Annotated in this window: 53 protein-coding genes, 1 tRNA gene and 1 pseudogene (2 of these 55 only partly in view); 21 read left to right on the forward strand and 34 right to left on the reverse strand. The window is 71.8% G+C overall.

All coding sequences use genetic code 11. The annotated features are described in order from the left end of the window. The 4 genes from ACYVDO_RS17680 to ACYVDO_RS17695 all read right to left on the reverse strand — a co-directional run. Window positions 1-92, reverse strand: the 5' portion of a protein-coding gene (locus tag ACYVDO_RS17680) for an SIS domain-containing protein (protein WP_460938320.1). 973 nt of this gene lie to the left of the window's left edge; only the first 92 of its 1,065 coding nucleotides appear in the window; the start codon lies at window positions 90-92; its stop codon lies off the left edge, out of view. A gap of 90 nt (window positions 93-182) precedes the next feature. Then, complete coding sequence (locus tag ACYVDO_RS17685) at window positions 183-980, reverse strand: hypothetical protein (RefSeq protein ID WP_460938322.1); 798 nt, start codon at window positions 978-980, stop codon at window positions 183-185. Window positions 981-1,102: 122 nt separating this feature from the next. Continuing rightward, window positions 1,103-2,890 (reverse strand): ATP-binding protein, encoded by a 1,788-nt coding sequence (locus ACYVDO_RS17690; RefSeq protein WP_460938324.1) that lies wholly within the window; start codon window positions 2,888-2,890, stop codon window positions 1,103-1,105. Window positions 2,891-3,122: 232 nt separating this feature from the next. Continuing rightward, window positions 3,123-3,344, reverse strand: coding sequence for a hypothetical protein (locus ACYVDO_RS17695; protein WP_460938326.1), 222 nt, complete (start codon window positions 3,342-3,344; stop codon window positions 3,123-3,125). 36 nt (window positions 3,345-3,380) lie between these two features. Between ACYVDO_RS17695 and ACYVDO_RS17700 the strand changes: the two genes are divergently transcribed. The 4 genes from ACYVDO_RS17700 to ACYVDO_RS17715 are packed head-to-tail and all read left to right on the forward strand — an operon-like array spanning window position 3,381 to window position 5,580. After that, window positions 3,381-4,124 (forward strand): lactonase family protein, encoded by a 744-nt coding sequence (locus ACYVDO_RS17700; RefSeq protein WP_460938328.1) that lies wholly within the window; start codon window positions 3,381-3,383, stop codon window positions 4,122-4,124. Window positions 4,125-4,166: 42 nt separating this feature from the next. After that, entirely contained in the window at window positions 4,167-4,553 is a 387-nt protein-coding gene (locus ACYVDO_RS17705; protein ID WP_460938329.1) for a hypothetical protein, read from the forward strand. Next, a complete protein-coding gene (locus ACYVDO_RS17710) occupies window positions 4,550-4,885 on the forward strand; it encodes an ANTAR domain-containing protein (RefSeq protein ID WP_460938331.1) in 336 nt (111 codons plus the stop codon). Before ACYVDO_RS17705 ends, ACYVDO_RS17710 begins: the two co-directional genes overlap by 4 nt. Beyond that, entirely contained in the window at window positions 4,882-5,580 is a 699-nt protein-coding gene (locus ACYVDO_RS17715; protein WP_460938333.1) for a GAF and ANTAR domain-containing protein, read from the forward strand. Before ACYVDO_RS17710 ends, ACYVDO_RS17715 begins: the two co-directional genes overlap by 4 nt. A 63-nt stretch (window positions 5,581-5,643) precedes the next feature. On the opposite strand, the gene ppsA is transcribed toward ACYVDO_RS17715, so the two are convergent. The 10 genes from ppsA to ACYVDO_RS17765 all read right to left on the reverse strand — a co-directional run bounded on the left by ppsA (window position 5,644) and on the right by ACYVDO_RS17765 (window position 17,539). Beyond that, window positions 5,644-8,028, reverse strand: a complete 2,385-nt coding sequence (gene ppsA, locus ACYVDO_RS17720; RefSeq protein ID WP_460938335.1) for a phosphoenolpyruvate synthase — start codon at window positions 8,026-8,028, stop codon at window positions 5,644-5,646. Between the two features lie 32 nt (window positions 8,029-8,060). After that, window positions 8,061-8,897, reverse strand: a complete 837-nt coding sequence (locus ACYVDO_RS17725; RefSeq protein ID WP_460938337.1) for a pyruvate, water dikinase regulatory protein — start codon at window positions 8,895-8,897, stop codon at window positions 8,061-8,063. A 201-nt stretch (window positions 8,898-9,098) separates the two neighbouring features. Then, window positions 9,099-9,590 (reverse strand): hypothetical protein, encoded by a 492-nt coding sequence (locus ACYVDO_RS17730; protein ID WP_460938339.1) that lies wholly within the window; start codon window positions 9,588-9,590, stop codon window positions 9,099-9,101. Beyond that, entirely contained in the window at window positions 9,587-11,680 is a 2,094-nt protein-coding gene (locus ACYVDO_RS17735; RefSeq protein ID WP_460938341.1) for a CARDB domain-containing protein, read from the reverse strand. The genes ACYVDO_RS17730 and ACYVDO_RS17735 overlap by 4 nt, the downstream gene beginning before the upstream one ends. Window positions 11,681-11,895: 215 nt before the next feature. After that, window positions 11,896-13,476, reverse strand: coding sequence for an alkaline phosphatase PhoX (locus ACYVDO_RS17740; RefSeq protein ID WP_460938343.1), 1,581 nt, complete (start codon window positions 13,474-13,476; stop codon window positions 11,896-11,898). Window positions 13,477-13,586: 110 nt separating this feature from the next. Further along, on the reverse strand, window positions 13,587-14,255 hold the full coding sequence (locus ACYVDO_RS17745) for a nucleoside/nucleotide kinase family protein (protein WP_460938345.1): 669 nt from the start codon (window positions 14,253-14,255) through the stop codon (window positions 13,587-13,589). Next, a complete protein-coding gene (locus tag ACYVDO_RS17750) occupies window positions 14,252-14,644 on the reverse strand; it encodes a universal stress protein (RefSeq protein WP_460938347.1) in 393 nt (130 codons plus the stop codon). Before ACYVDO_RS17750 ends, ACYVDO_RS17745 begins: the two co-directional genes overlap by 4 nt. Beyond that, a complete protein-coding gene (locus tag ACYVDO_RS17755; protein WP_460938349.1) occupies window positions 14,641-15,501 on the reverse strand; it encodes an ATP-binding cassette domain-containing protein in 861 nt (286 codons plus the stop codon). The genes ACYVDO_RS17750 and ACYVDO_RS17755 overlap by 4 nt, the downstream gene beginning before the upstream one ends. Beyond that, window positions 15,501-16,499, reverse strand: a complete 999-nt coding sequence (locus tag ACYVDO_RS17760) for an ABC transporter permease (protein ID WP_460938351.1) — start codon at window positions 16,497-16,499, stop codon at window positions 15,501-15,503. The genes ACYVDO_RS17755 and ACYVDO_RS17760 overlap by 1 nt, the downstream gene beginning before the upstream one ends. A 2-nt stretch (window positions 16,500-16,501) precedes the next feature. Further along, entirely contained in the window at window positions 16,502-17,539 is a 1,038-nt protein-coding gene (locus ACYVDO_RS17765; RefSeq protein ID WP_460938353.1) for a substrate-binding domain-containing protein, read from the reverse strand. A gap of 160 nt (window positions 17,540-17,699) precedes the next feature. Here ACYVDO_RS17765 and ACYVDO_RS17770 point away from each other — a divergent pair, with 160 nt between their 5' ends. The 8 genes from ACYVDO_RS17770 (at window position 17,700) to ACYVDO_RS17805 (ending at window position 26,039) form a co-directional block, all read left to right on the forward strand. After that, window positions 17,700-18,728: a LacI family DNA-binding transcriptional regulator gene (locus ACYVDO_RS17770; protein ID WP_460938355.1), complete on the forward strand. Its 1,029-nt coding sequence runs from the start codon at window positions 17,700-17,702 to the stop codon at window positions 18,726-18,728. A 358-nt stretch (window positions 18,729-19,086) separates the two neighbouring features. Continuing rightward, a complete protein-coding gene (locus ACYVDO_RS17775) occupies window positions 19,087-19,656 on the forward strand; it encodes a carboxymuconolactone decarboxylase family protein (protein ID WP_460938357.1) in 570 nt (189 codons plus the stop codon). Between the two features lie 176 nt (window positions 19,657-19,832). Then, window positions 19,833-20,576, forward strand: a complete 744-nt coding sequence (locus ACYVDO_RS17780) for a GntR family transcriptional regulator (RefSeq protein ID WP_460938359.1) — start codon at window positions 19,833-19,835, stop codon at window positions 20,574-20,576. A 198-nt stretch (window positions 20,577-20,774) separates the two neighbouring features. Next, complete coding sequence (locus ACYVDO_RS17785; RefSeq protein WP_460938361.1) at window positions 20,775-21,962, forward strand: MmgE/PrpD family protein; 1,188 nt, start codon at window positions 20,775-20,777, stop codon at window positions 21,960-21,962. 46 nt (window positions 21,963-22,008) lie between these two features. Beyond that, window positions 22,009-23,166: an acyl-CoA dehydrogenase family protein gene (locus ACYVDO_RS17790; protein WP_460938363.1), complete on the forward strand. Its 1,158-nt coding sequence runs from the start codon at window positions 22,009-22,011 to the stop codon at window positions 23,164-23,166. Window positions 23,167-23,185: 19 nt separating this feature from the next. Then, window positions 23,186-24,022 (forward strand): HpcH/HpaI aldolase/citrate lyase family protein, encoded by an 837-nt coding sequence (locus ACYVDO_RS17795; protein ID WP_460938365.1) that lies wholly within the window; start codon window positions 23,186-23,188, stop codon window positions 24,020-24,022. Then, on the forward strand, window positions 24,022-25,188 hold the full coding sequence (locus ACYVDO_RS17800) for a CaiB/BaiF CoA transferase family protein (RefSeq protein ID WP_460938367.1): 1,167 nt from the start codon (window positions 24,022-24,024) through the stop codon (window positions 25,186-25,188). Before ACYVDO_RS17795 ends, ACYVDO_RS17800 begins: the two co-directional genes overlap by 1 nt. Then, a complete protein-coding gene (locus tag ACYVDO_RS17805; protein ID WP_460938369.1) occupies window positions 25,185-26,039 on the forward strand; it encodes an HTD2 family dehydratase in 855 nt (284 codons plus the stop codon). The genes ACYVDO_RS17800 and ACYVDO_RS17805 overlap by 4 nt, the downstream gene beginning before the upstream one ends. Before the next feature lie 84 nt (window positions 26,040-26,123). Here the strand turns inward: ACYVDO_RS17805 and ACYVDO_RS17810 are convergent, their stop codons facing one another. The 7 genes from ACYVDO_RS17810 to ACYVDO_RS17840 all read right to left on the reverse strand — a co-directional run bounded on the left by ACYVDO_RS17810 (window position 26,124) and on the right by ACYVDO_RS17840 (window position 32,720). Beyond that, window positions 26,124-26,816, reverse strand: coding sequence for an ABC transporter ATP-binding protein (locus ACYVDO_RS17810; protein ID WP_460938371.1), 693 nt, complete (start codon window positions 26,814-26,816; stop codon window positions 26,124-26,126). Beyond that, complete coding sequence (locus tag ACYVDO_RS17815; RefSeq protein WP_460938373.1) at window positions 26,816-27,583, reverse strand: ABC transporter ATP-binding protein; 768 nt, start codon at window positions 27,581-27,583, stop codon at window positions 26,816-26,818. Before ACYVDO_RS17815 ends, ACYVDO_RS17810 begins: the two co-directional genes overlap by 1 nt. Then, on the reverse strand, window positions 27,580-28,623 hold the full coding sequence (locus ACYVDO_RS17820; protein ID WP_460938375.1) for a branched-chain amino acid ABC transporter permease: 1,044 nt from the start codon (window positions 28,621-28,623) through the stop codon (window positions 27,580-27,582). Before ACYVDO_RS17820 ends, ACYVDO_RS17815 begins: the two co-directional genes overlap by 4 nt. Beyond that, window positions 28,623-29,507, reverse strand: coding sequence for a branched-chain amino acid ABC transporter permease (locus ACYVDO_RS17825; protein ID WP_460938377.1), 885 nt, complete (start codon window positions 29,505-29,507; stop codon window positions 28,623-28,625). Before ACYVDO_RS17825 ends, ACYVDO_RS17820 begins: the two co-directional genes overlap by 1 nt. Then, window positions 29,504-30,736, reverse strand: coding sequence for an amino acid ABC transporter substrate-binding protein (locus ACYVDO_RS17830; RefSeq protein WP_460938379.1), 1,233 nt, complete (start codon window positions 30,734-30,736; stop codon window positions 29,504-29,506). Before ACYVDO_RS17830 ends, ACYVDO_RS17825 begins: the two co-directional genes overlap by 4 nt. Before the next feature lie 120 nt (window positions 30,737-30,856). Then, a complete protein-coding gene (locus ACYVDO_RS17835) occupies window positions 30,857-31,513 on the reverse strand; it encodes a GntR family transcriptional regulator (protein ID WP_460938381.1) in 657 nt (218 codons plus the stop codon). Then, on the reverse strand, window positions 31,503-32,720 hold the full coding sequence (locus ACYVDO_RS17840; protein ID WP_460938383.1) for an MFS transporter: 1,218 nt from the start codon (window positions 32,718-32,720) through the stop codon (window positions 31,503-31,505). The genes ACYVDO_RS17835 and ACYVDO_RS17840 overlap by 11 nt, the downstream gene beginning before the upstream one ends. Before the next feature lie 146 nt (window positions 32,721-32,866). On the opposite strand from ACYVDO_RS17840, the gene ACYVDO_RS17845 reads away from it, so the two are divergent. Beyond that, window positions 32,867-34,015, forward strand: a complete 1,149-nt coding sequence (locus tag ACYVDO_RS17845) for a CaiB/BaiF CoA transferase family protein (RefSeq protein ID WP_460938385.1) — start codon at window positions 32,867-32,869, stop codon at window positions 34,013-34,015. After that, a complete protein-coding gene (locus ACYVDO_RS17850) occupies window positions 34,012-34,761 on the forward strand; it encodes a GntR family transcriptional regulator (RefSeq protein ID WP_460938387.1) in 750 nt (249 codons plus the stop codon). Before ACYVDO_RS17845 ends, ACYVDO_RS17850 begins: the two co-directional genes overlap by 4 nt. Here the strand turns inward: ACYVDO_RS17850 and ACYVDO_RS17855 are convergent. The 3 genes from ACYVDO_RS17855 to ACYVDO_RS17865 form a co-directional block, all read right to left on the reverse strand. Beyond that, on the reverse strand, window positions 34,754-35,926 hold the full coding sequence (locus ACYVDO_RS17855) for an acyl-CoA dehydrogenase family protein (protein ID WP_460938389.1): 1,173 nt from the start codon (window positions 35,924-35,926) through the stop codon (window positions 34,754-34,756). The two genes, ACYVDO_RS17850 and ACYVDO_RS17855, sit on opposite strands and share 8 nt — an antisense overlap. A 171-nt stretch (window positions 35,927-36,097) precedes the next feature. Further along, the gene (locus tag ACYVDO_RS17860; RefSeq protein ID WP_460938391.1) at window positions 36,098-37,720 is read right to left on the reverse strand and encodes a family 20 glycosylhydrolase; all 1,623 of its coding nucleotides are present in this window, start codon (window positions 37,718-37,720) and stop codon (window positions 36,098-36,100) included. Window positions 37,721-37,759: 39 nt separating this feature from the next. Further along, entirely contained in the window at window positions 37,760-39,667 is a 1,908-nt protein-coding gene (locus ACYVDO_RS17865; protein WP_460938393.1) for a beta galactosidase jelly roll domain-containing protein, read from the reverse strand. Window positions 39,668-39,811: 144 nt separating this feature from the next. Between ACYVDO_RS17865 and ACYVDO_RS17870 the strand changes: the two are divergent. From ACYVDO_RS17870 to ACYVDO_RS17890, 5 genes and pseudogenes are all read left to right on the forward strand, one after another. After that, a pseudogene (locus ACYVDO_RS17870) lies at window positions 39,812-39,988 on the forward strand (carbohydrate ABC transporter permease); the annotation flags it as partial. Continuing rightward, on the forward strand, window positions 39,985-40,770 hold the full coding sequence (locus ACYVDO_RS17875; protein WP_460938395.1) for an SDR family oxidoreductase: 786 nt from the start codon (window positions 39,985-39,987) through the stop codon (window positions 40,768-40,770). The pseudogene ACYVDO_RS17870 and the gene ACYVDO_RS17875, both read left to right, overlap by 4 nt. A gap of 135 nt (window positions 40,771-40,905) precedes the next feature. Next, a complete protein-coding gene (locus tag ACYVDO_RS17880) occupies window positions 40,906-41,166 on the forward strand; it encodes a LacI family DNA-binding transcriptional regulator (protein WP_460938397.1) in 261 nt (86 codons plus the stop codon). A 267-nt stretch (window positions 41,167-41,433) separates the two neighbouring features. Next, window positions 41,434-41,886 carry a helix-turn-helix domain-containing protein gene (locus ACYVDO_RS17885; protein WP_460938399.1) on the forward strand — a complete coding sequence of 151 codons (453 nt, stop codon included), beginning with the start codon at window positions 41,434-41,436 and terminating at the stop codon, window positions 41,884-41,886. Between the two features lies 1 nt (window position 41,887). Continuing rightward, the gene (locus ACYVDO_RS17890) at window positions 41,888-42,280 is read left to right on the forward strand and encodes a PIN domain-containing protein (protein WP_460938401.1); all 393 of its coding nucleotides are present in this window, start codon (window positions 41,888-41,890) and stop codon (window positions 42,278-42,280) included. 457 nt (window positions 42,281-42,737) lie between these two features. On the opposite strand, the gene ACYVDO_RS17895 is transcribed toward ACYVDO_RS17890, so the two are convergent. Continuing rightward, window positions 42,738-42,818, reverse strand: a tRNA-Tyr gene (locus tag ACYVDO_RS17895). A gap of 101 nt (window positions 42,819-42,919) precedes the next feature. On the opposite strand from ACYVDO_RS17895, the gene ACYVDO_RS17900 reads away from it, so the two are divergent. Continuing rightward, a complete protein-coding gene (locus ACYVDO_RS17900) occupies window positions 42,920-43,420 on the forward strand; it encodes a YajQ family cyclic di-GMP-binding protein (protein WP_460938403.1) in 501 nt (166 codons plus the stop codon). A gap of 109 nt (window positions 43,421-43,529) precedes the next feature. Here ACYVDO_RS17900 and ACYVDO_RS17905 read toward each other — a convergent pair whose 3' ends face one another. The 6 genes from ACYVDO_RS17905 to pepN all read right to left on the reverse strand — a co-directional run bounded on the left by ACYVDO_RS17905 (window position 43,530) and on the right by pepN (window position 53,081). Continuing rightward, the gene (locus ACYVDO_RS17905) at window positions 43,530-45,680 is read right to left on the reverse strand and encodes a carboxypeptidase regulatory-like domain-containing protein (protein WP_460938405.1); all 2,151 of its coding nucleotides are present in this window, start codon (window positions 45,678-45,680) and stop codon (window positions 43,530-43,532) included. 176 nt (window positions 45,681-45,856) lie between these two features. Further along, complete coding sequence (gene katG / locus ACYVDO_RS17910; RefSeq protein ID WP_460938407.1) at window positions 45,857-48,070, reverse strand: catalase/peroxidase HPI; 2,214 nt, start codon at window positions 48,068-48,070, stop codon at window positions 45,857-45,859. A 92-nt stretch (window positions 48,071-48,162) separates the two neighbouring features. Further along, window positions 48,163-48,585: a Fur family transcriptional regulator gene (locus ACYVDO_RS17915; protein ID WP_460938410.1), complete on the reverse strand. Its 423-nt coding sequence runs from the start codon at window positions 48,583-48,585 to the stop codon at window positions 48,163-48,165. Window positions 48,586-48,837: 252 nt separating this feature from the next. After that, window positions 48,838-50,037 (reverse strand): serine/threonine-protein kinase, encoded by a 1,200-nt coding sequence (locus ACYVDO_RS17920; protein ID WP_460938412.1) that lies wholly within the window; start codon window positions 50,035-50,037, stop codon window positions 48,838-48,840. Window positions 50,038-50,218: 181 nt separating this feature from the next. Further along, complete coding sequence (locus ACYVDO_RS17925) at window positions 50,219-50,542, reverse strand: putative quinol monooxygenase (RefSeq protein WP_460938414.1); 324 nt, start codon at window positions 50,540-50,542, stop codon at window positions 50,219-50,221. A 16-nt stretch (window positions 50,543-50,558) separates the two neighbouring features. Next, the gene (pepN, locus tag ACYVDO_RS17930; RefSeq protein WP_460938416.1) at window positions 50,559-53,081 is read right to left on the reverse strand and encodes an aminopeptidase N; all 2,523 of its coding nucleotides are present in this window, start codon (window positions 53,079-53,081) and stop codon (window positions 50,559-50,561) included. A 148-nt stretch (window positions 53,082-53,229) separates the two neighbouring features. Between pepN and ACYVDO_RS17935 the strand changes: the two genes are divergently transcribed. Continuing rightward, window positions 53,230-54,099, forward strand: a complete 870-nt coding sequence (locus tag ACYVDO_RS17935) for an SGNH/GDSL hydrolase family protein (RefSeq protein ID WP_460938418.1) — start codon at window positions 53,230-53,232, stop codon at window positions 54,097-54,099. A gap of 106 nt (window positions 54,100-54,205) precedes the next feature. On the opposite strand, the gene ACYVDO_RS17940 is transcribed toward ACYVDO_RS17935, so the two are convergent. From ACYVDO_RS17940 to ACYVDO_RS17950, 3 genes are all read right to left on the reverse strand, one after another. After that, entirely contained in the window at window positions 54,206-54,409 is a 204-nt protein-coding gene (locus ACYVDO_RS17940) for a cold-shock protein (protein ID WP_460938420.1), read from the reverse strand. 287 nt (window positions 54,410-54,696) lie between these two features. Next, complete coding sequence (gene htpX / locus ACYVDO_RS17945; protein ID WP_460938422.1) at window positions 54,697-55,584, reverse strand: zinc metalloprotease HtpX; 888 nt, start codon at window positions 55,582-55,584, stop codon at window positions 54,697-54,699. Between the two features lie 50 nt (window positions 55,585-55,634). Continuing rightward, window positions 55,635-56,521, reverse strand: the 3' portion of a protein-coding gene (locus tag ACYVDO_RS17950; protein ID WP_460938424.1) for a proton-conducting transporter transmembrane domain-containing protein. 604 nt of this gene lie beyond the right edge of the window; only the last 887 of its 1,491 coding nucleotides appear in the window; its start codon lies off the right edge, out of view; the stop codon is at window positions 55,635-55,637.

Consider the following 56,521-nt stretch of genomic DNA (forward strand, 5'->3'; position numbering starts at 1 on the left):
AACCGCTCGAACACGGCCGGCTGCTCGGCGATCTCGGCGGCCATGAGCGCACCGGGGTGCGCCGGGTCGGGGGCCTCGGTGGCTGCGGTCACGGGGACGTCCTCTCTGCGGCTGACTGCTCGACCGCGGCGACGAACCAGCGGGCGATGGTGGTGGGGTGCGTGATGGCGACGGCTCGGCCCTCAGCCCGCGCCGGGGACGATGAGCGGGCCGAGCTCGGCGTGCGCGATGGTGTGCGCCATGAAACCGGGCACGTCGTCGACGCTGAACCGGTCGACCCCCGCGGCGACGCAGCTGAGCAGGGTGTCGACGCGCGTCATCGGGGCGGTCCACTTGAGCAGGACGTGCTCGGGGATCGCCCGGCGCATCGCCTTGACGTCGGCGAAGCTCGGCAGCGCCGAGCGCCACAGGCCGCCCTGCAGCAACCAGGCGCCGGTGTGCGCCAGCTGCTCACACGCGTCGAGCAGGGCGCGACGGGCCAGGCCCTCCGTGTCGACGACGACGCGGACCCGGGCGCCGACGGCGGTCGCGAAACCGGCGACCTCGGTGGTCTCCTGCACGAGGCCGGTCAGGTCTGCCTCGATCCGGCTGCTGGTGGCCGTGACGGCCAGGTCGTGCGCACCGTCCCTGATCAGGTCCCGCGCCTCGGCCAGCAGGGGTCGGGGGGGTGAGGTGCCGACTCCCAGCCCGGTGACCAGGACGGGCCCCCGGTGCGCCAACGTCGTGCTCGCGGTGCGCACGTGCTCGGGCGGGGTGATCACCGCGCCGACGTTCCACTCCGCCGCGAGGGCGCACCCCAGGACCACGGCCGCGCTGGTCGGCGGGCGCTCCCCCCGTCCTCGGTAGAGCCGCAGCTCGAGCAGCGCCAGCACCTCCGCCGGCGTGACCCGCCCACGGTGGACGAGGTCGCAGGCACGCAGGACCCGACGGGCGGAGACGCGCTGCGGGGCACCTCCTCGGCCTCCCGGGACCTCTGCCATCCTCGTCTCCCCTCGGATGTCCGGCTCAACCCGGGCCGGCGTGGACGACCGGCCCTGCGACGGATGCTGCTCCTGCATCCTGCCAGCGCGCGCCGCGGATGGTGGGCCGGGCGCCCCGCCGGTCACGCCAGGGGGAGCGAGACGGTGAACGTCGTACCCCGGCCCGGCGCAGACCTCACGTCGATGCTGCCGCCGTGCCTGGACACGATGCGCTTGACGATGCTCAGGCCCAGACCCGTCCCGGGGACGGAGAGCGCCTCGGGGTTGGTGGAGCGGAAGAACTCGGTGAACAGGCGGTCCTGGTCGTCCGCTGAGATGCCCATCCCCTCGTCCACGACCTCGAGCACCGCGTGGCCGTCGCGTTCGCACGCCCGCACCGAGACCCGGCCCCCGGGCCGGCTGAACTTCACGGCGTTGGCGACCAGGTTGTCCAGCACCCGGGAGAGCTCCTCCGCGCTGCCGAGCACGGTGAGGTCCTCGGCCTGCTCGTGGTGCAGGGTCACGGCCTGCCGGCTCGCTGCGGGGGCGACCGTCTCCAGGGCGTCGGCCACGAGGGGGCGCACCTGGACGGCCGCCCGCACGAGGTGGCGGTCGGGGTCGCTGAACCGGCCGAGGACGAGCAGGTCGTCGACCAGGCCCTGCAACCTGCGGGCGTTGCGGTCGATCACGCCCAGCGACCAGGACGGGTCGGCGCCGGGGTCGTCCCGGAGCATCTCCACGTGGCCGACCACGGACGCCAGCGGGTTCTTCAGCTCGTGCGACACGGTCGAGAAGAGCGTGGCCCTCGCCCGCTCGGTCGCCCGCAGGTTCTGCACCAGGTGCCGCTCGAGGGCGAACAGCCGCGAGTTGAGCACCGAGCGCCCGAGGTCGCGGCCGATCTCGAGCGCCGCCGCCGTCTCCGCCTCGCTCCAGGTGGGGTGCGAGCCGGACCGGGCGCACACGAGGTACCCCAGGCACTGGGAGGCGGCGCCGACCGGCGTCAGCAGGAGGCTGTGCGACCCGCTCGCGCCGATGTAGGCGACCAGCTGGGCCTCCTCCTCCGGGGTCACCAGGTCCGGGGCGTCGGTCCCGCCCTGCGCCACGGTGACGCTGCGCCCGAGGGCCCAGGCGTCGTGCGCGACCCGGCGGACCACGTCGACCAGGGGCGCGGGGGTGGCTGCCCGGCCGACGGGGTGGGTGGCGGTGCGGTCCTCCCCCGGCTCCTCGCCGAACGTCCGCACCCACAGCTGCGAGCAGCCCAGCCCGGCCCCAACCGCCTCGGCGACCGTCCCCAGGACCTCACCGGGCTCGAGCACCGCGTTGGACACGCGGGCCACCGTCTGCACCGCCTGGGACAGTCGCACGCGCTCGGCCAGCCGGGCGCGCTCCTGGGCGGCCGCCAGGACGACACCGGCCTGGCCGGCGAACACCTCGAGGACCACCCGCTGGAGCGGTCCGGGTCGCTGGCCGGTGACGGGGAGGTCCACGTTGAGCACGCCCGCCAGCTCACCGGCGGCCGTGAAGAAGGGGGCGAACAGGGTGTCGTTGGGGTGCCAGGCGTCGGCGTCGTCACCCGGCGCCCAGGTCTCGTCCACCCACCCCGCCGGCGACGACCCCGGCAGGCGGTCGTGGGAGACGAACCGCAGGGCACCCCACTCCTCGGCCACCGCGAACTCGGCGTCCACGACGAGCCGCGGCGTCACCCGCCCGAGGACCGCCTCGCGGGCCCCGGCGTCACCGCCGACGGCGACGGCCTCGAGGTCGCCGTCGGGCCGCACGAGGCTCAGCGCCGCGACCCGGAAAGCCGCGACCTCCGCCGCGCTGTCGACGATGCGCTCGTAGAGCATCCGGTCGTCCTCGGCCGTGGCGGCCTGCGTCATGATCGAGCCGATGCTCCGCAGGGCACCGATCTCCCATGTGTCGACGTCCACGTGCCACAACTCCCCTGCGATTCCTGGTCCCGCGACGGTACCGGGACAACGAGCGCAAACGGCTCAGAGCAGGAGGAACTCGCCCATCTGGTGTCCGAACGGGTGACCCGCCACCCGTCACCTGGCCCCATCGGCCGGCAGGCGGCCCCCCGTAGGCTTCCGGCATGCCAGGTCGCAGGGAGGACGACGCCCGGCTCGTGGCGATCGGGTCGGCGCCCGTCGCGGGTCGCGGTCAGGTGTCCCTCCACCGCTGGGACGGGTCGACGGTCGGCGCGAGCCTCGCCGAGGTGCCGGTCGACTCCCCCACCTGGGTCCAGTGGACCCCCGACGGGCGGCGGCTCGTCGTGGCGAGCGAGGCGTCGCCCGGGCGGGTGCTGTCGTTCGAGCTCGTCGAGGACGACACCGGCCGTCCGCTGCTGCCCCCGGTGGCTGATGTCCCCACCGGGGCTCGCACCCCTGCCACCTCGCCTTCACCGGGGACGGGTCGCACGTGGTCGTCGCCAACTACGCCGACGGCGTGGTGTCGCTGCTCGAGGTCGAGGACGGGGTGCCCGCGCGGCTCGTGGACACCGTGCGGCTCGAGGGATCCGGCCCCGACCCCGCGCGGCAGGAGGGCAGCCACCCCCACCACGTCGCCCCGCTCGGGGCCCGTACGATCAGCGTCGTCGACCTGGGCTCGGACCGGATCCAGACCTTCGCGGTGGACGACGGGCGCCTGCGCGAGCTGGCGAGGACCGACCTGCCGGCAGGCACGGGTCCGCGCCATCTCGTCCGCTGTTCCGTCCCCGGCCCCCGGGCCGGCTCCGCACCGGCGATGCCGGCGACGGCATACCTCACCGCGGAGCTGAGCGGGCAGGTGCTGCGCCTCGCCGAGGAGGCCCCGGGCCGGTTCGCGGTCGTCGCGTCGGCAGCCGCGTCCGGGCGGCCCGGCGCCGACGACGTCGCGCACCTGGCCCTCGACGAGGAGAGCGACCGGTTGTGGGTCTCGAACCGCGGCCCGGACACCGTCAGCACGTTCGACGTCGCGGGCGGCGGCCTGCGGCTGCTCGACGAGGTGGACGTGCCGGCACACCCGCGCCAGTTCACGGTGCACGGTGTCCGCGTCCTCGTCGGCGGCCTGCACGGCGACGCAGTCAGCGTCCACGAGATCCGCGGCGACGGGACGCTCGGCGCGGCCCGGTCCTCACCCGTCCCGGCTCCTGCCTGCATCGCAGTCGGTCCCCGCCGGGCATAGGCTGGTCACTGGCCGACGACCGCACGCTGAGGGAGGTGACGGGTGGCGGACCTGGACGACCTCCTGGCACAGCTCGCGGCCGGCCTCGCGGAAGGCGCGGAGCGGGGTCTCCCGCTGCCGACGCGCCTCTGTGCCTCGGCAGCACGGCTGCTCCGGTGCGACGGCGCGGCGATCACCGTGGCGTACACCCGCCCCGAGCGCGTGACCGTCGCCACGACCGACGAGACGGCCCTGATCCTCGAGGAGGCCCAGGACGTGACCGGCCAGGGTCCGGGCGTCGACGCCTTCACCTCGGGCACCTACGCGCGGCTTGAGCTGCCCGAGGACGGGCGACCCGATGCCCGCTGGCCGCTGCTCCACCTCGACTCCGTGCCGGACCTCGCGCCCGTGGTGGTCCACGCCTGCCCCTGGCCAAGGAGGACCGCGTGATCGGCGTCCTCACCCTGTACCGCCGCGGCACCGACACCGACCTCGACGACGACGCGGCAACGGTCGTCTCGAAGGCGGTCGTGGCGGCGCTCGTCGCCGACAGCCCCGACGAGGGCAGCGCCATCGAGGGACCGTGGGCTGAGCGCGCCGAGGTGCACCAGGCAACAGGAATGGTGGTGGCGCAGCTGGGCATCCCCGAGCAGGATGCCCTCGCCCTCATCCGGGCGCACGCGTACTCGCACGAGCAGAGCGTCGGCCGCACGGCACGAGACGTGATCACGAAACGGCTGAGGTTCTCCGCCTCGTCGGACCAGGAGATCGAGTCCACATGAAGCACACCAGCGTGTCCCAGGTGCTCGCCCGCGCGAGCGCGACGATGGTCGAGGGCGACCTCGACGTGACGGGGGCGCTCGCGTCGCTGCTCGGCGGCGCGGCGATGGCGCTGCCGGTCGACGCCGCCGCCATCCTGGTCGACACCGACAGCGGCCTGCAGGTGCTGGCGGCCACGTCCCATCGCGCCCTGGACCTCGAGATCTACCAGGCCCAGGTGCAGGAGGGGCCCTGCGTGGACGCCATCCGCGGCGGGAATCCCGTGGAGGCGGCCGGATCGACGCTCACCGCGGGTTGGCCGACTGCCGGGACTGCGATCACGCGGGCCGGCTACCTGTCCGTCCGCGCCAACCCCCTGCGGTGGCACGGCCAGGTCTTCGGCGCGCTCAACCTGTTCCGCGCCGAGCCGACGCCGTTCGCCGGGCAGGAGGGCGAGTGCCAGGCCCTCGCCGACGCCTGCACGCTCGTCCTCGTGGCGGGCCGGCTCGACGGCCAGCACGTGGCGGACGGTCTCTCGGCGGCCCTCGAGGAGCGGGCCGTGGTCGAGCGGGCCAAGGGCGCCCTGGCCTTCACCTACCAGCTCGACATGGAGGCCGCCTACGACAGGCTCCTGGCATTTGCCGAGGAGCAACGCATCTCCTTGGGCCATGCCGCCCGCCACGTCATGCAGCTGGCACGCGAGCGACGCCTGCGCTGACGGACCCCGCCGGATCGTCCTGCCCCACGGGCGGCTGGGAACCGGCGGCAGGGCCGCTCGCTGCTAGCCCGCGTGCTTGGCCAGGGCCAGCCAGGTCTCCACGACGGTGTCGGGGTTGAGCGACATCGACTCGATGCCCTGGTCCATCAGCCACTCGGCGAGGTCCGGGTGGTCCGAGGGCCCCTGCCCGCAGATGCCGATGTACTTGCCCTGCGCGCGGCAGGCCTCGATGGCCATGGCGAGCATCTTCTTCACCGCCGGGTCGCGCTCGTCGAAGCTGTCGGCCACGAGCGCCGAGTCACGGTCGAGGCCGAGGGTCAGCTGGGTGAGGTCGTTCGAGCCGATGGAGAACCCGTCGAAGTGCTGGAGGAACTGCTCGGCGTTGACGGCGTTCGACGGGACCTCGCACATCATGACGACCTGCAGGTCGTTCTCACCGCGGCGCAGCCCGTTGCGGCCCAACAGGTCGATGACGCCCTTCGCCTCGGTGACGGTGCGCACGAACGGGATCATCACCTTGACGTTGGTCAGCCCCATCTCGTCGCGCACGAGCCGCAGCGCCTCGCACTCCATCGCGAAGCACTCGGCGAACTCCGGTGACAGGTACCGCGCCGCGCCGCGGTACCCGATCATCGGGTTCTCCTCGTGCGGCTCGTAGCGGGACCCACCCAGCAGCCCGGCGTACTCGTTGGACTTGAAGTCGGACATGCGGACGATGACCGGCTCCGGCGCGAACGCCGCCGCCAGCATCGAGACGCCCTCGGCGACGCGCTTGACGAAGAAGTCGCGCGGGCTGTCGTAGGCGGCGATGAGCGCCTCGACCTCGGCCTTGACCGCGGGCTCCTGGTCCTCGAGCTCGAGCAGCGCCTTGGGGTGGATGCCGATCTGGCGGTTGATGATGAACTCGAGACGGGCGAGGCCCACACCGCGGTTGGGCAGGCGGGAGAACTCGAACGCCTGGTCCGGGGTGCCGACGTTCATCATGACCTTGACCGGCAGGTCGGGCATGTCGTCCAGGGCGGTCTCGGAGACGGTGAACGCCATCGTGCCGTCGTAGACGAAGCCGGTGTCGCCCTCGGCGGCGGAGACGGTGACCTCCTGGCCCTCCTGCAGGCTGGTGGTCGCGGTGCCGGTGCCGACGACGGCAGGGATGCCGAGCTCGCGGGCGATGATCGCGGCGTGGCAGGTCCGACCGCCCCGGTTCGTGACGATCGCGCTGGCACGCTTCATGATCGGCTCCCAGTCGGGGTCGGTCATGTCGGCGACGAGCACCTCGCCGGCGACGAAGTCGTGCATCTGGTCGGCGGAGGTCAGCACCCGGACCGCGCCGGCGCCGATCTTCTGGCCGATGGCACGGCCCTCGACGAGCACCGGGCCGCGCTCGTCCAGCCGGTACCGCTGCAGCGACGACCCGGTCTGGCGCGACTTCACCGTCTCCGGGCGCGCCTGCAGGACGTAGAGCAGGCCGTCGACGCCGTCCTTGCCCCACTCGATGTCCATCGGGCGGCCGTAGTGCTCCTCGATCGCGAGCGCGTGCCGGGCGAGCTCGGTGACCTCGTCGTCGGTGAGGCTCAGCCGGTGGCGGTCGGCCTCGTCGACGTCGACGAACTCGATGGTGCGGCCGACCTCGGTGTCGGAGGTGTAGACCATCTTGGTCGCCTTGGCGCCCAGGCCCCGCCTGAGGATCGCCGGACGACCCGCGCGCAGCGCCGGCTTGTAGACGTAGAACTCGTCCGGGTTCACGGCGCCCTGCACGACCGCCTCGCCCAGCCCGTAGCTGCTCGTGACGAAGACGGCGTCGGGGAAGCCGGACTCGGTGTCGATCGTGAACATGACGCCCGAGGAGCCGATGTCGGAGCGCACCATGCGCTGCACGCCGGCCGACAGTGCGACCGCCGCGTGGTCGAAGTCGCTGTGCACGCGGTAGGCGATCGCGCGGTCGTTGTACAGCGAGGCGAACACCCGCTTGATCGCGAGCAGGATGGAGTCGATCCCGCGCACGTTGAGGAACGTCTCCTGCTGCCCCGCGAACGACGCGTCGGGCAGGTCCTCCGCGGTCGCGCTGGAGCGCACCGCGAAGCTCACCTCGTCGCCGTGGTCGCCCACCAGCCGCTCGTACGCCGTGCGGATCTCGTCCTCGAGGTCGGCCGGGAACGGCTGCTGCTCGACCGCCTCGCGGATCCGCCCGCCCACCTCTGCCAGCGCCCGGGTGTCCTCGACGTCGAGGCTGTCGAGCAGGTCGTTGACCGTGTCGACCAGGCCCTCGTGGGCGAGGAACCGCCGGTACGCCTCGGCGGTCGTGGCGAACCCGTCGGGCACCCGCACCCCGGCAGCCGAGAGGTGCTGCACCATCTCGCCGAGGGAGGCGTTCTTGCCGCCGACGGTCTCCACGTCGTCGAGACCGAGGTCTGCGAACCACACGATGTTGGCGGAGTCGTTGCGGGTCAAGGCATTCCTTTCGGTGTGCGGCAGGTGCCGCGTCAGCTGGTGGCGGGGAGCTTGCTGCTCTGCATGATGACGGCGGCCATCTCCTCCACCGACATCGAGGCGGAGTTGATGGACGGTATGCGGTGGGCCCGGTAGAGCGCCTCGGCGCGGCGCAGCTCGTAGCTGCACTGGGCGAGGGTGGCGTAGGTGGAGCCCGGCCGGCGCTCGCCCCGCACCTGGCTGAGCCGGGCGGGCGTGGAGAGCAGGCCGAAGCAGCGGTCGGCGAGACCGCGGACGGGTCGGGGCAGGCCGCCGGTCTCGAAGTCCTCGTCGACGAGCGGGTAGTTGGCGACCTTGATCCCGTGCTGCAGCGCGAGGTACATCGAGGTCGGCGTCTTGCCGCAGCGGGAGGGGGCGATGAGGATGAGGTCGGCCGCCTCGAGGTGGCGCAGGCTGGCCCCGTCGTCGTGCTCCATGGCGTACTCGATCGCCTTCATCCGGGCGTCGTACCGGCGCTGGTCGCCGAGCCCGTGGAGGGCGGCGACCCCGTGGGCGGCGTTGACGTGCAGCACCCGCTCGATCGTGTCGAGGTGCGAGCCGAACAGGTCGATGAAGGCGGCCTTGGTCTGCTGCAGGGCCATCCGGACGTCCTCGTCGGAGACGGTGGAGAACACCAGCGGCGAGACGGACTCGGTCACCGCGGCGTCGAGCTCGGCCACGACCGCGCGGGCCTGCTGGACCGTCGTGATGAACGGGAACTTGCGCCGGACGAACCGGACCGACGGGAACTGCTGGAGCATGAGGTTGCCGAGGGTCTCGGCCGAGATGCCGGTCCCGCCCGCGACGAAGAAGACGGGGGTCGCCGGGGCCTCGTCCGGGGCGGTCTCCATCGTCCTCCTCTCCACGGGCCGGCACCGACGGTGGTGCGCCCGTGGGCCGATCGTGGCAGCCCTCACCCGGTGCACGCCAGTTCGTCCAGCGCTGTCCCGCGACACCACGGGGAGCCGGACCGCCCCGGCCGGTGCAGTCAGCGCGTGGGAGCGACACAGATGTGACGGACCCCACACGGGCCGGGCCGGCGAACGCGGCCGCTACTTGCCAATCAGCACGCTCACGGAGGTGTTGTCGGGGCACTCGGGGATCTGGCGGATGGCCCAGCGGCCGCGCAGGTCGTGCCCGTGGAAGTTGGACTCGGCGTCCCTCGCCTCGACCTCACCCTCGGACGGGGTCCAGCCGCGGGAGGAGTAGGCCGCCTGCATGTCCGCGAGGGTCTCCCTGAACGGCTTGGGGGACACCGCCGTCAGGACCGTCCGCCCCGCGCTGCGGGCCTGCGTCCCGGTGACCACGTACCCGGAGGGCACCGTCGCGTCAGCCGGGAACGAGGCGGGCAGCTCCACCGCCTTGGCGTCCTTGGCGCAGACGACCGGGGCCTGGGTGCCGGCGCTGGCGGCAGGCTCCTTCATGGCGACCTCCATCTCGTCGCTCCCGCAGCCGGCGAGCGCCACCAGCACGGCCGCCGACACGACGCCGGCCCCCAGCCTGCGGCCACCCCACCGGGTGCGCCGCAGGCTCGAGGTCCTCACCGGGTGACCTGGATCTGCCGCCGGTTGTCCGTCTCCTCGGACTCGCGGACGCGGTTGGCGGGGTCGACGACCACGACGACCGAGTGGGTGCCCTTGCCGAGCCGCACCCCAGGGAACGAGACCGTCGTCGAGCGGCCCGCCGCGAGGTCGACGGCTGTCGACGTCGCGACGTCGACACCGTCGACGAGCAGGCGGGTCGTGACGCCCTGCGCAGCCGCCTTGCCCGTGTTCGCGACCGTGGCCGACGCGGCATACAGCCCACTGGTCTTGGCCATCGACAGGGTGGTCGGGGTGAGGTTGGGCAGCGCGTCGTTCGCGGCATACAGGGTGTTGCCGGACTGCTGTCGCGCAATGGTGGCGTACGCGTCGAAGTTCTGCGCGCCGCCCGGCTGGGCGCAGGCGCCGGTGCAGCCGTCGGCGTAGCCGACCTCGACCCGGCCGGTGCGGTCGACCGTGGCGTCCATGAAGTCGAGCAGGTTGCGGTCGTTGCCACAGGTCGTGCCGCCGGTGCAGATGGAGCCGCGCTGCACCGGGTCGTTCGGCGTCGTGTCGACCGTGACCCAGCTCTTGCCGCCGTCGTAGCTGGTGGAGACGTACAGGTGCCAGTCGCCCTTGAAGTTGGTGGCGTCCTGGTAGTTGCCGGGCGTCGTGGTGCCGATGAAGGCGAACGAGGCGCGGTCGTCGTCACCGGCCACGACGGCCGGGAAGACGGTGTTGTGGATGCCCAGGCTCGCGCCCACGTTCTGGTCGTCGGTCCACGTCCTGCCCTTGTCCCGGCTCACCGCGACCCGCGGGGTGCCGTCGGCCGCCTGGTACCCCAGGTAGACCGTGCCCTTGGCGCCGATGCCGACGCTGGGGTCGGAGTCGCCGGCCGTGCTGGCGGGGTCCTTGCGCACGGACCACGTGGTGCCGCCGTCCTCGGACACCGCGACGGCCTGGTTGCCGCCGCACGACTTGTTGGGGACGTAGACCGTGCCGTCGTTCGGGGCGACCTTGACGTGCCCGTGCAGGCCGCCGCAGTCGAGCAGGGAGTACATCGGGACGGCCGGCCCGAACGTCATGCCGCCGTCGTGGCTCGAGGCGCAGTTCGCGTCGGCGATGTCCTGGCTGCAGTAGTAGACCGCGTTCGGGTACGTCGAGGTCGGCAGGGCGCCGACCCCGTTGGGCGAGTACGGGCCGCCGCCGACGGTCTGGTGGTCGACTCCGGAGTTGAGGCCGCCGCCCTGGCTCGCCGACCAGGTCTTGCCGTCATCGTCGGAGTAGCACATGAGCGAGGTCTTGCCGGCCAGCTGGCTCTCGAAGACGCGACCGGTCTTGGGGTCGGTGAACCCGATCGGGTCGAGGGACGTCGAGCCGCCGGTGAGGCAGCCGTTGGTCGGCGTCGCGGAGACGTCGGTCCAGGTCACCTTCGAGGGGGTGACGCTGTCGTCCCAGGTCGCCTTGTAGGTGTCGTAGAGCGCCTGGTAGAAGGTCGAGCCGGTCTTGTGGCTGCTGCCGATCGAGGGCTCCCCGGCGTTGTGCGCCTGCGCGAAGGCCTCCGGCGCGCCGTACTGGCTGAAGGTCGGCGGCGTCGCCGTGCTGGGTGCCGGGTTCGCCGGCAGGCTCGTGAGGGTCGCGGTGCCGGTGACCGTCTCACCGAGCGGGGCGTAGGGCACGACCCGCACGGTGTAGTCCCCGCTCGTCGGCGGCACCACGATGACCTCGGGGTCCGAGCTCGAGGCAGCCGACGCCACGACCGCGCCGCTGGAGTCGAGCAGGTACACGTCGAAGTCGGCGGCGGCGTTGGCCCACCCAACCTTCACCGTGAGCTGGTGGCTGTCGCCGTAGCCGCTCGGGGTGGAGACGTGCAGTGCGAAGTCGTCGCACAGGCCCGGTCCGCAGGTGACGTCACCCGTCGTCCCCGTCACGTTGGGGGCGGCGAACGGCCCAGCCGTCCACTGCACGCTGGTGCTGGTGTCGGAGACCGACCCCGAGTCCGGGGTGGCGGCCAGTGCGGGGGCTGCTGCGCCCAGGCCCGCGAGGGCGCAGGCGGCCAGCAGCGCCAGGGCGCCGGTGCGAGGACGGTGTCGGTCGAACGCGGACGAGAACATCTGCGGCTCCTGGATCCGGACGGGATGACGCGAGGCGGGGGTCCCTGGCTCCGGGCGAGCACCTGCGCAGGCAGCTCCTCACCCGCTCGTACAACGAGCGCAGCTCCTGGGGGCTACGGGGCGACCGTCAAGAAAGGGTCAAGAAAGCCCGTCCACGCAGCGACGCGGTCCCGGCCACCGCTGGGGTGGTCGGGACCGCGCCGCCTTCGGCTCGGTCAGTGCCGGTCGCCGTGACGGGCCGTGCTGCTGACCTCCCACGTCACGTTGTCACCGTGCTGCTGGGTCCAGAAGACGCGCCAGGTGCCGTCGAAGGGCCGCGGGGTCCTGGCCCCGAGCAGGCCGGCGACGGTGGGGTCCCCGTCGGAGACGTGGATGCCGGTGATCTCGTTGTCGCCGTCGTTGTAGCCCGGCGAGGTGGTGGCGTCGTAGAGCGCGGAGGCGTCCCGACCCTCGGCGAGCCACCGCGTGAAGCGGGCACCGCGCCGGTCCTCGCCCGCACGGACGCCGCGCAGGTCGACCCGGTAGCCGGAGTCGAGCGCGTTCCGCTGCTGGTGCAGGCCGTCGCCGGCGTCCTCGACGACGAGCAGGTCGTCGGCCCCGGCGAAGGCGAGGTTGTCCAGGCCGGTGTGGTCCTTGTCGCCGACGGCCACGATGGCCAGCCGACCGGTGTCGGCGGACGGCGACGACTGGCTGATGCGGAAGACCCCGCCGTACGCACCCGGGAGGGTGCTCGCGGTGCTCGTGTCCCCGGTCTCGGTGAAGTAGAACTCCCCGAAGTGGGTGCCGGGTCGGAAGACGCCGTTCTCCGGCCGCTTGAAGGGGGTGGCAGCGGCTGCGGCGGCAGCCGCCGTGGCGTCGAAGGCGGCCGTCCCCGTGTGGACGTCGACCCAGCTCGTGGCGAAGGAGCGGCGGGGGTCGTGCAGGTCCGCGATGTCGCCCGAGGCCGGGTCGGCGGCGAGCTGCGCCGCGGTGATCGGCGAGCCGTCACGGCGCTGCACCTGCAGCGCCTGCAGGGTTCCGCCCGCGGTCAGGTCCGCCTTGTCGGCGGGCACGAACCGGTAGACGTAGCTGTTGGGCTTCTTGCCACCGGCCACGGACGCCCCGCCGATGTCCTCCACGAGCCAGACGTTGCCGGTCGAGTCGTTCTGGATCCCCTCGTAGCCGCCGGAGCCCAGCGCGGGGAGCCGCACCGCGGTTCCCGTGGTGGGCTTCCCGGTGGCGTCCAGGGTGAGCGCCCAGACACCACCCTTGGGGGCCTTGGCCTCCGCGGTCATCATGAGCTGGCGGGTGAAGGGGTTCCACGTGATGCCGTCGAAGGTGGGCAGGGGGGCGCCCGTGGTGTCCGTGTCCGCCATCAGGAGGACGCGCTTGGCGGGGTCGGGCTCGTCCAGGTCGATCCGGGTGACGTAGCCCTGCGGACCGCCCTCATGGCCCTGGTAGAGGTAGTGGTGCCCGGCGAGGGTCAGGTACACGTTCTTGTCCGGCTCGGTCTTGAACGCCTCCTTCGCGTCCTGGGTGAGCGGTCCGCCGTTGGCGGTGTCGTAGCCGTAGTGCGTGACACCGGCCGCGGTGTCGGGGTTGGCCAGCCCGAGCGCTCCCCACGCGACCGGCTGGGCCGTGAGGCCCGACGCGAGCACGTTGCCCTGCACCCCGACGCGCGGGTTCGCCGAGCGCACGTCGCCGCTCTCCCAGGTCGACGAGGATGCCGTGGCCGACCCCGACCCAAGGGCCAGGACGGTACCGACGACGGCAGTGCCCGCGACGCCGACCGCGGCTGCCTTGCTGATGCTTCTCATGAGTCCTCCAGTTCTCGCGCCCCACTGAGGAGCTGACGGGAGCACTCAATCCGGCCGGGGCGACGCGTGGATGACGTCGGGGCGAACACTGCGAGAAGGGCCTGTGCGCGTCACGGCGACCGTGGGGCACCCCCGGGAGAACCGACCACCAGGGTGGCCCGCCCCCGGGTCCGGCGCACCAGCTCGGCGTTCAGCTCGTCGTGCGTGCGAGCCCGGTCCCACGCCTGGGCCGCGGCACGCCCGAAGGACCGGTGGCGCTCGGCGAGGCGCTGCAGCCGCTCGTCGCGGTCGAGGTCGAGGTACCAGACCGCGTCGAGCTGGTGCCGCACCTGCCGCCACGGCTCCGCCTCCAGCAGCAGGTAGTTGCCCTCGACGAGCACGACCGGCGTGTCACGGCTGATGGGGATCCGGCCGGCGATCGGCTCGTCGTGCTCGCGGAGGAACTCCGGCGCGTAGACGACGTCCTCGGTCTGGTCACGCAGGCGCGCCAGCAGGTGGACGAAGCCATGGGCGTCGAAGGTCTCCGGGGCGCCCTTGCGCTCTCGGAGCCCCATCGCGTCGAGGACCCGGTTGGACAGGTGGTAGCCGTCCATGGGGGCCGGCGCGGCGTCGCCGCCGAGGGCCCGCACGAGGTCGTCCACCAGGGTCGACTTCCCGGCGCCGGGCTCCCCCACGACCCCGATCATGACGCGCCCGGGAGCCGCCGCCCGGTGCTGGTCGACCAACCGGCAGAGCTGCTCCACGTCGCGCGGCACCGTCGGTGCGGCGAGCGAGCTCACGACGCCTTGACCGCGAGCACCGCGCACTCGGCGTCGAGCAGCACCCGCTGGGCCGTGCTGCCGGTGACGAGCTTGCCGACGGGCGAACGGCGGCGGATCCCGATCACGATGAGGTCGGCCGCGACCTCCTCGGCCGCCGCGAGGATCTCGTGGGCGGCCGAGGTGGGCGCCGTGGGCTGTCGGATCTCGTGCTCGAGGCCGAGCCCGGAGAGCCGGGCGTCCAGGGCGTCGAGGTCCGCGGCGGAGGCGAACAGCGGATGGGCGTTGTCGCCGTGGTGGCCGGTGTTCACGACGACCAGACCTGCGTGCTCCCGCTGGGCGAACGCCACCGCGTGGTCCACGGCCGCCAGCCCCTCGGGGGTGGGGACGTAGCCCACGACCACCGTCACGACCCCCCACCCCCACGGTTGCCGGTCGGGACGTCCCCGGCGATGTCGACGTCGGCGGGGATCTCCTCGGCCCCGGTGATGAACGAGACGACGTCGCTCATCGACACGCGGCTGGGGGCCACCACTCCCGCGCGTCGCCCGAGGCGGTGGACGTGGATGCGGTCGGACACCTCGAACACGGCCGGCATGTCGTGGCTGATGAGCACCACGGGCAGCCCGCGCTCCTTGATCCGCCGGATCAGCTCGAGCACCTGGGCCGTCTCGCGGACCCCCAGGGCGGCGGTGGGCTCGTCCATGATGACGACCTTGCTGCCGAACATGGCGGCCCGGGCGACGGCCACGGCCTGGCGCTGGCCACCCGAGAGGGTCTCCACCGTCTGGGAGATGTCCTGGATGGTGGCGATGCCGAGCGAGTTGAGCTCGTCGCGGGCGGCGGCGCGCATGCCCTTCTTGTCGAGCAGCCGCAGCCTGCCCAGGACGCCCTCGCGCCGTCGCTCACGACCCAGGAACAGGTTGCTCGCGATGTCGAGGGCCGGCGCGACGGCGAGGGTCTGGTACACCGTCTCGATTCCCTTGCGCCGAGCGTCGATCGGCGAGTGGAACCTCACCTCCGCCCCGTCGAGGGTGATCGTCCCCGCGTCGGGGGTCACCGCCCCCGTCAACGCCTTGACGAGGCTCGACTTCCCCGCGCCGTTGTCGCCGACGATGGCCAGCACCTCGCCGGGGTACAGGTCGAAGTCGGCACCGTTGATCGCGGTCACGTGGCCGTACCGCTTGACGAGTCCACGGCCGGTCATCACAGGTTGCTGCGTGGCCATGTCGGCCGCCGAACCGTCGCTGCGGGTCACGATGTCCATCACGCCCTCCTGCGGGTGGCCTGGTCGAACGCGACGGCGGCGATGACGAGCACGCCGGTCGCGAGGTTCTGGTAGTTGGAGTCGATGCCCATTTGCGTCAGGCCACTGCGCAGGATCGCCACGATCAGGGCGCCGACCACCGTCCCGACGACACCGCCGCGCCCACCGAACAGGCTGGTGCCGCCGATGACGACCGCGGTGATGCTGTCGAGGTTGCCCGTCTGGTACGCGTTGGGGTCAGCCGTCGGCGTGCGCCCCAGTGCCATCCACGCGGCGAACCCGTAGATCAGGCCGGCCACGCAGTAGACGCTCACGAGCGTCCGGTCGATGTGGATGCCGGTGAGGCGAGCCGCCTCGGGCTCGTTGCCCACGGCATACACGTGCCTGCCCCAGGCCGTCTTGCCCAGGACGAACCACATGACCGCGAACAGGACCGCCGCCACGATCATGCCGACCGTGAACTGGACGCGCCCGAAGAGGTACAGCGACGTGCCGAGCCACGTGAGCGCACCGCTCGGGACCGCGAAGGTGGTGCCGGTGCTGTAGAGGTTCGTCACGGCGGTCATGACGGCGAGCATCCCCAGGGTGACGATGAACGGGGGCAGCTTGACGCGGGTGACGAGCAGGCCGGAGATGGTGGCCGCGATGGTGCAGGCCACCAGGCCGGCGACGATGGCCAGGCCGCTCGGGAGGCCCCCGAGGGTCAGCCGGGTCAGCAGCAGCGTGCCGAACACGGCGATGGCCGCGTTGGCGAGGTCGATGCCGGCCGTGAGGATGACCAGGGTCTGCCCGAGGGCCAGGGTCCCGATGACGACGGACTGCTGGACGATCAGCGAGAAGTTGTCGATGTTGAAGAACGTGCTCGTGCTGACCGAGAAGAACACGATGGCGACGACGAGCGCCGCGGTCGGGCCGAGGACGGGGTTGCGCGCGAACGCCCTGCGTATGCCGTCGCCGCGGCTCCGGTGGCCGGTGGCGGTGCCTGAGGTGGTCGACATGGTCAGCCCCAGCAGTTCGCCGCGCCCCAGGTCGTGTCCTTGGACGCGAGACCGGGAACGGGCTTGTCGGTGATGAGGGTGGCGCCGGTGTCGGTGAAGCCCTGGGGCTTGGTCCCGGACTTGGCGTACTCGACGACGGCGTTGACGCCGTCCTCGGCCATCTTCTTCGGGAACTGCATCACGGTGGCGACGAACTGGCCGTCCTTGACGTTCTGCACGCCGGCGCAGCCGCCGTCGATGGCGCCGACGAGGACCTTGTCGGCGATCCCCTTCTCCTTGAGGGCCTGGTAGGCACCGCGGGCGGCCGGCTCGTTGATGTTGTAGACGACGTTGACCTTGTCGCCGACGCGCTGGAGGAGGTTCTCCATCGCCGCCTGCGCCTTGGTCTGGTCGCCCTGCGTCAGCGCACTGCCGATGATGGCCGGGGTGTTCAGCGGCAGCCCCATGCCCTCGAGGAAGCCGTTGTGCCGCTGGATGCCGACGGAGGCGCTGGGGTCGAGGTCCATGGCGACGATCTGCGGCTTGGTGCTCCCGAGCCGGGCCTTGACGTACTGGCCGAGGAGCTTGCCCGCCTGCTCGTTGTCGGTGGCGTAGGTGGCGGCGACGGCATCCGGCGGGGTGGTCGCCGTGTCGAGGGCGATCACGATGACACCGGCGTCCTGCGCCTTCTTGATGGCGCCGAGCACCCCGGCGGAGTTGCTGGGGGTGATGAGGATGCCCTTGACGCCCTGCTGGACGAGGTTCTCGATCGCGGTGACCTGGCCCGCGTTGTCGCCGTCGAACTTGCCGGCGAGGGCGACCAGCGTGTCGCCGTGCTTCTGCGCCTCAGCCTTGGCCGACTCGCGCAGCTTGACGAAGTACGGGTTGCTGTCCGTCTTGGTCACCAGACCGATCTTGATCGGGCCCTTCGAACCGCCGGTGTCGGCGGCGGAGCCCGGACCCGACGTCTTGGTGGTGCTGCACGCGCCGAGGGCGAGGGCCGTCGTCGATGCCAGCGCAACGGCCATGGCGGCCGTCCGCGTCCTGGTGTGCCGGTTCATGTGCGTTCTCCTGGTTCGAGGCCTAAGCGGCGTTGGTCGGGACTCGTGACCTTTGGCGTGGTGCCTCAGGACTTCCGCCAATGTAGGAGCGCAAAAGGGCGAGGAGAATGGTTTGCGCAAATGCTTGCGCGAAATCTCGTCGGCCCGGCACGATGCCACGGTGAAGCCGCCGCGGCGTACCCCACGACTCGCTGACGTCGCGAGGCTGGCGGGCGTGTCGATCACCACGGTGTCCCACGTCCTCAACGGGACGAGGTTCGTCGCCCCCGACACGAGGGACCGCGTGCGGCAGGCGATGACGAGCCTGGACTACGAACCGCCACCCCTGGCCGTGCGGACCCGGTCGGGGCGGGCCATCGGCCTGGCCATCACCGGCGCCTCCAGCCCCTACTTCGCCGAGCTGATCCAGGGCGTGGAGTCCGAGGCCAGCCGCGCCGGCTTCGCGCTGCTGCTGTGCGACACCCACGACGACGTGCAGCGTGAGGCCGATGCGGTGTCGATGCTGCTGGCCCACAACGTGGAGGCGATCGTCATCGCGCCCACCAGGGGCTTCGCGTCGGAGACCCTCCCGCTCTTGCGCAAGCACGAGACGCCCTTCGTCTTCGTGGACCGCCTGAGCGACGTCCGCTGCGACCAGGTGGGGACCGAGAACGAGGCCGTCTCCGTCGCGCTCGTGGAGCACCTGCTCGAGCTCGGGCACCGCAGGGTCGGCATGCTCACCGGGCTCGAGGGCCTGTCGACGACCGAGGAGCGGTGGCGCGGCTACGTCAGGGCGCACGAGCTCGCCGACGTGCCCATCGACCTCCAGCTCGTCGTCCCGGCCCACTCCACCGTCGGCGGCGGCCGCGCCGGCACGACGGCGATGCTCCGGCTGGACGAACCGCCGACGGCGATCTTCAGCGGCAACAACGCCATGACCATCGGCGCCCTGCTGGCCCTCAAGCAGGGCTCGAGGAGGGTGCCCCAGGACGTGGCCCTCGTGACCTTCGACGACTTCGAGTGGGCCAGCGCCATGTCGCCGGCGCTCACCGCGGCCGCCCAGCCGTTCCACGCCATGGGCGCACAGGCGGTCCAGCTGCTCATGCGCAGGCTCGAGGACCCGTTCGCACCGCGGCGGGTCGTCCGGCTCCCCGTGGAGATCGAGCACCGTGAGAGCTGCGGCTGCCGCGCCGAGGCTTCCGTGACATGACCGCTCGCCGCCCCCGCCCCCTCTCCCAGAACCAATCCTGAGTTGCGCACTCCGACGCAGTGGCGATGGTCCCGAGTCCTCGACCTGCACCACGAGCGGACGGCGTCCCTCGGGCCGTCCGTCACGCTCCAGGTCGGCACCTCGAACTACCGACCCGACCAGCTGCTGGCGAGCCCGTCCCACCCGGCACGGGTCAAGCCGAGTCCGATGGCGACCGAGCCGACGCAGTCCGCCGGCCGGCAGGCCTTCTTGGCGGGCCACAGCGCCATAGGGTGCCCTCTGACGGGCGAGGCCCGGACCCGCATTGGTGGGGTTACGCGCCGGGGTTGAGCCCAGCGTCCAGCCAGAGAGGACTGTCATGAGGATCAGCGCCGGGACCCCGTTCCCAGCCGGAGGCAGCCAGCTCGTGGAGCGGATGCTGGACGCGCGCCGAGGGCTGAGCTCCGTGGCGGTCGTCGCGGACGAGGCCGGCAATCTCATGGGGCCGTTCTCCTGCCTGCCGCACTCGCCCGACATCGGGGACGCACTGCAGCGGGTCGGCACCGCGATCCGCACCCAGTCGACGCTCGACCGCACCGTGACCGAGGCCGTCATCCTCACGGTGGCGCAGCACTGGCAGGCCGACTACGAGTGGTACGCCCACACGGCCGTGGCCCGCGCGGAGGGACTGCTGACGGAGGCAGAGCTGGAGCTCATCCGAACGGGGCAACCGGGGCTCACCGACGCCGCCGCGGACCTGGCCGCCGCCTTCACCCGCGAGCTGCTCGCGGGGCGCTCGGCCTCCCGCGAGCTCGAGACGCAGCTGATGGACGTCCTCTCCACTCGCGAGGCGGTCGAGGTGGTCATGGTGGCCGGCTACTACAGCGCTCTGGCCCTGCTGATCCGTGCCTTCGAGACGCCGATGCCCGAGTCCGCGGACGCCGGCTAGGGAGGAACGCGCCTGCGGCGACGGCGCCTCTCGCCCTCGGGCAGCACGACCCGGGACGCATCATCCGCAGCCCCCGCACAGTCGGGCGCCGCGGCTCGTATCCTGCTCGATCAGGCCGTACACACGACGTGGCGTGCGCTCGACGCAGCGGCGCCTCGGGAAGGGCTGGGAGGCCAGTGCAGGCATCAGGCAGGACGGAGCCGGCGTTCCGGCGAGTCAGGAACGAGCTGCGCGAGGCCGTGCTCGCCGGGACGTACCCCGCCGACGTGGCGCTCCCCACGGAGGCCGAGCTCGCCCTCCAGTACGGCGTGAGCCGGCAGACGGTGCGGCGTGCGTTCCAGGACCTCGTCGCCGAGGGACTCGTGTCCCGCACCCCCGGCAGGGGGACCTTCGCGGTCCAGAACGGCCGCTACCTGCGCCAGTTCGGCTCGGTCGAGGACCTCATGGCGCTGTCGGCCGACAGCCAGATGCAGCTGCTGGACCCCCTTCGGGACGTCATCGACCCGACTGCTGCCGGCCGGCTCCGCCTCGGCGACGACCACGTGGCTCGCGCGGTGTTCGTGCGGTTGCACCGGGGAGAGGCCTTCTCGCACACCACGGTCTTCCTGCCACCGGCGGTCGGGGCGCGCCTCGGCGAGGTCCGGGAGCTCACGGCCCCGGGCTCACGAAGCCAGGTCACGGTGATCGCCCTGCTGGACGAGACGCTCGCCCGGCCCATCCAGGACGCGGAGCAGAGCATCACCGTCGCCCGCGCACCGGAGGCGGTCGCCGAGGGCCTGGACCTCGCACCGGCGACCCCCGTGCTCCGCATCGACCGCACCTACTTCGACACCTCCGGCACCCCGGTCGAGCTGGCGATCAGCCACTTCCACCCAGACCGCTACTCCTACCGCGTCCGCCTGCGGCGCAACCCGGGCTGAGGCGGAACCCGGGCGAGGCGGAAACCCGGGCGAGGCGTCGAGACCCGCTTGACTAGAGCCGTACTTATTCGGCAATATGGCCGTACATTTCGCGATATCCTGCACGTGAGCACGGCGACCGGACGACGTCCCTGACCTCGGGTGCGGGTGGTCCCCTCGCGGACGCCCCAGACGCCCCCTCCTGCAGGAGCAGCAGCCGTGACATCCCTGGCCCATGAGCTCGCGGGCTGGGCCAGGTCCCTGACGCCCACGGCGGACGACCTCGCCCTGGCCGACCGCGCGCTGCTCGACACCGTCGCCGTGGCCGTCGCTGCGCGCGACCACCCCGTCACGAGGCTCGCCGCGGACCTGCCCGACGCCGCGCGGTGGGCGGTCGCCGGTCACGTCCTCGACTTCGACGACCTGCACATGGCCTCGACCACCCACGTCAGCGTCGTCTGCGTGCCGTCGACGCTCGCCGCCGGCGGTGACGCGCGTGCCTATCTCGCCGGCGCCGGGGTCATGGCCCGGCTCGGCACCGCCCTCGGCTGGTCCCACTACTCAGCCGGTTGGCACGCCACCTGCACCGCCGGCGCCCCGGCCGCCGCCGTCGCGGCCGGGATCGCGCTCGGCCTCGACGCCGGTCGGCTCGCCGACGCGATCGCCCTCGCCGTCCCGGCCGCAGGGGGCGTCCAACGGGCTTTCGGCAGTGACGCCAAGTCGCTGCAGGTGGGGTTCGCCGCCGAGGCCGGGGTGCGGGCCGCCCGCTTGGCAGCCGCGGGGGCCACCGCCGACCCGGGGGCCCTCGACGAGTGGCTGGGCCTCGTCGGCGGGGACCCGGCGGCCCTCGACCTCGGCGGTCCCGCCGTCCCGGGAGGGCTGGCGATCAAGGTCTACCCCTGCTGCTATGCCCTGCAGCGCCCGATCAGCGCCCTGACAGGCCTCGCGCGGGACGGCCTCGACCCGGCGGAGGTGACCCGGATCGTGCTCCGCACGCCCCGGGGCACCGTGGCACCACTGATCCACCACCGGCCGCGGACCGGGCTGCAGGCGAAGTTCAGCCTCGAGTACGCCGCAGCGGCCGCCCTGCTCGACGCGCACCAGGGTTTCGCGAGCTTCTCCGACGAGGCGGTATGCCGTCCCGAGGCCCAGCGCCTCGTCGAGCTGGTCGAGGTCGAGCTCTCCGAGGGCGGCGACTGGCTGCTGGCCGGCGAGCTCGAGGCGCAGGTGCACACCGGCGACACCCTCCGGCAGGCACGGCTGCGGCTGCCGCCCGGCTCCCCGGAGCGCCCGCCGACCCGGGCGGAGCTGGCCGCCAAGGTGGCGGACTGCCTGGCCGGCACCGACGTCGACCCCGCCGCGATCACCTGGCGCGGCGCCGCGGGCATCCTGCGCCGCTGGTTCTGACCCCACGCCCGACTTCGACCCCGCGCACGACCGAGAGAGGACATCCATGGAGGGACTGGACGAGGAGGAGCGGGCCGTCGTCGAGACGGTGCGGGACTTCGTGAACCGGGACGTCAAGCCGGTCGCACAGGAGCTGGACCACACCAACACCTACCCCGAGAAGCTCATCGAGCAGATGAAGCGCCTCGGCATCTTCGGCCTCGCGATCCCCGAGCCCTGGGGTGACGTCCGGGTGAGCACGCCCTGCTACGCGCTGGTCACCGAGGAGCTCTCCCGCGGGTGGATGAGCCTGGCCGGCGCGATGGGCGGCCACACCGTGGTCGCCAAGCTCATCCTCGACCACGGCACGCAGGAGCAGAAGGACACCTACCTGCCGCGGATGGCTACCGGTGAGCTGCGCGCGACGATGGCCCTCACCGAGCCCGGTGGCGGCTCCGACCTCCAGGCGATGCGCACGACAGCGCGACGCGACGGCGACCACTACGTCGTCAACGGCTCCAAGACGTGGATCACCAACGCGCGCCGGTCCGGGCTCGTCGCCCTGCTGTGCAAGACCGACCCTGCGGCGCAGCCCGCCCACAAGGGCGTGAGCATCCTGCTCGCCGAGAAGGGCCCCGGCTTCACGCTCTCGCGCGACCTGCCCAAGCTCGGCTACAAGGGCGTCGAGAGCTGCGAGCTGTCCTTCGACGACTTCCGCGTGCCGACATCCGCACTCCTCGGCGAGCACGAGGGACGCGGCTTCGCGCAGATGATGCGCGGGCTGGAGATCGGACGGATCCAGGTGGCCGCACGGGCGCTCGGCGTCGGCCGGGCTGCACTGGAGGACGCCCTGCGCTACGCCCAGGAGCGGGAGAGCTTCGGGGTGCCGATCTGGAAGCACCAGTCGATCGGCAACTACCTCGCCGAGATGGTCACCAAGCTGACCGCGGCCCGCCAGCTCGTGCTCCACGCCGCCCGGCGGTTCGACTCCGGCGAGCGGGCCGACATGGAGGCCGGCATGGCGAAGCTCTTCGCCTCGGAGACGGCGATGCAGATCGCCCTGGACGCGGTCCGGATCCACGGCGGCTACGGCTACTCGACCGAGTTCGACGTCGAGCGCTACTTCCGGGACGCCCCGCTGATGATCGTCGGCGAGGGCACGAACGAGATCCAGCGCGGCGTCATCGCGCGCCAGCTGGTGAGCCGCGGATCGGTGGCGCCCTGACATGGAGGCGACGGATGCCATGAGCGGGGCGGCCGCCCTCGCGCGGTCCCTGCTCTTCGTGCCCGGTGACCGCCCCGACCGGTTCGACCGGGCAGCGGCAAGCGGGGCGGACCTCGTGGTCTGCGACCTCGAGGACGCCGTCACGGCGCGCGCGAAGGACACCGCCCGCGAGGAGGTCACCCGTTGGCTGCGCGCCGCCGGACCGGCGGCGGTGCGGCTCAACGCCGTCGGCACGCCCTGGCATGCCGCCGACTGCGCAGCCCTGCGGGACGTGGCCGGTCTCTCGGCGGTGATGGTGCCCAAGGCCGAGGATCCCGACGCGCTGGGCACGCTGGCAGCCAGCCTGGGTGACATCCCCGTCGTCGCCCTCGTCGAGACCGCCCTGGGGCTGCACCGTGCCGTCGACCTCGCGGCCGTGCCCGGCGTGGTCCGGCTCGCGTTCGGCTCGGTCGACTACGCCCTCGACACGGGTTGCGCCCAGGACGACACGGCACTGCTCCACGCGCGCTCGAGCCTCGTCGTCGCCTCCCGGGTGGCGGGTGTGGCCCAGCCGGTCGACGGCGTGACCGTGGCGCTCGACGACGCGGACGCCGCCGGCCATGACGCCGCGCAGGCGCGGCGGCTCGGGTTCGCCGGCAAGCTCTGCGTGCACCCGCGCCAGGTCCCGGCCGTCAACGCCGCCTTCACCCCGAGCGCCGAGGAGGTGGACCGTGCCCGACGCGTCGTCGCGGTGGCCGGGGAGGGCGCGGCGAGCCGGGTGGGCGGGGAGATGGTCGACGTCCCGGTCCTCGAGCGGTCCCGCCGCATCCTGCGCCAGGCCGAGCTGTGGGCCTCGTCCGGCCCCGGGAGGTCCTGATGCTGCCCCTGGAGGGAGTCACCGTCGTCGCGCTCGAACAGGCCGTCGCCGCGCCGTTCGCCACCCGCCAGCTCGCCGACCTCGGGGCCCGGGTCATCAAGATCGAGCGTGCGGGAGGCGACTTCGCCCGCGGGTACGACGAGACCGTCAACGGCATGTCGAGCTACTTCGCCTGGCTCAACCGCGGCAAGGAGAGCATCACGCTGGACGTCAAGGACCCGGCCGACCGGGACCTGCTCGGGGCGATGCTCGGCCGCGCCGACGTCTTCGTGCAGAACCTCGCGCCGGGCGCGGCCGACCGGCTCGGGCTCGACGAGCGGAGCCTGCGCGAACGCCACCCACGGCTCATCAGCTGCTCGATCTCCGGCTACGGCGACGAGGGCCCCTACCGCACGAAGAAGGCGTACGACCTGCTGGTGCAGTGCGAGACGGGGCTGCTGTCGGTCACCGGCACGCCGGAGGCGCCGGCCAAGGCGGGGATCTCGGTCGCCGACATCGCGGCGGGGATGTACGCCTACACCGGCGTGCTCACCGCGCTGTACGAACGCGAACGCACCGGGCGCGGCACGAGCTTCTCGGTCGCGATGCTGGACGCCCTCGGCGAGTGGGCCAGCCAGCCGTACCTGTTCGCCCGGTACGCCGGCACCCCGCCGCCGCGCAGCGGTGCAGAACACGCCAGCATCGCGCCGTACGGCCCGCACCGGGCCGGCGACGGTTCGCAGGTGTTCATCGGTGTGCAGAACGAGCGGGAGTGGGCCGCGTTGTGCGAGCAGGTGCTGGGCCGGCCGGAGCTGGCCGGTGACCCCCGCTTCTGCACCAACCCGCGCCGGGTCGAGCACCGCACCGAGCTGACCACCCTCCTCGAGGCGGCGCTGGCCCACCTCACCGCCGCGGAGGTGACCGACCTGCTCGAGCAGGTCGGCATCGCCAACGCCCGGATGCGCACCATGGCCGAGTTCGGGGAGCACCCGCAGCTCGCCGCCCGGGACCGATGGCGCGACGTCGACTCCCCCGCCGGGCCGGTGCGCTCGATGCTCCCGCCGGTGACCGTCACCGGTCGCGAGGCAGCGATGGGCCCGATCCCGGCGATCGGCCAGCACGGCGAGGCGTTGCGCGCGGAGTTCACCACGCGCCAGGACGGCGACGGACGGGGGGCCACCGCATGAGCGACAGCGCCCCACCCGGGCCCGTGGCGCGGCGGACCGAGCTGGTCACGCCCGAGCCCGCCGAGGCGCTCGCCGGGGTCCTCGACCTCGACCCACCGGCGCCCACCGCCGGGGTGCCCCCGCTCTGGCACTGGGTCTACCTGCTGGAGCGGCGGCGCGAGAGCGAGCTGGGTCCGGACGGCCACCCGACCCGGGGCATCCCCGCGCCGCCCGAGCCTGGGCGGCTCCGGATGTTCGCGGGCGGGCGGGTGACGACACACGGCGCGCTGCGCTTCGGCGTGGAGGCGACCCGGACCACGCGCGTCGTGCGCTCGGTCGAGAAGCAGGGCCGCTCCGGCCCGCTGACCTTCGTCACGGTCCGCAGCGAGGTCGAGCAGGAGGGCCGGCTCGTCGTGGCGGAGGAGCAGGACATCGTCTACCGCGAGGCCGGCAGCACGCTCGCCGGCACGCCGCCCGCCACGCCGGCCACGCCTGACGCGTCGACGTCGGCCACGGGCACCTCCCCGGCCGAGGGCAGCCGGCTGCAGCTCGAGGTCGACCCGGTGCTGCTGTTCCGGTTCTCCGCACTGACGTACAACGCGCACCGCATCCACTACGACCAGGCGTACGCCGCCGACGAGGGCTACCCGGGCCTGGTCGTGCACGGCCCGCTGCAGGCCCTGCTCATGGGTGAGGCCATGCGCCGGTGCGGTGTGCCGCTGCTCGGCCGCCAGTTCGCCTACCGGCTGATCGCCCCCACGTACGGCGCGCAGCAGCTCACGGCGACCACCCGGGACGGTGCGGCCGGCCTCGTGGAGGCCTCGGTGCATGACGGCGCGGGTGTCCGCACCGCCACGAGCACCCTGTCCTGAGAGGCGCGCCGACCCGCCCACCTGCGAGGGCGGCGGGTCGGCGCTCCGACCCACGAGCGCCGGGGGACGCGCCCGCGGGGGCACTCAGGCGATGCCCAGGTAGCTCTCCCGGACCCGCTCGTCGGCGAGCAGCTCACCCGCCTTGCCCGCCAGGGCGACCCGGCCCGTCTCCAGGACGTACGCACGCTCCGCCACCGACAGGGCCGCGTCCACGTCCTGCTCGACGAGCAGGACCGACGTGCCCGACGCGGCGATGTCGGGGAGCCGCTCGATGATCTCGTCGACGACGACGGGTGCGAGTCCGAGCGACAGCTCGTCGATCATCATCAGCTCCGGCTGGCTCATCAGTCCGCGGGCGATCGCGCACATCTGCTGCTCGCCACCGGACATGCTGCCCGTCACCTGCTCCAACCGCTCCCCGAGCCGGGGGAAGAGCTCGACCACACGCTCCAGGTCGGTGTTCTTCGTGCGCCAGCCACCGAGCTTGAGGTTGGCGCGCACCGTCAGGCCGGGGAACAGGCGCCGCCCCTCCGGGACGTGCGCGATGCCGAGGTCGACGATCTGCTCCATGGACAGGCCACGCAGCGACCGCCCACGGAACTCGGCCGACCCGTCCCGGATGTCTACCATGCCCGACAGCGCCCGGAGCAGCGTGGTCTTGCCGGCCCCGTTGGGGCCCACGAGGGCGACGATCTCGCGGTCGCGGACCTCGAGGTCGACGTCCCACAGCACCTGCACGCGGCCGTAGCCGGCACTCAGGTTCCTGACCTCGAGCATCAGACCTTCCCTCCGCGTCGTTGGGCGTAGCGGTGACCCAGGTAGGCCTCGACCACCCGGGGGTCGGACAGCACCTCGCGGGGGTCGCCCGAGGTGAGGACCTTGCCCTGGTGCAGGACGAGCACCTGGTCGCTGATCGCGAGGATGGCCCGCATGACGTGCTCGACCACGACGATCGTGATGCCACGCGCCTTGAGCGAGGCGATCAGCTCCAGGCTGGGCTCGATCTCGCTGTGCCGCAGGCCGGCCATCACCTCGTCGAGCAGGAGCAGCCGCGGGCGCAGCGCGAGCGCCTTGGCGAACTCCAGCCGCCGGGCGTCGGCGACCGACAGCTCGCCGGGAGCCCGGCCGCCGAGATGGGCCAGGCCCACCTCCTCGAGCACCTCGTCGGCCGCCTCCCGCGCCCTGGACATCAGGCCCGTGCCGTGGGGGCCGTAGAGGATCCCCACCGCGACGTTCTCCCGGACCGTCATGCCGCGGAACGGCTTGACGATCTGGAAGGTGCGGGCCACCCCGGCATGGGCGATCACCCAGGGCCGGGCACCGGTGAGGTCCTTGCCGTCGATGAGCACCGTGCCGGAGGTCGGCTTGATGTGACCGGTGACGAGGTTGATGAACGTGCTCTTGCCCGCGCCGTTGGGTCCGATGACGCCGAGGGTCTGCCCCTCCGGGACGCTGAAGGAGACGTCCGACACGGCGTGCAGGCCACCGAAGCGTCGACCGAGTCCCTGGGTCTGCAGGACGGGGGTCGCTGGTGTCGCGCTCACAGGCGGTACCTCCGGACGTTCGCGAGCAGGGAGTACTCCCCGGTGCGCCGGGCCTCGCGCACGTAGTTGACCGCACCCTGGGGAAGCAGGACCACCGCGATGATGATGATCGCCCCGAGCAGGAACGTGTGGATGCTCGTGTAGTTCTGTCGCAGGTACTCCGACAGGAACTGCAGGGCGACTGCGCCGAGCAGCGGTCCGAGGACCGTGCCGCTGCCGCCGATGACGACCATCACGACCATGAGGACGGTGATGTCGACATCGAAGAGGCGCTCGGGGAAGATCGTCACCTGCTGGAACGCGTAGGTCGCGCCGACCAGCCCCGTCAGGAAGCCGGACAGGGCGAACGTGACCACCTTGGTGCGCGTGGTGTTGATCCCCATGGAGGCGGCCGCGTCCTCGTCCTGGTGGATCGCCTTGAGCGCGAACCCGAACTTGTTGCGCGCCACGAGGGCCGCCACGAGCACCGACACCGCCGCCAGGGCGAGGAACAGCAGGTAGAACCCGTCGTTCCCCAGGTAGGCGGTCGTCGCCTCCTTGCCCACGGTGGGCAGCGTGATGCCCGCCCCGCCGCCGGTGAGGTCCGGCAGGTTGGTGACGACCTCGCGCATGCCCTCGGCCACGCCGAGGGTGGCGATGGCGAAGTAGTGCCCCTTGAGGCGCAGCAGCGGGATGCCGATCAGGGCACCGAACACCGCCGCCACGAGGCCGCTGAGCACGAGCGAGACCCAGAAGCTCACGTGCCAGTGGCTCATCGCCACCGCGGTGAAGTAGCCGCCGATGCCGAAGAACACCACCTGGCCGAACGAGGCGTACCCCGCGAAGCCTCCGATGAGGTTCCACGCCTGGGCGAGCGCGACGAACATGAAGATCGCCGAGACGGTGCGCTCCTGGCCGGAGTAGAGCTGGCTCTGCAACCCGAGGGCCGCGAGCAGGAGCAGCAGCCCCAGCGCCCAGGGCAGGTAACCGCGCCAGCGCGGCTCTGCGGCGGTCCGCGCCGGGGCAGCGGTCGTCTCGCCCGTCTCGGTCCGGGTCGTCATCAGACCTCCAGCCGGGCGGCGTAGTACGCGCGGCCGACCAGGCCTGAGGGCCGCACGATCAGCACGATCACGAGGACGAGGAACGCCAGCGCGTTGACCCAGGTGCCGGGCAGGTACTGCCCACCCCACGCCTCGACCAGCCCGATGACCAGGCCGCCGACCAGCGCGCCGTACATGTTGCCCAGACCACCGAGCACGGCGATGACGAAGGACAGCAGCGTGTACCCGGCCGCCGTGGAGGGGTTGAACGTCCCCACCGTGCCGACCATCGCACCGGCCATGCCGGCGAGCGCGGCCGCGATGGCGAAGGTCAGCGCGTAGACGTGCCGGGCGCGGATGCCCATGAGGCGCGCCGCGCCCCGGTCCATGCCGGTCGCCATGATCGACAGACCCGTGCGCGTCCGGTTGACCAGAGCCACGAGGGCGATGGTCACCGCGATGGCGACGAGGAACGCCAGCAGCCGACCCAGCGGCACCCGGACGCTGCCCAGCGCGAGGCTGTGGCCGGCATACGAGGTCTGGATGCTGCGGTAGTCCGCCGAGAACGCGATGTTCATGCCCTGGGTGATCAACAGGTCGAGCCCGAACGTCAGCAGCAGCGTGATGAAGATCGGGCCGTTGACGACCAGGTTGATCAACCACCGTTGGAGCACGTAGCCGAGGACGAACAGCACGGCGGCCGAGACGAACATCCCGAGGAACGGGTCGAGCCCGAGCCACGCGTTGACCTGCCAGCCGATGTACGCCCCGAGGATCACGAACGAGCCGTGGGCCAGGTTGACGATGTTCATCACCCCCCACACCAGGGAGAAGCCGACCGCGATGAGGGCGAGGAGGCCGCCCTGCAGGAGCCCGTAGATGGTGGCCTGGAGGAACGCGCTCACGACTTCGTACCGGGCCAGATGAGCTTGGCCTCGGCGGAGTCGGTGGGCCACACGGTCACGGCCTTGCCGTTCTGGACCTGGATGACCGCCATCGGCTTGTAGACGTTCTGGCCGGTGGAGTCGAACTTGATCCTGCCGAAGAAGGACGTGGTGTCCAGTCCGGCGAGGGCGTCACGGACCTTGTCGGGGTTGGTGCTGCCGGCCTTCTCCGCCGCCAGGACGAGCGCGAGGCAGGCGGCGCTGGCCTCGGCGTCGTGGTAGTCGGGGGCGTGCCCGAACTTCTTCTGGATGTCGGCGGCGTACTGCTTGGCCGAGCCGAAGTACTTGTCCTCACCCTTGGTGGAGTCGGTCCACTGGCTGGACCCGAGGACGCCCTCGGCCTGGCTGCCGAGGGTCTTGGCGAAGTCCGGGGTCGGCGGCGCGACGGTCTCACCGAAGCCGGCCGGCGTGACACCGAGCTCCTTGGCCTGCTTGACGATGGCGACTCCCTCGACGAGGTGGACCGAGCCGATGATGACGTCCGGCCGCTCGCCCTTGACCTTGGTGAGCGAGGAGCTCACGTCGGAGGCGCCGTTGGGGAAGTACTGGGGCGGCAGGACGGTGAAGCCCTTGTCCTGCGCGGTCTTCATGCCGCCCTCGGTGACCGTCTTGGAGAAGCCGTCGTCGGCGGAGAGGAAGACCACGGTCTTCGGCTTCGGCTGGGCCAGCTCGGCGATCGCCTTGACGATCGACGACGCGTACTCCGTCGCCGGGGACAGGACCGCGAAGGTGCGCTTGTAGCCCTTGGTGAAGATCTTGTTGTCCGCGCCGGCCGAGTCGACCATGACCTGGCCGTTGCGCTCGATGACGGCGGCCTGGGCCTCGGTGTTGGCCGAGCCGTAGGAGCTGAGGATGAGCTTGGTGCCCTTGTCGTTGAACTGGTCGACGAGCTGGGCCGCGGTGTCGGGCTTCGACGTGTCGTCCTGGTACTGGATGTCGAGCTTGACCTTCTTGCCGCCGATCTCGACGCCGCCCTGGGCGTTGACCTTGTCCTGGCAGAGCTGGTAGCCCTCCTGGGTGAGCTGACCCTCCCGGGCGAGCTTGCCGGTCAGCGACAGCGAGGCGCCGATGGTGAGCGTGCTGCTCCCGGCGCTGTTGCTGGCGCCCGCCTCGCCCTTGGACCCGCAGGCCGCGAGGGCGAGGGAACAGGCGACCACGGACGTGGCCACAACGATTTTCTTCGACCTCACGGCACACACCTCTCGGATACGGGCAATCGGGGTGATGCACTGTATACAGTGACCTGCGCCACATGGCAAGGCTTTGAATATTGGATCCGACGAGGGCTGCAGGCCGCTGACCTGCAGCCCTCAGAGGTCCGCGACGTCGGGCAGCGGAGCGCTCTCGCCCATCGACATCTCCAGCTCGGCGCGCGCCGTCCGGATGCTCTGCTCGATGATCTGGCGCACCCGCGCGTCGTCCGCGGCGCGCAGCGCCTGCACCATCTCGACCCGCTCCTGCTGCATCTGCGGCCGGGAGCCGATGACGTGGGCGTGCACCCGGGCGTACGGCTCGACGAGGTTGAGGACCTGCACGACGAGGCGCACGCTGTGCCGCTGGTCGGACAGCTCGTACAGCCGGCGGTGGAAGCGGTAGTTGAGGCTGGACCACTCCTCGGACTGCTCCGGCTGGAGCACCTGCATCGCCTCGACCAGCCGCGCGAGGTCGTCGACGTCCCGCCGGCCGGCGTGCGCGACGATGTCGTCGGCCAGGGGCGGCTCGAGCTGCATCCGCAGGCTGTACAGCTCCTGGACCTCACCGACGTTGAGCTCGGTGACGACCGCGCCGAGTCCCGGCTTCATGATGATCAGGCCCTCACCGACGAGGGTGCGCAGCGCCTCGCGCAGGGGGATCCGGCTCACGCCGTAGCGGCGGGCAAGCTCGTCTTGGTTGAGCGCCTGGCCCGGCGGGATGGCCCGCTCGCGGAAGGCGCGGCGCAGCGCGGTGGCGATCTCGTCAGGACGCATGTGACCTCTCCTGTGACCCGAGCCCGGTCGGCAGACGCAGGGCGGCCAGGACGCCACCTGCCAGCAGGATGATGACGGTACCGACCTCACCGGCCCAACCGAAGGCGCCGAAGAACAACCCGCCGACGAAACCGGCGACGCTCGAGCCGAGGTGGTAGCCGAACAGGTAGAGGGAGGACGCCTGGGCTCGCTGCCGGGTGGCCCACGCGTTGACCCAGCCGCTCGTGACGGAGTGGGCGCCGAAGAAGCCGAAGACCATGGCGGCAGTCCCGGCGAGCACCAGCGGCAGCCAGCCGGAGAGGGAGGCGAGCACGCCGGCGGCCATGATCGCGAACCCGAGGTAGAGCACGCTGCGACGGCTGCGCCGGTCCGCCAGTCGGCCCATCCAGTTCGCGCTCACCGTGCCGAAGACGTAGAGGCCGAAGACGAGCGCTGCGGCCGAGGCAGGCAGGTGGAAGGGTGCGCCGGCAAGGCGGTACTGCAGGTAGTTGAAGTACGACACCAGGCTGCCCATGAGGACGAAGCCGCAGACGGCGAGCCGCCGGACCACCGGGTCCGTGAGTGGGCCTCGCATCGCGGCCAGCCGCTCGCGCAGGCCACCAGGCACCGCGACGAAGTTGCGCGACGACGGCAGGCGCAGGGCCACCCACACCCCGCCGAGAAGGCACAGGCCACCGACGACGGCGAGGGCGACGCGCCAGGACAGGACGCTGGAGAGCAGTCCACCGGCGAGCCGACCGGTCATGCCGCCCAGCCCCGTGCCGCTGATGTAGAGCCCCATCGCGGTGCCCAGGCCGGCGGGGTGGAACTCCTCCGCGACGTAGGCCATCGCCACCGCCGGCAGGCCGGCGAGCACCAGCCCGGTGAGCACGCGCAGACCGAGCAGGACCGCGAAGCTGGGGCTCGCGGCAGCACCGAGCGTGAGCACTGCCGCCCCGAGCAGCGACCCCACCAGCAGCGACCGGCGACCCAGCCCCTCCGACCACGAGGCCGCGACGATGACGGCCACGGCGAGGGGCAGCGTGGTGAAGGACAGCGTCAGGCTGGCAGCGGCGGGCGAGACACCGAAGCCGGCGCTCACCGCGGGCAGCGTGCCCTGCACGACGTAGAGCAGGGAGAACGCCATGAATCCGGCGGCGAAGAGCACGGCGCTGGCCTGGCGGTACTCCCGCGTGCCGCGGTGCAGATGGGTTGCCGGGACGCTCACGGGTGCTGACCTCCTGCCGCGGAGTGTATACAGCGGATAACTCCACCGACAGGCTTTCCTGACGAGGCCGGGGCGGCGCTCCCACTGCCTGCTGTGGTGGCGGCATGAGGGCCGGGTTTGGATCCAGTATCCGATAGGGTGCGGCGGTGACTGCACCCGCACCGCTCGACGGTCTCGTCGTGGCCGACTTCAGCCGAGTCCTGGCCGGCCCCTACGCCACGATGCTGCTCGGCGACCTCGGCGCAACGGTCATCAAGGTGGAGTCCCCGGTCGGTGACGACACCCGGCACTGGGGGCCCCCGTGGACCCCCGACGGGCAGAGCACCTACTTCCAGTCGATCAACCGCAACAAGCGCAGCGTGGTGCTGGACCTGTCCAGCGAGGAGGGCCGCCGCCGCGGGCTGAGGCTGGTGCGACGCGCCGACGTCCTCATCGAGAACTTCCGCACGGGGAGCCTCGAGCGGCTCGGCTTCGACTACCCCACGCTGTCCGAACTCAACCCGCGCCTCGTCTACTGCTCCATCACCGGGTTCGGCGCCGGGGCCGGGGCCGGGGTCCCCGGCTACGACCTCGTCCTCCAGGCCGTGTCGGGGCTGATGAGCCTGACCGGCCCCGACGAGGCCACCCCGACCAAGACCGGAATCGCGACCGCAGACGTGCTGACCGGCCTCCACGCCGCGATCGGGATCCTCGCTGCGCTGCACCACCGCGACGCGAACGGGGTCGGCCAGCGCGTCGAGCTCAACCTGCTCTCCTCGATGCTCTCCGGCCTGGTGAACTTCGGCGGCGCCTACGCCCTGACCGGCGACCTCTCGCACGGCATGGGCATCCGGCACCCCAGCATCTGTCCGTACGAGGAGTTCGAGACCGCCGACCGGTTGCTCATCATCGCCGCAGGCAACGACCGGCAGTTTCGTGCCCTGTGCACCTGCCTGGGCCTCACCGGGCTCGCCGACGACCCGCTGTACTCCACCAACGCCCAGCGGGTGGCCCACCGCGGTGAGCTGAAGGCCCGGCTCAGCGAGGTGCTCCGCACGCGCCCGGCGGACGAGTGGTTCGCCGCGCTGTCCGGCGCCGGGGTGCCCTGCGGGCCGCTCAACGACGTCGGCCAGGGCATGGCCCTGGCCGACCAGCTCGGGCTGGAACCGATCGTCGACGTCGACGGCTCGGCACAGGTCGCCAACCCGTTGAGGTTCTCGACGACACCGGTGGGCTACCGTCGTCGTCCCCCCGGTCTCGGCGCGGACGAGGAGGAAGTCCTCGCCTGGCTCGACCACGACGAGGAGCCCACGTGAGCGCGACGTTCCAGAAGCCGCCGACCGCCCAGGAGGCGGTCCTCGCCGAGCTGCGCCGGTTCATCGCCACGGGCCGGCTGCGCCCCGGCGAGCAGATCGTCCAGGACGCCCTCGCCCTCGAGCTCGGCGTCAGCCGGGTGCCCCTGCGCGAGGCGCTGAAGATCCTCGAGGGCGAGGGGCAGGTCACGTATCTGGCGCACCGGGGCTACTTCGTCACCCAGCTCTCGCTGTCGGACCTGCTCGAGGTCTACCGCATCCGCGAGATCCTCGAGGCCGAGGCGGTGCGGGTGGCGGTGCCGCAGATGACCACCGAGGACGTCGACCGGCTCGAGGAGGCCGAGCGCGAGGTGCAGGCGGCGGCCGCGGCGGCCGACGTCGTGACGATGACGCAGGCCAACCGCCGGTTCCACTTCGCCCTCATCGAGGCCTGTGGGCTGCCCCGCCTGGTGCGGATCATCCGGCTGCTGTGGGACGCCACGGAGGTCTACCGCTCGGTGTACTACACCGAGCCGCACAACCGGGAGCTCGTGGAGGCTGAGCACCGCGGCCTCGTCGAGGCCGTGAAGGCCGGCGATGTCGAGCAGGCGCTGCACGTGCTCGAGGAGCACCGCCAGCACGCCATCGCGGCACTGCGGCCGGTGCTCGAGCAGACCGCCTCGGGTCAGGACGACGTGGCGCCGGCCGATCAGGGCCCCTCCTCCGGCGTCGGGTTGGGCCCGACGCCGGAGGAGCTCCACCTCAGCTGAACGCGCCGACCCCGGTCAGCGCCTGGCCGATGACGAGGGTGTGCACCTCGGAGGTGCCCTCGTAGGTCAGCACCGACTCGAGGTTGTTGGCGTGCCGCATGACGGGGTACTCCAGCGTGACGCCATTGGCCCCGAGGATCGTGCGGCAGTCGCGGGCGATGGCGATGGCCTCGCGGACGTTGTTGAGCTTGCCCAGGCTCACCTGGCGGGCCTCGAGCCGGCCGTCGTCCTTGAGCCGGCCGAGGTGGAGCGCGAGCAGGAAGCCCTTCTGCAGCTCCAGGGCCATGTCGGCGAGCTTCTTCTGGGTGAGCTGGAAGCCCGCGATCGGCCGGTCGAAGACCTCGCGGTCACGCGAGTACGCGATCGCCGTCTCCAGGCAGTCGCGGGCCGCCCCGAGCGACCCGAAGACGATGCCGAATCGGGCCTCGTCGAGGCACGAGAGCGGCCCGCGCAGCGAGTGCACCTCGGGCAGCCGCGCATCCTCGGGCAGCCGCACGCCCTCGAGCACGAGCTCGGAGGTGACCGATGCGCGCAGGGAGAGCTTGCTCGTGATCTTCGGGGCGGAGAAGCCGGGGGTGTCGGTCGGCACGATGAAGCCGCCGAAGCCGTCCTCGGTCCGCGCCCACACGATGGCGACATCGGCGATGGAGCCGTTGGTGATCCACATCTTCGTCCCGTCGAGGACCCACTCGTCGCCGTCGCGGCGTGCCTGGGTGCGCATACCACCGGGGTTGGAGCCGAAGTCCGGCTCGGTCAGCCCGAAGCAGCCGAGGAGCTCACCGGTGGCCATCCGGGGCAGCCACTCCTGCTTCTGCTCCTCCGAGCCCCAGCGGTAGATGGAGTACATCGCCAACGATCCCTGGACGGAGACCATGCTGCGGACGCCGGAGTCGCCGGCCTCGAGCTCCATGCAGGCCAGTCCGTAGGAGACGGCATTGGTGCCTGCGCAGCCGTAGCCGTCGAAGTGCATCCCGAGCAGGCCGAGGGCCCCGAACTCCACGGCCAGCTCCCGCGGGATCGTGGCCTCCTCGAACCATCGCGCGATGTGCGGCCGCACCCGTTCGTCGACGACCTTGCGCACCGTGGCCTGGATGGCCCTCTCCTCGTCATCGAGGAGGTGGTCGACGGCGAGGAGCTCTAGCGGTCCTACGGGCGCAGCGGGCATGGAGGTGCCTTCCGATCGTGGTGGGAAGCTCGAACAGGAGCGGACCGATCGTATCCAATATCCAGATCAGGTCCAGCGGGCCGATCCCACGATGGGGGCTCGAGGGCTGCCTGCGCCGGTCGCCCTGGTCCCTCGCAGCCCCGAGCTCCCCTGTACCACGCCGCTCGCGCGCTACCGAGGGGCCGGAGCCCTCCCGACGACGGGCAGGATCGAAGCCTCCAGCTCGGCCAGCGTCTCGGCCGGTCGTGGAGAGCCCCACACCTGCTGGGCGAAGACCTGCAGCCACTCGTGGAGGTCTCGAGCCACCTCGGCCTCGGTCATCGAGTCCGGGGAGTCGCACCACACCGACAGGTGGGCGCCGAGCAGCGGCTGGTCCTCGGGGAGGACGAAGTCACCCGCGCTGCCGGCCCGCCCCATGAACGTCCGGGGTGTCCACCGCTCGTAGATGCCCTTCGGGTTCTTGTACGGGCCCTGGCCCACTCCGCTCGAGGTGAGGATGAAGTAGAGGTAGTCCCCGTTGCCGTTGACAACCCGATGACCGGCGTCCACATAGTCCTGCGCGGTCGGTTTCGTGGCGTTCCACCGGATCCACACGTCGACCTCGGTGTCCGGGTCCATGCGGGTCGCGCCCTCCCCCGGGTACACGTCGTCGTTGAAGATCCTTGCTCGCTTGCCCTTGCTCCGCACCAGGGCCGCCAGCTCGTCGAGGTAGTGCTCGTAGCCGTCGTGTGCCGTGGCCGTGGGGTTGCCGGTGACCTGACGGGCGTACGCGACCAGCTGCGGGGCCGTGCGGTCCGAGACGACGTCGGCACCGCTCCCCTGCCAGGGCGCGGGGAGGAACTCGTCCCCGCCGAGGTGGAAGACCGGCCCGTCGAAGAGGTCGCACATCTCCCCCACGATGTCGTGGACGAGGGCGCGACCCTCCGGCTTGCTGAAGTCGAGGAACCCGGTGTGCCGCGTGCCGTCCGCCAGGACCAGCTGCAGGTCGGGGTGCGACCGGAGGATGTGGTCCAGGTGACCGGGGCTGTCGACGTCACCGTTGACCGACACGTGGCGGCGACGCGCGAAGTCGAGTAGGTCTCGCACCTCCGCCTTGGTGAGGTGCTGCTCGGAGACGATCTCCGGGTGCGTCTCGCACTCCACCCGGAACCCCAGTCCCTCGGAGATGTGCAGCTGGAGCGTGTTCAGCTTCAGGTAGGACATCTCGCGGATCAGCGACTTGATCCACTCGGGCGAGAAGTACTTGCGTCCCAGGTCGAGCATCAGGGCGCGCTCGTCGAGCCGTGGCCAGTCGACGACGGCTCCGCGGACCGCACCGGACCGCAGCGCCTGGACGAGGGTGCGCGTTCCCCAGAAGACCGCGGTCGGCGTGGGCCCGCTGACGGTGATCGTCCGGTCCGCCACCAGGGAGTACGCCTCGGGGTGCGCGGCGCCCGGGACCTGGCCGAGGTCGAGCACGATGTCGTGCGGCAGTGGACGAGACGTCACGACCGTGCGAGGAGGGGTGGTGAGGTGGCCGTCGGCCACGAGGTCCTCGGCCAGCACCTCAGCGACCGATCTCAGGTCGGGGTGCTCCTGGGTCAGCACGATGCGAGCGGCCGGCGTCAGTCTGAGTGCATCGGCACCCGGCGTCCACTGCTGTGTCGCGGGGAGCAGCGCAGGCGGCCCGGTCGTGCCGGAACCGGCGGGACCGGTCGCTGAAGCACGCGACGAGGCTGCGCCCGGTAGTCCGAGGGCGGCGCCGGCGAGCCCGGCCGCCAGCACGGTGCGACGGGTGAGGTCAGGCAGTTCCATGTCGAGATGTCTCCTTCGTCGGGTGCGGGTGGGCGGTGGTCACGACCCGGTGCGGTCGGCCCAGTCCGGGGCCTCGTTCGGCAGTCCCCCGACGCCGCCGGCGACGGTCCACCGGTTGACCACGGTCACCGAGTCGGGCCCGACGCCCGCCTGCTCGGCCGTGACCGCGAGGGCGACGGTGTTCTCGCCGGGCCGCAGGAAGCCCGACGGGATGACGAACTCGCGCTGCGGTCCGACGTTGTGGACGTACTGACCGGTGTTCCAGCCGTTGACGAACACCAGGACCCGGTACCGCGCGGACCTGTCGCTGTCGTCGTCGAACCGCACCGCCCACGCAGTGTCGTTGCCGTTGCCGTGGGGCACGGACACGGTCGCGCGGTAGAAGCTCACGCCCGGGCGTTCGCTCTTCAGCGACGAGGTCGCGGGCCACGTCGAGTCCGGCGCGCCGGGCAGGTGCCATCCCTGTCGTTCACCGAAGAGCCCGCCGTTGTTGTACAGACCGCGTGCGGCATCGACGGGGTGGTCCCCGCCCGCTGCGCCCTGCAGCCGCCACTGCCAGGCGCCGGCACCGTCGATGGCGACGTCGACGAGGCCGCGGCCCCCCTTGGACCGGCCGTCCGCGGACCAGTCCTCGTACTGGCCCATGTTCCGCACGAGCACGGACAGCTGGGCCGGCTTCCCCGGCTGGAGGGCACCCGCAGGGATGGGCAGCCGATAGGTGCCGTCGCCCACCGAGCCGAGGTAGGTGCCGTCGAGCCAGGCGAGTGCCACACCGGCGGTTCCGGTCCCGACGGCGACGGAGGCACTGTCCGCTGCGGTACCGGGCGTGAAGCGACCGCGGTACCACACGTCGCCTTCGTGGAACCCGTACTCCTCGGCGTCGAGGACCACGCCGGCCTGGGCGCCCGCGACGTGTCTGGGGTTCTCCGAGGCCTTGAGGTCGGCCACGCGCCAGTCGGAGTCGTCGTAGGACGGCTCGCGCTCCGGGTCGGAGGCCATGCTCCGCCACGCCGACATCGTGGCCGCACCGGTGGGAGCCGGGCCCGGCAGGGCCAGCACCAGCGCACCCGCGGAGTCGCGGCGGACCGACACCGGCTGTCCGTTCCAGGTGACCCGCTGGACGCCCGGCGGGGCGAGCACCGTCGCGGTGGTCGCTGCCGCGGTGTCCCCGGTGAGGGCCAGGGTGTCACCCCTCGGCAGTCGCGCGGTGCGGACCAGGTCCGGCCCCAACGCCAGCACGCCGGCGTTGCCGGCGTCCAGTCGCCACGTGCTGCGCACCGTCTTGCGGCCGGTCAGCACGACCAGCAGGTCCGGGGCGTCACCGCCGGACAGCCGGACCACGCTCGTCCCGCCATGGGTGTAGTTGAGCCGCAGGTCCCCCCTCGCCGAGTCCCAGGTCGCCGCGACCTTCGGTCCCGAGAGCTGCTGCACCTCGGGCCGGCCGGCGTAGCGGAGGACCGTCTCCCCGGCGGTGCCCTCGGCCCCGTCGAGGACCACGGCGTCCCGGGGCGCCTTGGCGAGGGTGGTGAGCAGCTGGGACGTCGAGTAGACGAGCCGGTGCGGCCCGAACCGGTAGTCCGCCAGCAGGGTGGTGGCGTCGCGGCCCTGCACCGCGATGCCGGGACCCTCCTGTGGGACGCGTGGGTATGCCGTCGGGCTCGGCGGCGGGGGCGGCGTCACCGTGGGGTGGGTGTCGAAGGCGTCGACGCTGATGAAGGTGCCCTGCGACGCTGCCGTGCCCTTCTGGCCCGTGACGACGACAGCCAGGGTGTGCTCGCCGGGCCCGAGGTCGTTGGCCTCGTACTTGACCTGCTGGAAGGTGGCGGACGGGGCGTAGCTGTCGACGGTCGCCTTCTTGACCCCGTCGACGTAGACGTCGGCGGTCCCGTGGTTGGTCGAGTCCGGCGCGATCCAGCGGATCGTCGGCCCGGTGAAGGTGACCTCCACGCGGTCACCGGCGCGGTTCGAGAACGTCTCGTCGGACTTGTAGTCACCGCTGGTCCAGCTCTCGCCGGACGCAGGGGTCCACGCCCCGGTGTAGCGGATCGCAGCGGTGTCGGTGTCGTTCCACCGGTAGCTCGCGGGTTTCGGACCAGCTCATCCGCACGCACCACACCGCCGTTTCTCGGCAGCTTCGTCGACGGACGCGGCCAGTTCCTCGCCGTCCTCTCAGCGGCAGCCACGATCGCCGCGCTCCCCGTGATCGTCGCCGGATGGGTTGCGCAGAAGCAGCTCGTCCGCGGCCTGTCCATGGGGGCCATCAAGTGACCCTCACCCACGACCTCAGCGAAGGACACAACCTCAACATGAACGGACACGGACGGACCCTGCAGGACAACGTCGTCGTGGTGACCGGGGCAGGCGGCGGCATCGGTGGCGCCATTGCGCGACTCGTCCTGGCCCACGGCGGCCGCGTGGTCGCCGGCGACGTCCGCCCCGAATCTCTTGCCTCGCTTCGTGAGGACTGGGACCAGAGCCGCGTCGCGAGCAGCGTCGGCGACGTCCGTGACGAGGCCACCTCCGATGCCCTCATCGAGGCTGGAGTCAAGGCGTTCGGCCGGGTCGACTCCGTGGTCGCCAATGCCGCCATCGGCTTTTACGGCGGCCTGCTGGACTACTCCGCCGAACAAGTCCAGCTGATGATCGATGTGAACATCAAGGGCACCGTGTGGCTGTCCCGAGCAGCTGTGCGTCAGTTCCGGAAGCAGGGAGACGGTGGCGACATCGTCATCATCGGATCAGTAGCCGGGCTGCAGATCGGCGGCGGCAAGGAAGCGGTGTACGCCGCCACCAAAGGCGCTCAGATCAACCTCGGCTACGCCATGGACCGCGAGCTGCGCAACGAAGGCATCCGGACCACCACGCTGGCGCCAGCAGGTGTGAACACTGCCTTCGCCGCAGCCGATGGTCGGTTCGGCGACACCGACCCCACCCAGGGGCACTTCATGGAGCCCACCGACATCGCCGAGGCCGTCGTGTACACACTGCGACAGCCGCGGCGAATGCGAACAGAGCTGTGGACCATGTGGAGCATGGCCGAGCAGCACTAGAACACCCCCTGGCGGCAGCGCCCGACGCTGCCGCCAGGCCGGGACCCAGCGGACTTGTGCGTGGGCCAGCTGGTCGGTACAGACCCACAGGCCGAGCGGTCCTCGCCAGCGATGAGTCGCAGAAGGAAGCACGAGATGCCAACTCAGAGTGAGCAGTCGGGCCTCGGCAATCCCAAGGCGACGAAGCCGACGCTGAAGGAGGTAGCCAGGCTGGCCGGGGTGAGTTTCAAGACGGTCTCGAGGGTCCTCAACGACGAACCGCACGTGAGCGCGGAATTGCAGGAGCGCGTGAAACAAGCGGCTTGGGAGCTGAACTACGAACGCAACGAGACAGCCGCGCAACTACGTCGAGCCGCTAAGGGTTCGGGCGCCAGCTACAAACGCAGCGCGCCATGACCGGGGCCCGCCAAGACCACGCGATTGAGCCGGCCGGCCCCGAGATGGCTGAGGGCGGGGACGCCTGGACCCAAGCAGTGCCGTTGGCCTAGAACAAGCGTTCGCTCATCCCGGCGATCCGCCCGTGCGACTTCCCCCCGCCCGTAGACAACGTGATGGCGCGCTCCTGGCGCTTGGCCGGGCTCGAGAAGGCGGATCCCCCGGTGCAACACCTATTGCGCCTGCTTCGTTTATTGCGGATACTGGATGGCGAAGGAGGATGGACCCATGAGTACGTTGGCCTTGGCTCCGGTGCAGCCGGATGACGCCGACATGACCACCGCCGTTGAGGCGTTACCACACATCACGGCATACCTCGCCCGCCATTCGGACCGGGCAATCCAGCTCGAGGTCGCGGACGAAGGCGAGACGCTGGTCGTCCCCCGCGGCGCGGTCGAGCTCTTGGCTCGCATCCTTGCCCACATGGCCGCCGGTGAGGGCGTCTCGGTCGTGCCATCCCATGCCGAGCTGACCACCCAGCAGGCAGCGGAGTTGCTCAACGTCAGCCGGCCCTTCCTGATCGGGCTGCTCGAAGACGGCAAGATCGATTACCGGAAGGTGGGCAAGCACCGGCGCGTAAGGGCAGCGTCCCTGATGGCCTACTTGGCCGATGACGACCAGCAGCGCCGAGAAGCTGCCGACGAGCTCACCCGACTGAGCCAAGAGATGGGTTTGCTCTGACGTGACGTTCGTCGTCGTCTACGACGCCAACGTGCTCTACCCGAGCACCCTTCGCGACCTGCTCATCCGGATCGCCCAAGCCGGGCTCGTACAGGCCAAGTGGACCGAGCAGATCCTCGACGAGGTGTTCACCAACCTGCGCGCCAACCGGCCCGACCTTGACCCGACGAAGCTGGGCCGCACTCGTCAGCTGATGAACGCTGCCGTGCGCGACTGCCTCGTCACTGGCTACGAGCCGTTGATCGCCAGCGTGGTCCTGCCGGACCCAGACGACCGCCACGTCCTCGCAGCAGCAATCCCGAGCCCGTGCGCAAGCCATCGTCACCAACAACCTCATCGACTTCCCCACCCATGCCCTCCATGCCTGGGACATCGAGGCCAAATCGCCCGATGATTTCGTCCTCGACCAGCTCGACCTCAGCCGCGACACGGTTTACGGGGCAGTCCAACGCATCGCCGACTCATGGCGTCAACCGCCTGGAACCATCGCTGACGTCATCGCCGCGCTCGAGCGCGATGGGCTGCTCCAATCCGCAGCCGCCCTCCGGGCCTAACGCACGATCAGCGGACTGCCAATCGCGACGGACGGGATTTCCGTCTCCGTGACATACCCCCACCCCCAGAGTCGCCGCAGGTCACCGGGCGCGTGAGTCCGGCTGACACGGACACGGTCGCCTGCTGCGGGCAACTTCGCCACGAATTCGCCACAGCCAAAGATGCCGTCTGCGTTTCCCCAGGTCACAGCCCTGCGATTTCGCCGCAAGTCTTGCGGCGAAATATACCCCCTGCAGGTACAGGGGAAGGGCCCCGACCAGCGTTCCCGCTGGTCAGAGGCCCTTCTGTGCACAGGGTGGCGGGTGAAGGATTCGAACCTTCGAAGCTTTCGCGACGGATTTACAGTCCGCTCCCATTGGCCGCTCGGGCAACCCGCCTGGTGCGCGTGGAAGGATAGCAAGGACCACCACGATTGCCGAAACCGGCGCCGGAGCGGGCTGACCCCGAGGCAGCCCCGGCGCCACAGGAAGGACCAGCCATGGCCGACAGCTCGTTCGACATCGTCAGCAAGATCGACCACCAGGAGGTCGCCAACGCGCTCAACAGCGCCTCGCGCGAGGTGGCCACGCGCTACGACTTCAAGAACGTCGGCGCCTCGATCGAGGCCAGCGGCCAGGACAAGGTCATCATCAAGGCCAACACCGAGGAGCGCGCCAACGCGGTCCTCGACGTGTTCCAGACCTGGCTGGTCAAGCGCAAGGTCTCGCTCAAGCACCTCGACGTGCCCGAGCGCGGGCCGCAGCTCTCCGGCAAGGAGTACCGCCTCGAGCTGGGCCTCAAGGAGGGCATCAGCCAGGACAACGCCAAGAAGATCAACAAGATCATCCGCGACGAGGGCCCCAAGTCGGTCAAGTCGCAGATCCAGGGCGACGAGCTGCGCGTCACGAGCAAGTCGCGCGACGACCTGCAGGCGGTGCAGGCGCTGCTCAAGGGCAAGGACGACCTCGACGTCGCCCTGACCTTCACCAACTACCGCTGACCCCCTGCGGGGCAAAGAGCGCAAGAGCGCCCAGCGCAACCGCGTCCGCTGACACAGGTATGCCGCGTGGTCACCGTGACCACGCGGCATACCTGTGTCCGGCTCCGGGTCAGGGCAGGTGCACCGTCACCTGGGCCTGGCCACCTTCGGTGACCCGCACCCGCGTCGCACCACGCCGGCTGGTCGCGCCGTCGTACCACGTGGTCTGCCCCGTGTCGGCGTTCTCCAGCCGGAGGGTGAAGCGCCCTGCCGGGAGCGGGGTGGTGGTGAAGGTGTTGCCGCCGTAAACGTCGAAGTCGCCGATGTAGGTCCCGTCGGCTGCGTACACCGTCCCGAGCCAGTAGTCGGTCGCGAGCTCACCGGAGGAGGTCAGCACCTCCCCGCTGATGTGGGCCCCGGGCGCCAGCTGGGCGTCGAACGTCGTGGTCCGGCCCTGTCGGACCCGGATGGTCGTGGCGCCGGCCCTGGTCGCGGAGTCACCCGACCACTCCGGCGCGAGGTCGGAGCCGTAGCCGGAGTACACGAAGACGGGGTGGTCGCCGAGCGGGGCGCCCGTGATGGTGTACCGGCCCTGGAAGTCCGTCTGGGCGGTGTACCGGCCCTCACCGGGCCCGGCCCGACCCGGCCAGCCGTAGTCGATCGACACCCACGCGCCCTCGACCGGCTGCCCTGCCGGGTCCGTCACGACCCCGCTCACCGTGCCGCCGGTGGACACCTTGACCGGTCGGACCGCCTTGGTCTGGCCCGTGTCGACGGTGACGAGGTCGGCCGTGGCCTGGGTCGCCGCCTTGAACGCCCACGTGCCGGCGTACGGGCTCCCCGGCCCGCCGTCGAGACGCAGGGCGTACGACCCGGCCGGGAGGCCCCGCACGGTCCAGGCCCCGGTGCCGTCCGAGCAGTCGTGGGTGTTCCACGGGTCCATCGCTCCCGCGTTGCCGCGGTAGGCGAAGGGGCAGACGTCGGCGACCGGCGCACCGGTGACCGCGTCGACGACGGTGCCCGTGATGGAGGCCCCCTTGGCGAGGCCGGCGTCGACCGTCACGGCGTCGCCGCGGGCGAGCGTGTAGGTCGTGGCGCGGTCACGGTTGCGGGTGTTGCCCCCGTACTCGCCGGCGTACCGGCCGCGGGGGTCGGTGACCTTGACCGCGAAGGTGCCCTTCACCGGGACGTCGACGCTGTACCTGCCGTCGGTGTCGGTGCACGCCTGTCCCACGCTCGAGTCGGAGTCGTAACGCAGCGCGACGACGTCGACGCAGGCGCCCGCGATCGGCGCACGGGTGCCGTCCGCCGTGATCCGGCCGGACACGGTGGCACCGGCGAGCAGCCGGTCGTCGACGGTGGCCGTCTCGCCAGGTGCGACCGAGACGGTGTCGGCCGCGGCGGCAGTCTCCTTGCCGTGGGCCCACTGGACCGCCGGGTAGGCGTCGAACCGCACGCGGTACTCCCCCGGCGGCACGAGCGCGCTCCACCGGCCCTCCTCGTCCGTGAAGGCACTGTCGGGCGTGGCAGACCCGTCCACCGTCTCGGGCGACACGTTCACCCACGCTGCGGGCGCGCCGTCCGCGCGCAGCAGCGTCCCCTGGAGGTGGGCGCCGAGGTCGAGGGCGATGGCGACGGTGGCCGGGGCGTGCACCACCGTGGCGTCCTGCTGACCGCCCTTCCCGTCGTACCACTCGCCCACGTGCTCGCCGTCCCAGGTGGTCGCGTGGACGGTGTACCCGACGCTCTCGGACAGCCGGGTGAACTGCCACGCGCCGTCCGACTCGTCGACGTTGCAGTTGGTCTCGAGGTAGTCCCCCGCCTCGGTCCACAGCTCGAGGCAGCCCTGCAGGGGGGCGCCCGTGTCGGCGGCGGTCAGCGTGCCGCTGATCGTGCCGTCGCCGACCTCGCGCGCCAGCTGGAGGGAGGCGTCCACCGTGGCCGGCGCGGTGTACGCCGTCGTCGTCTCGAACGCGTCGGCACCGTCGGCCCAGCCGCTGCGGTAGGTGCTGTCCTGGGCGTCGACCCACACCTTGTAGGCGGCCCCGGCCGTGAGCCCGTCGGCGGTGTAGTGCCCTGCCTCGTCGGTGCAGGTGTACGCGACGTTGTCGTAGTTCGTGTCGTACACGCCGACGCAGGACGGCACGGGGGCCCCGGTGTCGGAGGCGGTGACGGTGCCGCTGATCGTCGCGGTGTCCGCGTGGGCAGGTGCGGCGAGGAGCCCGGTGGCCAGCACGGCCGCCGCGACGATCCCCCCGACCCGCGAAAGTCGTGCGCGCATCGGCGCCTGCCTCCCGTAGGTGTGAACGAAGCGAGCGAACCGTAACAGCGACGGTGCCCTCGGTGGCGGCTCCTTTGCCGAGTCCTTTACCAGTGCCGGACGCGGGTATGCCGCGTGGTCACGGGGACCACGCGGCATACCCGGGTGTGCGACCGGGCTCGCACCCGGTGGTGAGCTCAGCGCAGGTCGAAGCGGTCGAGCTCCATGACCTTCGCCCACGCGGCGGCGAAGTCCTCGACGAACTTCTGCTGCGCGTCGGCGCCGGCGTAGACCTCGGCGATCGCCCGCAGCTGCGAGTTCGAGCCGAAGACCAGGTCGACGGCAGTCGCGGTCCACTTCGTCTCGCCGCTGGTGACGTCCTTGATCTCGTAGACGTTCTCGTCGCTCTGCGAGGCCTTCCACTCCGTGCCCGGCGCGAGCAGGTTGACGAGGACTTCGTTCGTGAGGGCGCCGGCCCGGTCGGTGAGGACACCGTGGGGCTGGTCGGAGGCGGAGACCCCGAGCGCCCGGAGGCCGGCGACGAGCACCGTCATCTCGGGGGCGCTCAGCTGCAGCATGTACGCGCGGTCGAGCAGCAGCGTCTCGAGCGGCAGCTTCTCCCCCTCGCGCACGTAGTTGCGGAACCCGTCGGCCCGCGGCTCGAGGACCGAGAAGGACTCGACGTCCGTCTGCTCCTGGGTGGCGTCGGTGCGGCCCGGCGTGAACCGCACGCTGACCTCGTGGCCACCGACCCGCGCGGCCTGCTCCACGGCGGCCACACCACCGAGGACGATGAGGTCGGCGAGCGAGACGCGCTTGCCCCCGTCCTGCTTGTCGTTGAAGTCGCGCTGCACCCGCTCGATCGCCTCGAGGGCACGGGCCAGCTGCTCGGGCTGGTTGGCCGCCCAGCTGCGCTGCGGCTCCAGCCGGATGCGGGCACCGTTGGCGCCGCCGCGCTTGTCGGTGCCGCGGAAGCTGGCGGCCGAGGCCCACGCGGTGGCCGCGAGCTGGGCGACGGTCAGGCCCGAGTCGAGCAGCGCCGTCTTGAGCTGCTCCACGTCGGAGGCGTCGACGAGCTCGTGGTCGACGGCGGGCACGGGGTCCTGCCACACCTGGGCCTCGGGGACCCACGGCCCGAGGAACCGCGAGACCGGGCCCATGTCGCGGTGCAGCAGCTTGTACCAGGCCTTGGCGAACGCGAGCCGGAACTCGTCCGGGTTCTCGTGGAACCGCCGCGCGATCTTCTCGTACGCCGGGTCCACGCGCAGCGCCAGGTCGGTCGTCAGCATGGTCGGGCGGTGCTTCTTCGCCGGGTCGTGCGCGTCGGGCATGATCTCGTCGGCGTCCTTGGCCACCCACTGCCACGCACCAGCAGGGCTCTTGGTGAGCTCCCACTCGTGGCCGAAGAGCCGGTCGAAGAAGCCGGTGCCCGCACCCCACTGCGTCGGGGTCGCGCTCCAGGTGACCTCGAGGCCGCTGGTGATGGTGTCGCCGGCGTTGCCGGACCCGTAGGTGTTCTTCCAGCCCAGGCCCTGGTGGTCGACCGGGCAGCCCTCGGGCTCGCGGCCGACGTACTCGGCGGACGCCGCACCGTGGGTCTTGCCGAACGAGTGTCCGCCGGCGATGAGCGCCAGGGTCTCCTCGTCGTTCATCGCCATGCGGCGGAACGTCTCCCGGATGTCCCGGGCGGCCTTGAGCGGGTCGGGCTCGCCGTTGGGGCCCTCGGGGTTGACGTAGATGAGGCCCATCTGGACGGCGCCGAGCGGGTTGGACAGCTCGCGCTCGCCGCTGTAGCGCTCGTCGCCCAGCCAGGAGTCCTCCGGCCCCCAGTAGATCTCCTCGGGCTCGAAGATGTCCTCGCGGCCGAAGCCGAAGCCGAAGGTCTCGAAGCCCATCGACTCGAGCGCGACGTTGCCGGCGAGGACGAGCAGGTCGGCCCACGAGATCGCCGAGCCGTACTTCTGCTTGATCGGCCAGAGCAGGCGACGGGCCTTGTCGAGGTTGGCGTTGTCGGGCCAGCTGTTGAGCGGGGCGAAGCGCTGGGCGCCCTGGCCGCCACCGCCGCGGCCGTCCTCGATGCGGTAGGTGCCCGCGGAGTGCCAGCTCATCCGGATGAACAGGCCGCCGTAGTGGCCGAAGTCGGCGGGCCACCAGTCCTGGGAGTCGGTCATCAGGGCCGTGAGGTCTGCCTTGAGGGCCTCGACGTCCAGGCCCGCGAACGCCTGCTTGTAGTCGAACGACCCGCCCAGCGGGTTCGACGCCGGCGAGTGCTGGTGCAGCACCCGCAGGTCGAGCTGGTTGGGCCACCAGTCCTGGTTGGTGTGCGGCCGGTGCCCCTTGGGCTCGGGCGCGGGGATCGCCGGGTTCTCGCTCTCGCTGCCGTGCTGCTGCGTGGCGGACTGCTCGCTCACTCGGTTGCCTCTCTCGTCGTTCTCTTCAGTGGGGGCGGGGTGTCGGTCGGGTGACGGTGTCGGTGTGGGGTCGCGCCGGTGGACGTGTGCGGTCAGGCGGCGGCGCACCCGGGGCACAGCCCCCAGTACGTCACCTCGGCCTCGTCGATGGTGAAGCCGTGGTCCTCCGAGGCGTCGAGGCACGGGGTGTGGCCGACCGCGCAGTCGACGTCCGCGACCGCGCCGCAGGACCGGCAGACGACGTGGTGGTGGTTGTCGCCCACGCGCGACTCGTAGCGCGCGACCGACCCGGACGGCTGGATGCGCCGGACGAGCCCCGCAGCGGTGAGGGCGCGCAGCACGTCGTAGACCGCCTGGGTCGAGACCTGCCCCAGCTCTGCGCGCACGGCACCGACGATCGCGTCGGTCTCGGCGTGCGGGCGCTCGTGCACGGCGGACAGCACCGCGAGCCGGGGCCGGGTCACCCGCAGGGACGCCTCGCGCAGGGCGCGTTCGGCATCGGTGCGGCTCGGCATACCGGCACCTTCGCGCACTTTCTGGAACGAGTCAAGAAAACGGCCGGGAACGTCCCGGTGACGAGACGACGCGGCCCCCCGCACCCGGGGCGGACCGTGACCGATCCGGCACGAGCGGCCCCGGCGCGCGTCACCACGGGGCGACAAGAGCCGGAAAGGCCACCCATCGCCCCGCCAGCCCAGCCCACCCCGCGGATGCGGAAGGCCAGGCCGGCGGCCGGAAGCCAGGCCGGGGGTGTGTGGGGGTGGAGGTCAGCCGGGGATGGTGGCGTCCGGGTCGACCGCACGCAGGAGGGCACCCGGGTCGGCGAGCTCGGCGACCTCGCCGAGGTTGACGACGTCCATCGCGGCGGCCATGTCCGCCCCGGCAGCCGGCTCGACGACCCCGCGGCTGTCGGCCTGCCCGGGAGCCACCGGAGCACCAGCAGCCCCGCCGAGCACGGCGCCGGCCGAGTGCCGTCCGACGGGCCGGTCCAGCGGCAGGTCGACCCACGAGGTGGGCGGTTCGCCGGCGACCGGCGTGGGGCGCGGGTCGCTGTGGCGCGGCGACGTCGCCTGGGCCACGGGCACGACGTCGGGGGTGTCCACCTGCTCGTCGAGCTCGGCGGCGAGCCCGAGCGCGAGGCCGGTGATCTCGTCGTCGGCGAGGCCGAGCTCCACCACCACGGCGCGGGCGTTCTCGGGGCGCTCCGCAGGGTCCTTGGCCAGCAGGCGCCACACCAGTGCGGCCAGGTCGTCCGGCACGCCCTCCGGCAGCGGCGGCGGCGGCTCGGTGACGTGGCTGAGGGCCGTGGCGATCGGGGTGCCCTTGTCGAACGGCCTGCGGCCCGAGAGCATCTCGTGCGCGACCACACCGAGGGCGTAGAGGTCGCTGGCCCCGGTGGCTGCCTTGCCGAGGGCCTGCTCGGGGCTGATGTAGTCGGGCGTGCCGAGCATCTCGCCGTGGCGTGTGTGGCCGGCCGCGTCGAGGGCGCGGGCGATCCCGAAGTCGGTGATCTTCGCGATGCCGTCGGGCCGCATCATGATGTTCGCGGGCTTGATGTCGCGGTGGACCACCCGGGCCTCATGGGCCACGCCCAGCGCCAGGGCGACCTGGCCGATGATCGAGCGCACCACGAGCGGGGACTGCGCACCCTCGCGGCGTAGCAGCGTCGACAGCGGCTCACCGGGCACGAGCTCCATGACGAGGTAGGCCAGGCCCTGCTCCTCGCCGTAGTCGAAGAGCGTGACGATGTTCGCGTGCATCAGGGAGGCGGAGTGCACCGCCTCGTCACGGAACCGGAGCGCGAAGAGCTCCTCGTGACCGGTGTCGGGGCGCATCACCTTGACGGCGACCTCCCGCTGCAGCACCTGGTCCACCCCCGACCACACGTCCGCCATGCCGCCCGACGCGATGCGCGAGCCGAGCTCGTAACGCCCCCCGAGCACGAAGCCCTCGTGCAGTCTGTTCATCCGCACACCACCGCGAACACCTCCGTCGACGAGGCGCGCGTCGACTGACATCACGGGAAGACCTCGTAGGGGCTCACCCTACCTCCGCACAGCCCCCCTCGCGCGCCACGCGGGAGGGGGCGTCACGCCGGTGACCTGCAGCAACACCCGTCCCACGGCGGCCGGGGCCCTCCGAGCCCCGTCAGCCGACGGCCATCTCGCCGAGCTCGGCCCACTCCTCGCCCGGGGTCGTGACGTTGACGATCCGCGGGGTCCGGCTCAGGTACGCCGGCAGCTCGGCGGTCGCCCTGGCGAAGTGCTCGGACCGCACGTGGGCACCCCCGGCCTCGTCGTCGCGGAAGGCCTCGACGAGCACGTACTCGGTGGGGTCATCGAGGCTGCGCGACCAGTCGAACCACAGGCAGCCCTCCTCCGCGCGGGTGGCCTCGGTGAACTCCCGCGAGATGCGGGGCCAGTCGTCGGCGTGCTCGGGCTTCACCGGGAACCTGGCGGTGATGAAGATCAAGGTCTGCTCCTCGTGCTCAGTGGGCGTCGTCCGGCTCGACCAGGACGCTACCGGCGTACCGGGCGCTCCCGCCGTACCGGGCGCGCGATCGCAGGGCCTCCCCGAGCTCGGACCTGGCGTCCACCATGCTGCGGCGGACGGCCGCCGAGATGTCGTCCCGCGCGAGCGCCTCGTCGGCGAGCTCGGCGGTCGCCGGCTCGACCAGCACCCACGGGAAGGCGAGCTGCGCGACCCGCGCCAGCGCGTCCTCGCCCACCCAGGCGTGCATCGCGGGCACGTCGCGGACGTAGCGCGCGGCATACGGACGGAGCACGTCGTCCTGCGAGGCCTGCCAGAAACCCTGCGCGAGGGCGTTGAGCTCGTAGTTGGAGCGCTCGCGGTTCGCCGTGAGCTCGTGCCAGGCCCACTCCTTGGCCTGCGCCTCCGGACGGGCGGCCAGGGCCCCGAGCGCCGCGAGCCGGCCCTGGAGGGTGTCGTCGCCGGCTCGCACGGACTCCACGAAGTCGTCGTCGACGAGGCCCCGGGCAGCGAGGTTGCGCACCGCCAGCCAGCCGAAGTCCGAGTCGGCCTCGAGGCCGGTGGGCCGGTCCCGGCCCTCGGCCCAGGCGCGCAGGCGCGCCTCGTCGTCGGAGGTACGGGCCAGGTAGCGGGCCGCGACCAGCGCCCGGGTGGACCCGGGCCCAGCGGCGTCGAGGACCCCTGCGGCAGCGGTGGCCACGGTCCGCGTGGCGTCCTCCCGCTCCCCCGGCTGCAGGAACACGGGGACGACCCTGCCGACGAGGTTGAGCGCGACCCGGTTGAGCACCGACTCGTTCGCCTCGTGCGGCCAGGCGCGGCCGAAGGTGTCGACGACGACCCGCGGGTCGAGGGTGCCCAGGCAGACACCGTCGAGCAGCGCGACCCAGGTGACGGCCCGGGCCTGGGCGTCGGGGACCGCCGCCAGGCGCGTCGGGACGAGCGCGGCACTGACCGGGTCGAGGGTCACGGTCGCCCACGTGAGGTCGGCGGCGTTGGGCAAGACGAGGACGTCGTCGTCGAGGTCGCGCAGCGTGTCCACCTCCGTGCGGTCCTCGGTCACGGTGACGCCGACCCGGAACGCCTCGGCGCCCTCGGAGAAGCCCGCGACGTCGAACGTGTGCGGCCGGTCGGCCAGGAACCGCTCGGGCACCACGCGCTCGACGACGCCGGTGGCGCGGTCCACGGTGAGGACGTCGACGCCTGCGGTGAGCAGCCAGGCCTTCACCCAGGCCTGCAGGTCGGTGCCGGCAGCACGCTCGATGGAGCCGATGAAGTCGGCGAGCGTCCCGTTGCCGTAGGAGTGCTCGCGCAGGTAGGCCGAGACGCCGGCGACGAAGGCGTCGTCGCCGATGTGCTCGATGAGCTGGCGGAGCACCGCCGCTCCCTTGGCGTAGGAGATCCCGTCGAAGTCCTGGAGGGCCGCGGCGGCGTCGACGGCAGCGCCGCCCGCGACGGGGTGGGTCGAAGGGGTGCGCTCCGCGGCATACCCCCACACCTTGCGGGCCATGGTCGAGTCGACCCACGCGTCGGTGAACTCGGTCGCGGCCACGCAGCTGCGGTGCGCCATGTACTCGGCGAACGACTCGTTGAGCCACAGGTCGTCCCACCACTGCATCGTCACGAGGTCGCCGAACCACATGTGCGCCATCTCGTGCGTGACGGTGTTGGAGCGGGCCAGCACCTCGTCGTGCGCCGCGGCGCCGCGGAACATCATCGTGTCGCGGAACGTGACGCAGCCGGGGTTCTCCATGGCGCCGGCGTTGAACTCGGGGACGAACACCTGGTGGTACTCCCCGAACGGGTACCGGATGCCGAACAGCGAGTGGTAGTAGTCGAACCCCTGCCGGGTCACCTCGAGGATCTGCGGCGCCTCGCGCTCGAGCGCGTCGGCGAGCGAGGCGCGGGCGTGGATGCCGAGCGGTATGCCGTCGTGCTCGGCGCGCACCGAGGCGTACGGCCCGGCGCAGACCGTGACGAAGTAGGTGGCGAGCGGCTTGGTCTCGGCCAGCTCCCACTGCCCCGAGCCGGTGCTCGTGGCGGCGCCGTTGCCGATCACCGTCCAGGCCTGCGGGGCGCGGACGGTGACGGCGTAGGGGGCCTTGAGGTCGGGCTGGTCGAAGCAGGCGAACACCCGCGGCGCCGCGTCGAGGAAGAGGTGGCCGTAGACGTACGGCCGGTCGTCGGCGGGGTCGACCGCCCGGTGCAGGCCCTGGCCGTCCCGGCTGTAGGCCATGACCGCCTCGCACTCGAGCACGTTCTCGGCCTGGAGGTCGGTCAGTGCGACCCGGCCGTCGTCGAGGGAAGCGACGTCGACGGTGCGCCCGTTGAGCGCAAGGGAGCGGAGCTCGACCGGCTTGACGTCGACGAAGGTCGACGCCCCGGGAGCGGTGCAGGAGAACGAGATCCGGGTGCGCGACGTGAACGTCTCCGGCCCGCGGTCGAGGTCGAGGTCGACCTCCATCCGCTGGATCGTGAGCAGCTCGGAACGCAGGCAGGCCTCGGCACGGGTCAACGACGGCATACGGCGATCCAACCACCACGCCGACCCACGTCCGCGGGGACGCACCCGGTGCTGCCCGTCCGCCGGTGGGCTTGCCGGGGCCGGCGATCTGGGGGACGATCGCTACCCGTAGGTAACCTACCGGGGGTACCAACACGGGAGTTGTGCCATGCGTCGTCCTCTGCTCCGCGCCGCCGCCGTCCTCACCGGGATGGCCCTCACCGCCACGGCCGTGGTGGCCGCGACCCCGGCCAGCGCTGCCGGGCTCGACTACGTCGCCCTCGGTGACAGCTACTCGGCCGGGTCGGGTGTCTGGCCGCCCGACCCGACGGCGCCGCCGGAGTGCGCGCGCTCGAGCAGCAACTACCCGCACGTCATCGCGGCCACCACCGGCGCCTCGTTCACCGACGTCACCTGCGGCGCCGCGGAGACCAAGGACTTCTCCTCGTCCCAGTACCCGGGTGTCGCACCCCAGCTCGACGCCCTCGGGGCGGGAACCGACCTCGTCACCCTCACCATCGGCGGCAACGACAACAACACCTTCATCGGCGCGATCGTGGCCTGCGGTACCGCCGGCAGCGCGACCCTCGGCTACGGCAGCCCGTGCAAGGACCTCTACGGCAGCAGCTTCGACGACGCCGTCGACGCGAAGACCTACCCGGCCGTCCGCCAGGCCCTGGCCGACGTCCACGCCAAGGCCCCGAACGCGCGTGTGGCGGTCCTCGGCTACCCCTGGATCGTGCCGAGCTCGTTCGTCGCGAGCTGCTACGCGAAGATGCCGATCGCGCGCGGCGACGTCCCCTACCTCCGGGCGCTGCAGGCCCACCTCAACGCGGTGATCGCCAAGGCGGCCAGCGCGACGGGCACGACGTTCGTCGACTTCGCGGCGGCCTCGGACGGGCACGACGCCTGCACGCCGGTCGGGACGCGGTGGGTCGAGCCGGTGCTGTTCGGCACCAACACCGTGCCGGTCCACCCCAACGCCCTTGGCGAGGCCGCCATGGCGAACCGCACGATGTCGGTGCTCGCCCTGCGCTGACCGCCCCGGACACGACCGCCCCTGGGCACGACCGCCCCCGGAGACGACCGAAGCCCCCGACCAGAGCTGGTCGGGGGCTTCGGGGAGTTCACCGGTTGCGGTGGGCTCAGAGGACGCGGACCTTCTCGGCCTGCGGGCCCTTGGGGCCCTGCGTGATGTCGAACTCCACGCGCTGCGCCTCGTCGAGCGAGCGGTAGCCGCCGGAGTCGATCGCGCTGTAGTGGACGAAGACGTCGGGGCCGCCACCGTCCTGCTCGATGAAGCCGAAGCCCTTCTCAGCGTTGAACCACTTGACTGTTCCCTGTGCCATGGGATCTCTCGTTTCTTTCGGCCGAGGTGGTCGCGGACGCGATCCACCAGCTGCGCACACCACCACGACACGGAACAAGCCGCTGAAGAAAAAAGGCCCGCGCATCGGCGGGCCCACTCAGACGAGGAACTGCAACTGCAACTGCGGGACAGCCTACCGCGTCCCGGACCGGCTGTGGGACATGACCCCCACCTCCCTGCCGAACAAGTCCGCGAGGTCTGCCGTCGCCGACCCAGAGGTGTGCCGCGCGGAGGACTCGGCCGCGCGGCACACCTCGACCAGGGGGCTCAGCGCTGGCGGAAGCCGTACGCCATCTGCTCGAGCCGGGCGATCCGCTCGGCCATCGGGGGGTGGGTCGAGAACAGCCGCGACACGTCCTGCGGGCGGAACGGGTTGGCGATCATCATGTGGCTGCTGTTCTGCAGCGCCGGGGTGGGCTGCAGCGGTGCCTGGGCCACGCCGGCCTCGAGCTTGCGCAGCGCCGACGCCAGCGCCAGCGGGTCACCGGTGAGCTTGGCGCCGTCCTCGTCCGCGTCGTACTCGCGGGTGCGGCTGATCGCCATCTGGATGAACATGGCCGCGATGGGCGCGAGCAGCGCCATCGCCAGCAGCACCAACGGGTTGGGGCGGTCCTCGTCGCTGCTGCCGCCGCCGAACACGCTCGCGAACATGAGCATCTGGGCGACCGAGGTGATCACGCCCGCGATGGCCGCTGCGACCGAGCCGGTGAGGATGTCGCGGTTGTAGACGTGCATGAGCTCGTGACCCAGCACCCCGCGCAGCTCCCGCTCGTCGAGCATGCCGAGGATGCCCTCCGTGCAGCAGACGGCGGCGTTCTCGGGGTTGCGTCCGGTGGCGAAGGCGTTGGGCGCCTGGGTGGGGCTCACGAACAGCCGCGGCATCGGCTGGCCGGCGGACGTCGACAGCTCGCGGACGATCCGGTACATGGCCGGGGCCTGCGCCTCGCTCACCGGGTAGGCGTGCATGGCGCGGATCGCGAGCTTGTCGGAGTTCCAGTAGCCGTAGATCGTCGTACCGACACCGATGAGGGCGAAGATCCACAGGAACGACATCCTGTGCGTCGAGGCCGAGATGATGCCGCCGATCGCCAGGAGCAGGGCGAAGATCGCGCCGAACAGCGCAGCGGTCTTCAGTCCGTTGAAGTGGTTGTGCATGTCCGGTCAACGCCCCTTCCTCCGCCGACGTTCCCAGCCGGCGTCCAGCCTCAGTCGAGCAGTCCGAGCAGCAGCTGGGGGCCCACGCTGGTCGCCACGAGCAGGGACCCGGAGACCAGCAGGGCGGCCAACGCCGGCCGCGGGACGGTCCGCACGACCGCCGCGCTGGGGCCCGCCTCCGGGTCGCGCAGCAGCACCGCGAACCAGCGCAGGTAGACGGCGATCCCGACGACGGCGTTGACGACGGCGACCAGCGCGAGCGCCCACTGGTCGGCCTCGACGACGGGCCGCAGCGCGACGACCTTGGCCACCAGCCCGACGATCCCGGGGGGCAGCCCGGCCAGCGACAGCAGCGCCAGCCCGAGGGCGCCGCCGAGGACGGGGTGCGCCCGCAGCAGCCCCGTGTATGCCGCGAGCGACCGGCGGTCGCGCGCGGCACCTCGCGCCGGCGGTGCGGCCGACACGACGTGGACGACCGTGAACGCGACGAGGGTCGCGACGACGTACGCCCCGAGGTAGCCGGCCGAGGCGCCCGCGGAGTGCTGGGACAGGGCCGAGAGCGGAAGCACCACCCACCCGGCCTGGGCGACCGTGGACCACGCCAGCAGCCGCACCGGGTCGTCCTGGACGAGCGCGAGCAGGTTGCCGACCGTCATGGAGACGGCGGCCACGACCCCGATCGCGGCGAGCACCGGTCCGCCCGCCTGCGCCACCGGACCGAGCACCACGAGCAGGGCGGCGAGCGCGGCCACCTTGGACGTCGCCGCGAGGAACGCCGCCACCGGCTCGCTGCCGCCGGCGTAGGCCTGCGGCGTCCAGACGTGGAAGGGCACGAGCGACAGCTTGAAGCCCAGGCCCGCGAGCAGCAGCAGGACGCCGAGGATGAGGACCACCCGGCGCTGGGGGTCGGCGAGGGCCGCGGCTGCCGCCCCCCGCG

The organism is Phycicoccus ginsengisoli (assembly GCF_054779295.1).

Excerpts from the sequence above, each read along its gene's own strand:
- ACYVDO_RS17685 (WP_460938322.1), bottom strand. The coding sequence starts at position 980 with ATGGCAGAGGTCCCGGGAGGCCGAGGAGGTGCCCCGCAGCGCGTCTCC.
- ACYVDO_RS17715 (WP_460938333.1), top strand. The coding sequence starts at position 4,882 with ATGAAGCACACCAGCGTGTCCCAGGTGCTCGCCCGCGCGAGCGCGACG.
- ACYVDO_RS17725 (WP_460938337.1), bottom strand. The coding sequence starts at position 8,897 with ATGGAGACCGCCCCGGACGAGGCCCCGGCGACCCCCGTCTTCTTCGTC.
- ACYVDO_RS17735 (WP_460938341.1), bottom strand. The coding sequence starts at position 11,680 with ATGTTCTCGTCCGCGTTCGACCGACACCGTCCTCGCACCGGCGCCCTG.
- ACYVDO_RS17740 (WP_460938343.1), bottom strand. The coding sequence starts at position 13,476 with ATGAGAAGCATCAGCAAGGCAGCCGCGGTCGGCGTCGCGGGCACTGCC.
- ACYVDO_RS17755 (WP_460938349.1), bottom strand. The coding sequence starts at position 15,501 with ATGGACATCGTGACCCGCAGCGACGGTTCGGCGGCCGACATGGCCACG.
- ACYVDO_RS17760 (WP_460938351.1), bottom strand. The coding sequence starts at position 16,499 with ATGTCGACCACCTCAGGCACCGCCACCGGCCACCGGAGCCGCGGCGAC.
- ACYVDO_RS17765 (WP_460938353.1), bottom strand. The coding sequence starts at position 17,539 with ATGAACCGGCACACCAGGACGCGGACGGCCGCCATGGCCGTTGCGCTG.
- ACYVDO_RS17775 (WP_460938357.1), top strand. The coding sequence starts at position 19,087 with ATGAGGATCAGCGCCGGGACCCCGTTCCCAGCCGGAGGCAGCCAGCTC.
- ACYVDO_RS17790 (WP_460938363.1), top strand. The coding sequence starts at position 22,009 with ATGGAGGGACTGGACGAGGAGGAGCGGGCCGTCGTCGAGACGGTGCGG.
- ACYVDO_RS17795 (WP_460938365.1), top strand. The coding sequence starts at position 23,186 with ATGAGCGGGGCGGCCGCCCTCGCGCGGTCCCTGCTCTTCGTGCCCGGT.
- ACYVDO_RS17800 (WP_460938367.1), top strand. The coding sequence starts at position 24,022 with ATGCTGCCCCTGGAGGGAGTCACCGTCGTCGCGCTCGAACAGGCCGTC.
- ACYVDO_RS17805 (WP_460938369.1), top strand. The coding sequence starts at position 25,185 with ATGAGCGACAGCGCCCCACCCGGGCCCGTGGCGCGGCGGACCGAGCTG.
- ACYVDO_RS17810 (WP_460938371.1), bottom strand. The coding sequence starts at position 26,816 with ATGCTCGAGGTCAGGAACCTGAGTGCCGGCTACGGCCGCGTGCAGGTG.
- ACYVDO_RS17820 (WP_460938375.1), bottom strand. The coding sequence starts at position 28,623 with ATGACGACCCGGACCGAGACGGGCGAGACGACCGCTGCCCCGGCGCGG.
- ACYVDO_RS17835 (WP_460938381.1), bottom strand. The coding sequence starts at position 31,513 with ATGCGTCCTGACGAGATCGCCACCGCGCTGCGCCGCGCCTTCCGCGAG.
- ACYVDO_RS17855 (WP_460938389.1), bottom strand. The coding sequence starts at position 35,926 with ATGCCCGCTGCGCCCGTAGGACCGCTAGAGCTCCTCGCCGTCGACCAC.
- ACYVDO_RS17860 (WP_460938391.1), bottom strand. The coding sequence starts at position 37,720 with ATGGAACTGCCTGACCTCACCCGTCGCACCGTGCTGGCGGCCGGGCTC.
- ACYVDO_RS17880 (WP_460938397.1), top strand. The coding sequence starts at position 40,906 with ATGCCAACTCAGAGTGAGCAGTCGGGCCTCGGCAATCCCAAGGCGACG.
- ACYVDO_RS17885 (WP_460938399.1), top strand. The coding sequence starts at position 41,434 with ATGAGTACGTTGGCCTTGGCTCCGGTGCAGCCGGATGACGCCGACATG.
- ACYVDO_RS17900 (WP_460938403.1), top strand. The coding sequence starts at position 42,920 with ATGGCCGACAGCTCGTTCGACATCGTCAGCAAGATCGACCACCAGGAG.
- ACYVDO_RS17905 (WP_460938405.1), bottom strand. The coding sequence starts at position 45,680 with ATGCGCGCACGACTTTCGCGGGTCGGGGGGATCGTCGCGGCGGCCGTG.
- ACYVDO_RS17915 (WP_460938410.1), bottom strand. The coding sequence starts at position 48,585 with ATGCCGAGCCGCACCGATGCCGAACGCGCCCTGCGCGAGGCGTCCCTG.
- ACYVDO_RS17920 (WP_460938412.1), bottom strand. The coding sequence starts at position 50,037 with ATGAACAGACTGCACGAGGGCTTCGTGCTCGGGGGGCGTTACGAGCTC.
- pepN (WP_460938416.1), bottom strand. The coding sequence starts at position 53,081 with ATGCCGTCGTTGACCCGTGCCGAGGCCTGCCTGCGTTCCGAGCTGCTC.
- ACYVDO_RS17935 (WP_460938418.1), top strand. The coding sequence starts at position 53,230 with ATGCGTCGTCCTCTGCTCCGCGCCGCCGCCGTCCTCACCGGGATGGCC.
- ACYVDO_RS17940 (WP_460938420.1), bottom strand. The coding sequence starts at position 54,409 with ATGGCACAGGGAACAGTCAAGTGGTTCAACGCTGAGAAGGGCTTCGGC.
- htpX (WP_460938422.1), bottom strand. The coding sequence starts at position 55,584 with ATGCACAACCACTTCAACGGACTGAAGACCGCTGCGCTGTTCGGCGCG.